Origin of the sequence: Streptomyces sp. NBC_01077, from assembly GCF_045162855.1 — a bacterium.
Taxonomy (GTDB): Bacteria; Actinomycetota; Actinomycetes; order Streptomycetales; family Streptomycetaceae; genus Streptomyces.
Window position 1 is genome coordinate 4,777,561 of sequence record NZ_CP108669.1, and the last position, 53,004, is coordinate 4,830,564.

Below are 53,004 nucleotides of genomic sequence, written 5' to 3' on the forward strand. Positions count from 1 at the left end.
CTCGGCCCGTTTGGTGGTGTCGCGGTCTCCGCCGCAGCCGAAGACCGTGATCACCCGGCCGCGTGCGAAGCCCCGGATGGTGGTCAGGACCTTGTCCAGGGAGTCCGGCGAGTGGGCGTAGTCCACGATCACGGACGTGCCCAGCGGGGTCCGGAAGCGTTCCAGTCGGCCCGGGACCGGCGGCATCCGGTCGAGCGCGTCGATCAGGGGGCCCAGCTCGTGCCCCAGCACGTGGCAGGCCGCCACGGCAGCCAGCGCGTTGGACACCGAGAACCGGCCGGGAACGGGGATCGAGACCGGGTGGGCACGTCCGTCGTGGTGCAGAGTGAACCGCGTACCCGAGGCGCTCACCACGAGGTCGGTGGCCCGGTAGTCGGCCGGGCGGTCCAGGGCGTACGTGGTCACGGCACCCGGCATCATCGGCACGATGGACGCGCCCACCGGGTCGTCGGCGTTGACCACCGCACGCCTGCACAGGCCCTGGAAGAGCCGCAGCTTGGCGTCCCGGTAGTCCGCCATCGTCCCGTGGTCGTCCAGATGGTCCTGCGTCAGGTTGGTGAAGACCCCGACGTCGATGAACGTACGGTTCACCCGGTGCGTCAGCAGTGCCATCGAGGTGGCCTCCAGCACCACGCCGGCCGCCCCGCGGTCGCGCATGCACCCCAGCAGGTACTGCAGGTCGGGGGATTCAGGCGTGGTCAGCACGGAGGGCGGCATGGGGATCGGCTCGTCGCCGATCCTGCTTCCGGCTGTTCCGATCACCCCCACCTTGGATCCCTCGGCGATCCGCAGGAGGGACTCGACCATGTACGAGACGGAGGTCTTCCCGTTGGTGCCGGTGATCGCCACCATGTCCATCTGCCGCCCGGGCTCGCCGAAGTAACGGGAGGTGACCACGGCGGCGGCCGTCCGCGTGTCGGGTACCCGGACGGCGCAGGTGCCCGGGAGCCACACCCCGGCCGGCAGAGCGGGTTCGCTGCCGTCGACGAGTACGGCGGCGGCGCCCCGGGCCAGAGCGGGCGAGACGGAGCCGGGGCCGCCCTCCCGGTGTCCGGGTACGGCGATGAAGAGCGAGCCCGGCGTCACCCGGTCGGCGTCGAAGGTGGTTCCCGCGGTGATCAGCGTCGTGTCCGGATCACCCTGGAGAACGTGGTGCTCCTGCCCGGCCAGCAATGCGCTCAGCTTCACAATGATCCCTTCGAGGGGGCTCGGGCCCGGGCGTGCGGCCGTAGCCAGGCGGCAGCGCCGGCGGCATGCCGGGAAGCTGCTGTGGTGATGTGGAGCGGAGGAGCCGGAGGCGCGATGCGCTAGCCGTGGCCGTGCAGGGCGGTACGGCGCGTCTTGGGCGGCGCGACGAGGGCCGCATCGGTCGGGTCGACGACGGTCGGAACCCCGGCGGCCGGGCGCATCTCGGAGGCGGCCTGCTGCAGGCACTGCCTCGAGGAACGCGTGCGACCCATGGGCCGAGTGTACGGCCCGCCCAACGGCCCGAGGACCGCCGCTGCCGGAGCGTGAATGCCACCGGTCAGCCCACGACGGCGACCAGGTCCGAATGGCTGCTCCGATGTGCCCGGCCGACCTGACCTGCCTAGCGTCGTACTGCCGTGCCGCACAGGCTGCGGCGCACCGAGGCATGGAGAGGAACCCCCATGGCAGTCGTGATGACCTTCGTGTGGCCCGGGATGACGCCAGAGGCGTACGACGCGGCGCGTGCCCGGGTGGGCTGGGAGGACGACTCTCCGGACGGGTTCGTGATGCACATGGGCTGGTTCGCCGACGACGGCTTCCACGTGGCCGACGTCTGGGAGTCGGAGGATCACTTCACGCGGTTCATCGCCGACAGGATCGCACCCGTGGTCAAGGGGGAACTTGGCATCACGACCGAGCCCCAGGTGACGTTCGCCCCCCTCTACCGGCGCTTCATCGCCCCGGACGCCAGCGGCGCCGCCTGAACGGACCTCGAACATGTCCGGGCGATCACGGTTCGCAGCCGGACGGAGCCCCAGGCCGGCGGCCTGGGGCTTCGTCGTCGTCCGGACCCTCTCGGGGCTCGCGTCGCCGCTTGCCTGACGTCAGGGCGTCACGATCGGGAAACCGGGGTCGGGCTTCGTCACGTAGGAGAAGAGGCCGGCGAGGAGTGCCGGGTCTCCGGTCGTGGCGACGCCGTCGAGGCCCTTGCCCGCCAGGACGCCGAGGAGCTGCGGCTTGGTGAGGGTGAGGGTCACTCCGGCCGGGGTGCGGGGGTCGGCGACGACGCGGTGGGTGAGGGCCCCGTTGTGGAGGGTGAGGCGGTGGCGGTGGCCCTCGTCGGTGAGGACGAGGTCGACGGTGAGGTCCTCGTCCCAGGCCCGGGGGCCGTCGATGCGGACGGCGATGGAGTCCAGGAGCATCTCGGTGGTCAGCGCCATCGCCATCTCCGGGTTGGCGGTGTCGAGCAGGGCGGCGTTCTCGCCGTGGCGCAGTTCCATGGCGGAGTTGAGGTAGAAGTTGCGCCAGGGGCCGTTCTCGGCGCCGTGGCCGAGCTTGTCGTAGACGCCGGCGAGGGTCTGCTTGGCGTCCGCGTCGCCGGGGTCGGCGAAGACGAGGTGGTTGAGGAGCGTGGCGGCGAAGCGGAGGTCGCCGGAGTCGGCGTAGCCGCGGGCCTTGGTCAGGGTCTGCTCGGGTCCGCCCATCACGTCGACGTACCGCTGGGCGAGTTCGACCGGCGGGTGTTCCCAGAGGTGCGCCACATTGCCGTCGAACCAGCCCAGGTAACGCTGGTAGATCGCCTTGACGTTGTGCGAGAGGGAGCCGTAATAGCCGCGCGTGTGCCAGGAGTTCTCCAGCGCGGGCGGCAGCTTCATCTCCTCGGCGATCTCCGGGCCGGTGAGGCCGTCGTTGAGCATGCGCAGGGTCTGGTCGTGCATGTACGCGTACAGGTCGCGCTGCTCGGAGAGGAACGTCACCACGTTGTCGTGGCCCCAGGTGGGCCAGTGGTGGGAGGCGAAGGCGACGTCGTACCGCCCGTCGAAGAGGTCGATGGCCTCGTCGAGGTAGCGCGACCAGATGCGGGAGTCGCGGACGACGGCGCCGCGCAGGGTCAGGATGTTGTGCATGTTGTGGGTGGCGTTCTCGGCCAGGCACAGTGCCCGCTGGTCGGGGAAGAGGAAGTTCATCTCGGCCGGCGCCTCGGTGCCGGGGGTGAGCTGGAAGACGATCCGTACGCCGTCGACCGTCTCCTCCTGCCTCGTCCTGGTGATGTCGACGGTGGGCGGGATGAGCGTGATGCTGCCGGTGGACGTGGTCATGCCCAGGCCCGCGCCGATCTGGCCGTCGGGGGCCTTGGGGAGCCGGTCGCCGTACATGAAGACCGCGCGGCGGGTCATGGCGTTGCCGGCGTAGACGTTCTCGCTGACCGCGTGCTCCAGGAAGCCGACCGGGGCGAGGATCGGCACGCCCTCCTCCGTGCCGCGCGGAAGCACGCCGCGGGCACCGCCGAAGTGGTCGCCGTGCGAGTGGGTGTAGATCAGGCCGGTGACCGGGCGGTCGCCGCGGTGCTCCCGGTAGAGCGCGAGTGCGGCGGCGGCGGTCTCGGCGGAGATGAGCGGGTCGATGACGATCACGCCGCGCTCGCCCTCGACGAGCGTCATGTTCGACAGGTCCAGGCCACGCACCTGGTAGACGCCCTCGGTGACCTCGTACAGCCCCTGTTTCGAGGCGAGTTGCGCCTGCCGCCACAGGCTCGGGTTCGCGGTGTCGGGGCACTCGTCCTTCAGGAACCCGTAGGCGTCGTTGTCCCAGACGGTGCGGCCGTCGGCGTCCTTGACGACGGCGGGCACGAGCGCGCCGATGAAGCCGCGGTCGGCGTTCTCGAAGTCGCGGGTGTCCTCGAAGGGGAGGGCGGTCATCTCTCGCTCCGTTCCACGGGGTCGCTGCCTGCGGCCGGAGGTCCGGCGCGCGACATGGGCTCATCTCAACATCCCACCCACTTGGGCGCATTTCGGGATGATCCTGGCTTCTGGGCAAGTGGGGGAGGTCAGCGGGCAGGGCGTCCCTCCGGAGGCCGCTCTCCGGGTAGGAGGGGCGGGTTCTGCCGGTCCCCGGGGAGGAGGGACGGATTCTGCCGGTCTCCGGGTGAGTCGGACGGGTTCTGCCGCCGGGCCGCGAGCCACGCCTCGGCTTCCGCGACCGCCTCCTCCAGCGGGGCGAACAGCTCGGGCCGCGCCGGTACGATCCCGCCGTCGCCGAGCCGGGCGGCGAGCCCGGACCGTTCCAGGAGCCCCACGAGCGGGGGCTGGACCCCGCACAGGACGAGCCGGCCCCCGTGCGCGGCCAGGCTCGCCGCGTACCGGTCGAGCAGCTTGAGGACCGCAGAGGACGGCACGTCGGGCAGGGTCCGTACGACGAGGACGAGGACGGCGGGCCCGGCAGTGTCCGGCCGGGGCAGCCGGCTCTCGATCCGGGGCAGCTCGGCGAAGAAGGAGGTGCCCGCGTAGTCGAGGACCGTCACCTCGCCCGGCGTCAGCCGCTCGGGCGGTTCGGCCGTGTGCCACCGTCCGTCGGGTGCCCGCCACAGCGCGACCAGCCTGCTCTGCCGGGCCGCCTGTACGCAGAACAGGAGCAGGGACAGTACGGCTCCGAGGACGATGGCCTGCTGGAGCGGGAGCTGGGTGGTGGCGAGGAAGGTCAGGATCATCGCGGCCGACGACAGGCGCGAGGTGCGGAGCACCAGCAGGATGTCGTGGCGCTTCCCCCAGATCAGTTCGCCGCCGACGACGAGGATCAGCCCGCCGATGACGGGCATCGGGATGCGTTCGGCGAGCAGGGCACAGACCAGGACGATCAGGGCGAGCAGGACGCCGGAGAAGATGCCGGCCCAGCGGGTGCGGGCCCCGGCGGAGACGGCGACACCCGTACGGGAGAGGGAGCCGCCGGAGGGCAGCGACTGGAAGAGGCCGCCGGCGAGGTTCGCCAGGCCCTGGGCGGCGAAGTCGCCGTTGACGGAGGAACGGGAGCCGTCCGGGTTGGGTACGGACGGGCCGATGCTCGCGGCCTGGGCGAGGGCGACGAGGGCGACGGCGACCGAGCCGCCGAGCAGCTCGGGGACGACGGACAGGTCGGGCGCGGAGAAGCCGGGGAGTGAGGCCGGGATGTGGGCGATGTCGCGGACGAGCTCCACGTCCGTACCGAGAACGGCCACGGCGACGCTCGCCAGGACCATGGCGACGAGCAGGGCGACGGGTTCGAGGCGTTTCACGAGCCGGGTCGCGGCCCAGATCGCGATCGTGGCGACGGCGACGAGCGTCGCGCCGAGCGCCCAGTCGCCGATGTGGGCGATCCAGTCGCCGAGTTGGTGGAGGCGGTTGTGGCCCTGCGGCTTGTAGCCGGTCGCGTCCTTCAGTACGCCGGTGACGATCTGGAGCGCGATGCCGGTGGAGAAGCCGGTCATGACGGCGTTCGAGACGAAACTCATCACCGCCCCGAGTCGCAGCACGCCCATCAGGAGCATGACGAGCCCGGCGAGGAGCGTGAGGGTCGCGATGTTGCCGGGGTCCTTCGCGTCGAGGCCCGCGTCGGACAGGACGCTCTGGGAGGTGAGGGCGATGGCGCTGGTCAGGGTGGTGACCATGAGGACGGTACGGGCGGTGAGGGAGCCGACGATCGCGGGGACGACGCCAGCGTAGAGACCCGCGACCGGGTTGAAGCCGGCGAGGGCCGCGTACGCCATGCCCTCGGGGATCGAGAAGAGGCCCGTGACCAGGCCGGAGCCCACGTCCGCCGCCTTCGGCCTGCCGAGGCGGCGCCGGAGTCGGCGGACGGGTACGCGCACGCTCAGCCCGCCAGCCCGCTCACCGCGTCGCCGACGTACTTGGCGCCGAGGACGATCAGGACGGTGGTCATGATGGCCGCGTTGTGGGCGGCCATCCATGCCTTCCACTCGCCCAGCACCGTCGCCGACTTCTGTCCGCCGAGGAGGTAGACGCCGAGCGGCAGCAGGGTGCACAGGGACGCGATCAGCACCATCAGGACGGCGGCGACCGTCTTGCCGCCGGTCGAGGCCGTACTCGCGGCGATGGAGACGGCGCCGCCGACCGCCAGGGCCAGGTTCTTGGGGTTGGCGACGGCGAGGACGGCGGCGAATCCGGTGGATTTGCCCGGGGTGAAGGTGTCGATCGCCTTCATCCAGCCGGGCGGCTCGGCCGGGTGCCCCTCCCTCGGCCGGTCCTTCCACTGTTTGCCGCCCATGAGCAGGAACAGCACGCCGAGCCCCAGCTTCAGCCACAGCGTCCAGGAGGCCGGGCCGTCGTCGCCGGAGGCGTCGCCGCCCGATCCGGCGAGGACGACGACCGTGACGAGCACCGCGAGCGAGACCACCCAGCCCGCCGTGAGGCGATGCCGTTGACCCTGCCCTTGGGGGTCGCCAGCATGAGGATCACGACGATCAGCGGCACGGGGCTGATGGCGATGCCGACCGCGGAGGCGAGCATCTGCCCGATGGCGTCTCCCACCGCGGGCTCACCCCCTCGCCGCGATGAGCGGCAGCTCGTAGGTGCCACGGCTGTCGGTGGCACGGCTGTCGGTGGCACGGCTGTCGGCGCTGCTCGGGCTGGTCCGGCTCAGCTCCGCCACGTCACCCCTCCTCACCCAAAGCGCATATTTCGCTCAAAAATGCCACGCGGCCTGGCAGGGCGCATCTGCAGACGCTGTAGACGCCGTCCCGGCACCGAGCTCAGGGGCGCGCGGGTTGACGGGCGAAGGCTTCCGCACCCTGGGCCTGGGCGCCTGCGCAAGGGGGCGATCGCCACCGTGTGGCTCGCCCGGCCGCCGAGGCGCATTCTTGATGACGAGACCCCCGGTACGAGCCCGGGTCCCGGGTCCGGCTGACTCCGGCCGCCGACGCGGCGCCGTGCGGACCGGCGCCGGCCCCGAGCGGCCTCGGCGCCCGCCCCCTCGTACGCCAGTGCCGGACGAGGGTTCCGCAGCCCGCCCGGTGGGAGGCGACTGGATGACAGCCGGACAGCACGGGGATCCGGATCGCTCGGAGAGCTTCGGAGAGGGGCTGCTGGGCGGTCTCGTCGACCGGGCCCACGAGCTGCCTCCCCATCTGGTCGGGCCGGTCCTCGCCGACACGGTGGCCCGGCTGGGGGGACGGGACCCGCAGATCCTGCTCCAGGACTACGGGCAACAAGGACTGGTCCCCCTGCCCGGCGAAGGGCTGGTGGGCGGCGAACCGCAGCCCATCGACCACTCCGACGCCGGCCGGTGCTTCCTCACCTCGCGCCCGGTCGAACTCGTGCTGCCCGACGGCGTACGGGTCCTGCTGCCGTTGCTGGACGGGGGCGACCAGGCGGGCGTCCTGGCCGTCACCCTGGACGCCGTCGATGACGACGACCGCCGCCTGCTGCGCAGGGTCGCCGCTCTGATCGCCGACATGATGCGGACCAAGAACGGCCACACCGACCTCTTCTTCCGCACCCGCCGTAGCGAACCGATGAGCGTCGCCGCCGAGATCCAGTGGTCGCTGCTGCCGCCGCTGTCGATGGTGACGCCGCGCGTCGCCGTCGCCGGCGTCCTGGAACCCGCATACGACGTGGCGGGCGACAGCTTCGACTACGCCCTGAACGGGGACACCTTCCACCTCGCCATGATCGACGCCATGGGCCACGGCCTGGACGCGGCCACGATGGCCACCGTGGCCATCGGCGCGTACCGGCACGCCCGCCGGATCAGCATCGAGCTGTCCGAGATCTATCTCTTCATGGACCGGGCCGTGGCCGAGCAGTTCGAGCCCGACCACTTCGTGACCGCGCAGATGATGCGGCTGGACACCGACACGGGACACCTCCAGTGGGTCAACGCGGGACATCCCGCCCCCATGCTGATCCGCCGGCACCGCGTCGTACGCCGCCTGGACAGCCCCACGACCCTTCCCGTCGGCTTCGGAGGAGCCCAGCCGCAGGTCAGCGGCGTGACGCTCGAACCGGGGGATCGCGTCCTCTGGTTCACCGACGGGCTGATCGAGGAACACGAGAGCGGGCAGGAGGAATTCGGCGAGGACCAGCTGATCGACTGGGTGAATCAGCTGGAGAAGGCTGACCGCGGGGTCCGCGCGGTGGCACGGGACCTCTCCCACACGCTCAAGCGGGCACGCGGCGAGGCCACTTCGGACGACGCCACGCTCGTCGTGGTCGAGTGGCGCGGCTGACTCGGTCATCGAGGCCGTCCGGGACGGGGCCAGGGACGTGCCGTGAGGTGGAGGTGGCGGTACGGGCGACCGGATGTCACCTGGTCAGAAACGCTCGTCCGGCCACCGGGCGGAGTAGGCTCGAATTACCGGGAGTAACTCGAGCACCCGCTCCCACGCGGACGTCGTTTCCGGCGATCAAGACACTGGGCCGCCCTGCAGGGCGGCCCGGAGACGGGTCCGCGATCATGACCGCCACCCTCGCACCCCCGCTTTCGGCGCGCCTCTCGCTGACGCCGAAGACCACACTCGCCGGCCTCCTGGACGGCGCCTGGTGGCCTCGGTCGCGTGACCTCACCACCGAACTTCCGCCCCTGGTCGACGCGTTGGAGGAGCGCTGGGGACGCATCACACGCGTCGCGGTGAACCCCGCCCGTTGGCCCGTCGTCCCGCACAAGGTCGCCGTCACCGGGCACATCGTGCATGTCGGCTGGTTCACCGAACAGGACCCCGACAAGATGATCCTGCTCTCCTACACCGTCGGCCGCTGCGACCTGCTGGTGATCCCGTCCGAGACCGAACCCGCCGCAGCCGCCCGGCTCATGGCCGCCGCCGCCACCCCCGGCAACCTCCACACCGCCGGAGTCCTGATGTCCGACGAGGCCGCGACCGGCCGCCGCGTGCGGGACGCCCGGAGCAGTGAGAACGCCTGGGAGACCGACGGCGGGTCCGCTCCGCCGCCGCGCAGGCACCCGGTCGTCGGAGCGGCCGCCCTGCCGCCGCGCCGGCACCCGGTCGTCGGAGCACGAATGATCCTGATCCGCGGGAACCCGCGGAGGTGACGTCATGGAGACCTTGATCGCACTCGCGGCAGCCGCCGTGCTGATCGCGCTCGGCATGCGCCTCATCCACCGGCTCAACGCCCAGCACGACGCACGCATCGCGGCCCACCACTTCAGCGACCCCTACCCGGCCATCGCCCGTCCCCCCGGCCACAGCCACCACCCGCCGACCGGACAACCCGCCGGCCACCGGCTCACGGGCACCTGGCCCTGACCACCTCGGACCACTCCTCCGGCCGAGGGCCGCGGGTGGGGCACCCGACACCCGGGACAACCCACCCGCCGGCCTCTCACTCGCCCACGTCGACGAAGTGTGAGCGGCAGCGGGCCTTCGCATGAACCAAAGGACTCGATCATGGCGACACTCCGCGAGCGACAGGTCTACCGCGAACGGGTCCTGACCGCCCTCTACGAAGCCACCGAAGGCAACCGTCTCCTCGGAGTCCCGGGGCGGAAACTGCGGAACGACCTGCGCATCCCGGAGGAGGACCTGGCCGCCGCCTGCACCTACCTCGCCGGCGAGGAGCTGATCACCGTCGACTGGGAACCGGGCAACACACCCGCGATGGTCTCCCTCACCCACCAGGGAATCCGCCGCATGGAGGCCGAAGAGGAGGAACGCGGCTGAGCCGGACCGCCCGATGGCCCGCTCCGCCTCCCAGCCCGCCCGGCCTACGGTCGTACAATTGAACGTGGATCGAGCACTCTCACGTGTGACGATCCGGAAGGGCGGCCTCGGCGGAGCTAGTGCGCTGGGGCCGTTGCAACGACTGCCGCCATGAGGCCCACGCGCCCGGCGTCATGGCGTCGCCCGGTGCTGGTGACCCACCTCGCGCGCGAGGTCGAGGCCGAGGACGCGGTCGAGGAAGGCGAACGTCTCGAACCTGGCACCGGCCGGTACGTCGGCGCGCGTCGCCACGGTGGCCAGCGTGTCCAGGACGGCGGGTACGCCGAGGTCATCGGCCAGCACGTCATGGGCGTGTCGCAGCACATCGGCAGGGACCGGCCTGGACGGCTCCTGTGCCCAGTCGGCCACCTGCTGCCGCCAGTCGCCCAGCGTCCGCCGGGCCTCGTCGAGCGCGGTACCGGTGACCGTGACCGGTGTGCGGTAGGTGTGGCCGAGCAGCAGCAACCTCACGGCCAGCGGATCGGTCCCCTCCGGGGCGACGGCGTCCAGGGGCCCGGGGGCCAGGAGGTGGGCACGGTCCGGGACGTCCCCCTCCCGGGATTCCGGGCCGACCCGGCCCACCTCGACGCTGACCCCGCCGACCGTGTCCTGTGCGGCGGTCCCGTACGCGTGGACGTGCACGTCGGCAGCGGCGCAGAGCGTTCCCTGCGGATGGTGAACACCGACGGCGGGCGGGTGGACGCCGAGAGCGGACATGGCGCGCCCCAGCGCCTCGTCCTGCTCGGGCGGCAGGTCAGGCGTGGTGAGGAACGTGCGGGACTGCAGGCCGTGCAGCTCCGCCGTGCGCGCCAGTACGTCACCGACCAGGAGCACCCGCAGGTCCATCAGGCCGATCCCGGCGTCGCCGACCGGCAGATGGACGCAGATGCTCAGCAGATGACGGCGTACGGAGGGAATCTCCACGAGGTGGCCGGTGCGGGTGTCGACGATACGCAGCATGATGCGGAGGCTAGCCGTGGAACCCTCCGGCACCGGGGAGGACCTGACCAGGCGTTCGACATCGGCAGGACAGTGGGCGCGTGTCCCGTCCGCACCCTCGGCAGCGGTGACCAGTGGTGATCATCGATGAACAGCGGTGAACAGCGGTGAACAGCGGTCGCTCCGGGCGCGGCAGAGCCCTCGCCGGCCCCATCCGGCTGGAGACGAACCGCCCGGACACAAATGCGTTGCCCCCGCCACGGCCGACCGGGAAGGGTGGAGCGCGTGATCGACACGCCTGCCGGGAAACGGCTGACCCGGGTCCTGTCCGCCTTGGGGATGCCCCCGGATGTCGAAGCCGTGCCGCTGGAGAGCTACTCCAACGACGCCTGGCGCATCGGCGATCGGATCGTCCGTGTGTGCTGGCGGGGTGACATCGGCCGACTGCGACGCGAGGCGGCGGTCGTGCCGTTGCTGCCCCCGGAGATTCCCTGTCCCGAGATCCTGGCGGCCGGCGACGACGGCGAGCTGGCCTGGACGGTCACCCGTCGGATGCCCGGGCAGGGGCTGCACGCGGTCTGGCCGACCTTGGACGACGGCGAGCGCCGCAAGGCCACCGCCCAACTGGCCGACGTACTAAGGGCACTGCACACCTGGCAGCCGCCCGAGCCGGTCCGGAACCTGCTGGTGGGACACCTGCACTCCCGGCCGACGGGCCCGGAGGCCCTCGTGGGCGCCGACCTGTGTCCGCTGCCGGTGGAACGCGCCCAGGCCCTGGCCGCTCATGCCTCGCCGACGCCCGGCCTCGGCCTCGTCGCCGCCAGACTCGCCGAGCTGGCCGGCCTCGATCCGTACCTGGAGGAGCCGCAGGGCGTCGTGCACGGCGACCTGCACTTCGCGAACCTGCTCTGGGACAAGGGCCGGATCACCGCGGTCCTCGACTTCGAATGGGTCCGCCTCGGGCCGCCCGATCTGGACCTGCTCTCCCTTCTCCGCTCGGTCGACTGGGCCGGGTCCGGCGACGCCGAACTCCTGTCCCCGCAGGAGATGACGCGGCTCCTCGGCCGACTGGCCGCCGATTACCCGGAGCTCTTCGCCCATACCGATCTGGCCCATCGCCTGTGGCTGTACCAGCTCGCCTACACCGTCCGCGAGCTGTACACGTGGCCCCCGGCCATGCCGGACGAGACAGCGCCCGACCACCCCGTGAACAGCCTGCCCCGCTTCGGCCAGGGCCCCGACCACCTGCACGGGCTGCTCACCCCGCCCCACGGCGACCGACGTCCCGGGTGACCTGCTCAGGGGGCGGTGAACGCGAATCGCCGGGCAGCCTCCGCAGGCGTGACCCGCTGCCCTCGCCCGGGGACGTCGTAGACGAACACCGCGCCTTCCGCCCACAGTCGGGCGCTGCTCGCGTCCCGGCTCATGACCGCGGCGTAGGCGCTGACATCAGCGGCGGAGATGTCCTTCCCCGCCGGCCGGCGGTCCGACGAGTACGACAAGTCCTGTGGGGATCACCATCGGCTCGACGCTCATGACGCCCGGCCTGACAGGGAGGTCAGGATTGCGCGGGCCGCGGCCATGAAAGCGGCCTTGTGCTCCTCCAGGTGCTCGTTGACCTCGGTGTCGCCTATCTCGCGCCATACCGCCTGGTTGAGCGCGCGACCGTACGCATGGACAGGGGCGTGCAGGCCCGGATCGCAGAGCAGCACGAGGTGCCGTTCAGCGACCCACAGGGTGGTCATGGCGGCGGCGGCGGTTCCACTCCAGCCGTCCTCACCGCCCCATGATTCAGGGCGGCTGTAGGCCGCTCGTTCGGCTTCCTGGGCGCACGCGATGAAGTCCTTGATCGCCTGGAGCTGTTCGGCCCGGCGCGCCTCGTCGGTGTCAGCCCTCCGCCGTCGCTCCTCCGACCGTTCCGCGGACCGCAGGGTCGCGCGCTGGGAGATCGCCGTCAGACCACCGCCGAGCGCGACACCCGTGAGCGAGAGGACCGAAGTCCACACCTCCGAAGCCATGGCTGCCCTGCCTTCCTTGCGACAAGTCCCGACGACAAGCCCCTCCGACGACGCCTTACGCCAACTCCTTGCGCATCAACGTGCACATGGTCTCGTACCGGCGGATCGAGCCGTCCGGGCCCTCCGCGTCCCAGGCGTCGGGTTCACGGCCGTAGGCCACGTACCCCAGTCGCTCGTACAGTGCCCGGGCCCGTGAATTGCTCTCCTCCACCCCGAGCTCCGCCCGCCGCAGGCCGCGTGCCCTGATGCGGTCCTCCGCGGCCCGGATGAGGACGGTGCCCAGACCGCAGGACTGCAGGGCCGGAAGTACGCCGAGCTGCCACAACGTGCCCGCACCGGCCGCGACCTGATAGTCGACGCCGCCGATGGCCACCGGCAGACCGGCCGGGGTGCAGACGGCCAGGTAGTCCACCTCTCCGGCAGCCGCGCGGTCCAGCTCGCGTGCCACGTGGACCAGGTGGGTGGCTGAGCCCGACCAGGTACAGGCCGGCAGGTCGGCGGACGTCAGATCACGGACGAGGACGGGTACGACGACCTCGGCCGCCCCAGCGTGCAACAGGCTCATGCGGCCATCCCAGCAGTCCGGCGAACGCCCGCACCAGTGGATTTCGGCGCAGGACCTCACCCGGTGCACGTTGTCTCCCTGCCGTTCCCGGCCCGCGGCTCCTAGGATCGCGAGCATGGCCTTGATCATGAGTGACGTGGACCGGTTCGAGACTGCCAGGCCCCGGCTGGAGGCCATCGCCTACCGGCTGCTCGGCTCGTCGAGCGAGGCGGAGGACGCCGTACAGGAGACGTTCCTGCGCTGGCAGGCGGCTGACGTCGAGCGGATCGAGGTGCCCGAGGCCTGGCTGACGAAGGTCCTCACCAACTTGTGCCGCAACATGCTCACTTCGGCCCGCGCCCGGCGCGAGACGTACGTGGGGAGGTGGCTCCCCGAGCCGCTGCTCGCCGGGGACCCGATGCTCGGCCCGGCCGACACCGCCGAGCAGCGCGAGTCGGTGTCGTACGCCGTCCTCGTCCTGCTGGAGCGCCTGTCGCCCAACGAGCGGGCGGCGTACGTGCTGCGCGAGGCCTTCGGGTACCCGCACCGGGAGATCGCCGAGATCCTGGACATCACCGAAGCCGCCTGCCAGCAGATCTATCACCGGGCCAAGAAGCACATCGCGGACGGCAGGGCGCGCACCGAGATCGACGACGCCGCCGCCCGGAGAATCGTCGAGGAGTTCCTGGCAGCGGCGACCACCGGCCGTACCGAACCCCTCGTACGCCTGCTCACTCAGGACGCCGTCTCGGTCGGCGACGGCGGCGGCAAGGTCCCGGCCCGCGCGAAGGCGTTCGAGGGGGCGCTCGCGGTCGCCACGTTCATGCGCGGACTGTTCAAGCCCAGCGCGGCCAAGCGGGCCCATGTCGGCGGGGCGCCGGACATCTACGCCACGACCGCGAACGGCGGGCCCGCCATCGTGGCGGCCGTGGACGGCCGGGTCGTCGCGATCACCTGCCTGGAGGTCACCTCGGAGGGAATCGCCGCGGTCCGCCACCAGGTCAACCCCGACAAGCTCGTCCGCGCGACCGAGCAGTGGGCCGCCGCGGACCACGGGGAGGCCCCGCTCTACACCCTCTGAAGAGGCGTGACGCAGGTCACATTCCGATCCTGTCAGGGAACGGGGGGCTGTCCGGTTCAAGGGGGGAAAGCACGCCGGACAACGGCGGCCCCGCCCAGACAGGAGCACGGACATGCAGCACCGCATCGTCGTCCTCGGAGCCGGCTACACCGGAGCCGTCACCGCCGGCCGCCTCGCCAAGCGGCTGCACCACGAGGACGTCACCATCACCCTCGTCAACCCCGAGCCCGACTTCGTCGAGCGCGTCCGGCTGCACCAGCTCGCGGCCGGCCAGGACCTCAGGCCCCGCCCGTTCGGCGAGATGTTCGCCGGCACGGGCGTGGAGCTGAAGCTCGCGAAGGTCACCGCCGTGGACGTGGACCGCAAGACGGTGACGGTCGCCACCGCGAACGGCCCCGAGCGGGAGCAACTGGAGTACGACACCCTGGTCTACGCCCTCGGCAGCGGCTGGAACGACGGGGGCGTCCCCGGCACCGCCGAACACGCCCACGAGATCTCCGGCCGCCCCGGTGCCCTCCGGCTCCGCGACCGCCTGGCCGCCCTGGACGCCGGCCGGCCCGTGGTCGTGGTCGGCGGCGGCCTGACAGGCCTGGAGGCCGCGACCGAGATCGCCGAGGCCCGCCCGGACCTCGACGTCGCCCTGGCCGCCCGCGGCACCCTCGGCGACTGGCTCTCGGAGAAGGGCCGCGCCCACCTGCGGAAGGTGGTGGACAAGCTCGGCATCACGGTCCACGAACACACCGCGGTCGACACCGTGGAGGCGCACGGCGTGACGACCGCCGACGGCCGGACCATCCCCGCCGAGGTCACGGTCTGGACCACCGGCTTCGCCGTCCACCCGATCGCCCGGGCCACCGCCCTGGAGGTCACCGACCGCGGCCAGATCGTGGTCGACACCACGATGCGCTCGGTCTCCCACCCGGACGTGTACGCCGTGGGCGACGCGGCGATGGCGATGGGCCCGGGCGACAAGCCGCTCCGCATGTCCTGCGCCTCGGGCATCCCCATGGCCTGGCTGGCCGCCGACACCCTCGCCGCCCGCCTCGCCGACACCGAGGCGCCCCAGGTCTCCATCCGCTATTCCCAGCAGTGCATCTCCCTCGGCCGCAAGGAGGGCCTGATCCAGTTCGTCACCGCCGACGACCAAGCGGTCGAGAAGGCCCTGACGGGCCGCGTGGCCGCCCTCTACAAGGAGCTGATCTGCAAGGGCGCGGCCTGGGGCGTCGCCAAGCCGACCCTGGGCATGCCGTCCCGGCGCCGGCGTGTCGTACGGCAGGAGACCGGGAGCCGCGCCCGGGCGGGGGCCACGGCCTGACCGCGCCACGGCCGAACTGCGGCTGTCGGCGGACGTGGTGCGCTGCGCAGGGGACCTGGGCGGCCGTGACGCCGGGACACGGGCCCTCAGCGCACCGCGTGGCCGCCCGAAGTGCCACCCCGGCCCCCGACCGCGCACCATGACCGACCATGACCACCGACGCAAGGGAGCCGACGAGCATGCGCGTACGCCTCTTCCAGGGCCTGGCCCTCCTCTCCACCGGGCTCCTCGCGGGCGCCTTCGGCTACGGTGCGGCCAACCTCGTGCCGACCTTCGACGCGGTACCGCTCGACATACGGCTGTCGTTCCACGCCGAGCTGATGAAGATGAACGGCATCACCATGCAGGCGGCGATGGGCGCGTCGATCCTCAGCTCGCTGACTCTCGCCGCCCTGACACACGGCCGCACCCGGCTGCTCGCGGGGGCGGCCGGCCTGCTGGCGCTCGCCTCGTTCCTGGTCACCCGGTTGGGCAACGTCCCGATCAACGGCCGCATCAAGGAATGGGCTAGCACGTCGGCCCCGGCCGATCACGCGGAGATCCTGGACCGCTGGGAGATGTTCAACAACATCCGCACGGTCGCCGCCGTCATCGCGTTCGCGCTTCTGATCTTCCTCACCCTGAGGCTCCCGGCGGCATCCGAGCCGGGCCGCTGAGCGCCACCTCGCAGGCGGTGTCCGTGAAGGCGCGTATCCGGGCGTTCTCCGCGCCCGTCGGCCAGAGGAATCCGTACTCGATGGGCGTCGCGTCGCTGAAGGGGACCCACTCCACGTCCGGCCGCGCGTAGTAGCGCTGCGCGGCCTCGCTGGCGCACGAGACGCCCTTGCCCCGGCCGACGAGGTTCAGCACCTCGGTCCAGTACGTGGTGGCGGGCGCGTGCGCAATGGGCAGCCCGCTCGGAGTGTGCCGCGGGTAGTGGTAGTCCAGCCAGTACTGCGGTACGGCCCCGGCGACGGCGAGGAGGGTCGCCTCCGCCAGGTCCTCCAGGGACACGGACGCGCGCCGCGTGAAGGGGTGGCCGAGGGGGACCATCAGCATGCGGGACTCACGGAGCACGACGGGGCCGAGGGTGAGATCGGGTTCCTCCACCGGGCGCTCGGTCACCTGGAGATCGAGCCGGCCGCTCCTGATCGGACCGAACGGATCGGAGATCTGCACCTCGTGGATCTCGACCTCGCAGTCCGGATGGCGGGAGCGGAACACGTCGATGGCCTTCAGGAGGATCTCGGCGACCATGGCGCTCGAATAGCCGACGTGGAGCACGCCCCTGATGTCCCGTCCGGCGGCCATCGCCCGGTCGACGGCTCGCCGCAACTGCTCCTGGGCGGGGAGCAGATCGTCCCGCAGCTGACGGCCCGTCGGGGTCAGGGCGACATGGCGGCTGGTGCGCGTGAACAGCGGCACGCCGAGGCGGCGCTCCAGCTTCTTGACGGTCTGGCTGACCCGCCCCTGCGCCAGTCCGAGACGCTCGGAGGTGCGCCTGAAGTGCAACTCCTCGGCCAGCGTGAGGAAAACCTCGATCTCGTGGCGCTCCACCGCCGACCTCCCTCGTGAGTTCACCGGTGAGTTCACCGCTGACTTCATCGGTGACTTCATCGGTGAGTCTGGCGCACCGATCGTAGATGAGATCGATCTTGTTCGGTCCGTCGGTCCGTTCGAGAGTGGGTCCATGACCAGCGTCTTCGACACCGCCCGACTCGGTGCCCTGCCCCTGCCCAACCGCCTCGTGATGGCGCCGATGACCCGCAACCGCGCCTCCGACGAAGGCGTTCCGACCTCGATCATGGCCACCTACTACGCGCAGCGCGCCTCCGCGGGCCTGATCATCGCCGAGGCCTCCACGCCGAACGCCGTGGGCCAGACGTACCCGAACATCACCGCGATCCACGACGAGGCGCACGTGGCCGGCTGGCGTCGCGTCACCGAGGCCGTGGCCGCCGCCGGCGGCCGGATGTTCCTGCAGCTGCAGCACGGCGGACGCATCGGACACCCCGACAACAGCGGCGGGTTGACGCCCGTCGCGCCCTCACCGATCGCGCTCCCCGACACGATCTTCACGCCCGGTGGACACCAGCACGCCGTCGTACCGCGCGAGATGACCCTCGACGACATCCGTACCACCGTGGCCGACTTCGCCGCCGCGGCCCGCCGCGCCGTCGACGCCGGATTCGCCGGGGTCGAGGTGCACGGCGGCAACGGCTACCTCCTCCACCAGTTCCTGGCGTCGGGCACCAACCACCGCACCGACGCCTACGGCGGCACGGTGGCCGGCCGCATCCGATTCGTGCGGGAGGTGGTCGAGGCCGTCGCCGAGGCGATCGGCCCCGACCGGGTGGGTCTGCGCATCGCCCCCGGCGTCACCGCCAACGGCATGCACGAGGACGACATCGAAGAGGTCTACCCGGCGCTCGTCGACGCCCTCGCCGGCACCGGCCTCGCCTATCTGCACGTCGTCCTCGCCGACCCCGACCAGCCCCTCTTCCAGCACATCCGCAAGCACTGGGCGGGCACGCTGATCGCCAACCCGGTACTGCCGTGGCCGGGACCGCTCCCCGAGGACGGCGGCAGGCACGAAGCCGAACGCCTCCTGGCCGCCGGAGCCGACCTGGTCTCCCTCGGCCGCGCCTTCCTGGCCAACCCCGACCTGGTGGAACGGCTGCGCATCGGCGCGCCGCTCAACCCCCTGCGGGACAAGGGCCTGATGTACGTGGGCGGAGAGGCCGGGTACACCGACTACCCGGCGCTGGACGACACCACCTTCTCCGACCACTGATGCCACTGGTGCACTGATCAGGTGGTGGTCCACGGCTGGAGCTTCTCCGGGTTGCGGACCGCCCAGATGTGCGTGATCCGGTCGCCCTCCAGGCCGAACGCCGCCACCGTCACGGTGGTGCCGGCGCGCTGGGCAACCAGGCCGGCGCGGCCGTTGACCGAGCGGACCAGCAGCTTCATGCCGGGCGCCATGTCGCCGATCGCGACGATGTAGCGGGCGATCTCTCCGGCACCGGTGATCGGGCGGAGTGCCGCGCCGACCAGGCCGCCGCCGTCGACGACCACCGTGGCGTCGGGGTTGAGCAGACCGACGAGGGCCGCGATGTCCTGGGCCTCCCACGCCTGCTTGAAGTCCCTGATGACCCGCGCCTGCAGGCCGGTCGGCGTCTCCGGAGGCCGGGCCGCGCGGACCCGGCGGCGGGCCGACGACGCGAGCTGCCGGCATGCCGCGGGGGTACGGCCGACGATCGCGGCCAGTTCGGTGAAGGGGTACCGGAAGACGTCGTGCAGGATGAACGCGACCCGTTCGGCCGGGGTCATGGATTCGAGGACGACGAGGAACGCCATGTCGACCGACTCGTCCAGGGCGATCCGGTCGGCGGGGTCGGTCCCGCTGTCGCCCGGCCGTCCGTTCATCCACTCCGTCGTGTCGGGCAACGGCTCCGGGACCCACTCCCCCACATAGCGCTCGCGCCGCGCCCGCGCCGAGCCGAGTACGTCGAGGCAGATGCGGCCGACCACCGTCGTCAGCCAGGCGCCGGGGGCCTCGATGGCCTCCTGCTGCCGGGGGGACATCGCGTACCAGCGGGCGAAGCCCTCCTGAACGGCGTCTTCCGCCTCGGCCAGGGAGCCGAGCAGCCGGTAGGCGACGTTGATCAACTGCCGGTACTCGCCCTCGGGCAGGTCGGGTACGGGCGCGAGCCCGGGTTCCGGTTCCGTACGGCTGCTCATGGTGGTGGCCCCCTTCGTTCGATCCGCACTCGTCATGATCGACGAGACGCGCATCACTCCATAACCCTGGTACCGCGCCTCACATTCTCCGTGGCTGCGTCGTCGGACCGTCGAGAGAGCGACCGGCAGCGGAAGGACGGGGATCATCATGGCCACGCGGACGACAGCAGGCACGGCGGCGCAGACGGTGGGATCGATGACGGCATCGGCGGCGGAGCGGCGCGGGGCCCGGTTCGCGACGTTCGTGCGCGTCTCGATCGCCCTCCAGACCGTGGGCATCTTCTTCCAGGCGGTCACGTCCGGGCTCGCGCTGTCCACGGAGTACGGGGAGACGCTGCACAGCGCCGGTGCCCGCGGCATGTACGCCGCGTCGATGCTGTACCTGCTCGCCGCGATCCTGGCGTGGCGACCGGGCGGCGCCCCGGCCCGGCCGATCCTCTACGCGACCGGGTTCCTGCTCCTCGCGTCGCTGCAGGTGATCCTGGGCATCGGGCACGTGATGGGCTTCCATATCCCGCTGGGTGTCCTGATGTTCGGTCTGAGCCTCCTCGACCTGGCCCGGGTGGCGTTCCGGCACCTCCGCCCGTCGGCGCCGGTCTCGGGCTACGCGAACTCGCCTTCCTGAGACGGGAGTCGAGCCACTCCTCGTCACACACCCCCGGTGTCCGACGGCGTCGCCGCACGGACGACGTCCGCCGCCGCGCGCGGACGTCACCGGATCAGTACGTCGTGAGGCGCGGCCCGGCATGAACGCGCCCTCCAGCAGGGCGATCACCGAGCTCGCCGTCTCGCGCGCGGCGGGCTCGGCGATGCCTCCGGCCCGGTAGAAGGCGGCGAGGCCGTCCGTCCAGCTCGCGAACACCTCGGCGGTGGCCACGCGCAGCGGTTCATGCGCACTGGCCACCTCCAGCGCGACGGTCGCGATGGGGCACGGGTCCGCGAAGTCGAGCTCTCGCAGCCTTGATATTCGTCAGGAATCGAGAAGCGGGGGCGCGCGTGCCCAACTAGCTTGTGGGCATGGACATCACCATTCACACGACCGTCCTCCCGCACGACGACCCCGACGCCTCCCTCGCCTTCTACCGCGACGCCCTCGGCTTCGAGGTGCGCAGCGACGTCGGGCAGGGCAGGACCCGCTGGATCACCGTCGGGCCCGTCGGACAGCCCGGTACGTCGATCCTGCTCGCGCCGCCCGGTGCCGACCCGGGGATCACCGAGGCCGAGCGGCGCACCATCGCCGAGATGATGGCCAAGGGCACCTACGGCTGGATCCTGCTCGCCACCCCCGATCTCGACGCCACCTTCGAGAAGGTGCAGGCCGGGGACGTCGAGGTGGTCCAGGAGCCGACCGAGCAGCCGTACGGCGTGCGCGACTGCGCCTTCCGTGATCCCGCGGGCAACCTCGTACGCGTCCAGGAGCTCCGCTGAAAGGATTCCCCTCATGTGTCATCCTGCGTGGATGAGCGCACTGACCGAGGCGCAGCGCCTGAGTGATCTGGCGCGGTTGCGCCGCGTTCGCGACCGGATCGACCGGGAGTACGCACAGCCGCTGGACGTCGAGGCACTCGCCCGAGGCGTGAACATGTCGGCGGGGCACCTCAGCCGCCAGTTCCGGCAGGCCTACGGCGAGTCCCCGTACTCCTACCTCATGACGCGCCGCATCGAGCGCGCCATGGCCCTGCTCCAGCAGGGCGAGCTGAGTGTCACCGACGTCTGCTTCACGGTCGGCGGCTCCTCGCTCGGCACGTTCAGCACCCGCTTCACCGAGCTCGTCGGCGTACCGCCCAGCGTCTACAAGCGCCAGGTCGCCGACGGCGAGGCCGGGCTGCCCTCGTGCGTGGCGAAGCAGGTCACCCGACCGGTCAGGAATCGAGAAGCACCGGTGAGCGCCCGCAACTAGCGTGATTCTCATGAACGCCATCGCCTCCATCACCCTCGAGGTGGCCGACCTCCCGGCCGCCGACCGCTTCTACACCGCCTCCGGTCTCGGCGCCCATGTGCGTCTGCGGGCCGCGGACGCGCCGACCAGCGGCTTCCGCGGGTTCTCGCTGTCGCTCACGGTGGACCGGCCGGCCGACGTCCGGCACTTCGTGGACGCCGCGCTCGCCGCCGGCGCCACCTCGCTCAAGCCCGCCTCGAAGTCCTTCTGGGGCTACGGCGGCGTGTTCCGGGCGCCGGACGGGACCATCTGGAAGGTCGCCACCTCGAACAAGAAGGACGCCGGCCCGGCCACCGGCCGCGTCGACGCGTTCGTCCTCCTCATCGGGGCCACGGACGTCGCCGCGAGCAGGACGTTCTACGTCGAGCACGGCCTCACCGTCGCGAAGAGCTTCGGCCGCAAGTACGTCGAGTTCGCCGCCGCCGAGGACAGCCCGGTCAAGCTCGCCCTGTACGGGCGTCGCGCCCTCGCGAAGGACGTCGGCGTCCCCGTCGACGGCGAGGGGTCCCACCGGATCGTGCTCGGCGGCGAGGGCACCGGCGCCTTCACCGACCCGGACGGGTTCGCCTGGGAGGCGGCCTCCGTGGCCGCCACCTCCTGACCCGTACGCCGCGAACGACGTACCCGTAACCCCTGCACGTACCCGTACCCCCGCCCACACCTGCACCCGTACGCAGGAGCAGTCCCCATCCCGCCTTGTGAGAGGAAACCCCGTCATGTCGAACACGCGGTCGTCCGCCAAGAGCCCCGGCACCGGCAAGAGCGGCGAGAAGTACGACGGCTTCACCGAGGACGAGCGGGACGCGATGAAGCAGCGCGCCGCGGAGCTCAAGAGCTCCGCGCAGCGCGGGTCGCGGTCGGCCAAGACCGACGGGGAGGCCGACGTCCGCGCGAAGATCGCCGAGATGACGGACACCGACCGCGCCCTCGCCGAGCGGCTCCACGAGATCGTCAAGGAGCACGCGCCGGGCCTCGCGCCGAAGACCTGGTACGGGATGCCCGCGTACGCCAAGGACGGCAAGGTCGTCTGCTTCTTCCAGAGCGCGCAGAAGTTCAAGACCCGGTACGCCACGCTCGGCTTCAGCGACCTGGCGCAGCTCGACGAGGGCACCATGTGGGCCACCAGCTACGCCCTGACGGAGCTCACCGCCGCCGACGAGGCCCGGATCGCCGCGCTCATCGCGCAGGCCGCCGGCTGACACCACCGGCGCGCGGGCGGTGTCAGCGGCTCGGCGTCGCAGCCGCCACGGCGAGTTCCGACGACCCCGCCGAGCTGCGGACGCCGGGCTTCCGCTGCGATGGCGGAACGGGCGGCGCAGGCAGGGGTGTTGAGCAGGGCCGCCGATGGCGGGCCTTCCTCGTGGTGGGAGCGGGTCGCGGGGGTGTCGCTGTGACGACCGCCCCCGGGAGACCCGGCCATCCGCTCGGAAATGTGACCTGAGTCACGGGACTGAGGCCCCGTCGAAGTCCCGTGGAAGTCCTGCCGAGGGCCCGTCGGGGCCCTCCCGACCGCTGCTCCGCGCGGTCGCAAATCCGAGATCGCCCCCGCGAGAATTCGAAGCTACGCGCGGTGAAAATTTGTCATGTAAACACACGGGATGCGACAGGGCGAAATCTTCACCCCGCACTCTCCGCCCCATCGTGCTACTGTCGATATCAGTTGCAGTTGTGGGTCCCGAACGTACGAGTGCCCTCCCGGTTTATCCGGCGCTGGGCACCCTTTTTCATTTCCGGGCTTTTTCCGGACGGGGCGATCATCGCAGCGACACGGAGCACACACAGTGTGGGCTCCGAGCACTGCCCCGAAGGAGAATTTGGCATGGCGACTGGCACCGTGAAGTGGTTCAACTCGGAAAAGGGCTTCGGCTTCATCGAGCAGGACGGTGGCGGCCCCGACGTCTTCGCCCACTACTCGAACATCGCCTCCTCCGGCTTCCGTGAGCTGCAGGAAGGCCAGAAGGTGAGCTTCGACATCGCGCAGGGCCAGAAGGGCCCGACCGCCGAGAACATCGTCCCCGCCTGACACCCGGCGCTGACGCGTAGCACAAGCTGACGAGCTGAGGCCCGCACCTTTGGGGTGCGGGCCTCAGCTCTTTGCAACCCTGAGTACCTCTCAGCACCTCGCAGTACCCTTCAGCACCCCTCATCGGCTGCGGGAATTTCCTGGCCGGCCCCCTTCTGGACCACTTCTCCGCAGGAGTCACCATGCGCTGTGTCATCGCCCGCTTCCCGTTCGAGCTGACCAAAGCCGGCGTGCTCGAATCGATGAAGGGCGTCAAGCCCGAGCCCGCCATCGGTGACGTCGTCGTCATCGGGCGCCGCCAGTACCCCGTGAAGCAGGTGGGTGAGGTCGTCACCCGCCAGGACCGCCGTGACTTCAGCGCCGGCGAGGTCGTGCGGGCCATGACCAAGCTCGGCTTCACCTGCCTCACGGTCACCGCCGAGGAGCAGTCCTCGCCCTCCGAGACGACCTTCTGAGCTTCTGACGCCCGACCGTCGGCGTGGCCCACAGGGCCAACGGGGGCACCGCGGTCACAGGACTCGGGGGAGTCGGCCGGTTCAGTGGTCGAAGTAGCTGAAGTCGCCCACCGTCCAGGCGCTGACGTCCTCGAGGGCGACCCGGTACATCCCGCCGGTCTCCGGGATGCCCACCGTGCCCTGGAGGATCCGGGCGAGGTGGAAGTGCAGGTGGGTGGGTGGACCGCCCTTGGGTTCCGAGGGGCTGAAGATGCCGGAGAACTCGCCCAGGCGGGTGGAATCCGTCAGGACCTCCGACACGCGCTGTCGCCACAGGGCTTCCGGGGCCAGTCGACCGGTCAGGACCGCACCCCCCACGACCACCGTCAGGGACATCTGATTGCTCTGCCCGGACTCCACCGTGGCGGCAATGTCAACGAGCAGCTCGTCAGGCTTCGACATGGAAGTCGATTCTAGGCGGCAGCCGGGCCCCGCAGCCGTACCCGTGCTCGATCCCCGCTACAGCGGCGCCGTGTCGTCCGCCGGGAACGCCGGGCCGTGGCCCGGGACGATCACGTCGGCCGTGGCCAGGACGCGGAGGCGGGAGTCCTTGAGGACCGTGTGGTCGGGGGCCACCGGGTCCTCCACCGGGCCGTTCGGCCGCCACCACAGGTCGCCCACGAAGGCGACGACGCCCGCGTCGGTGCCCGCGAGGAGGGTGATGTCCTCGGGGCTGTGGCCGGGGGTACGGATCAGCCGCAGCGACGGGGCCAGCTCGTGGCCCTCCGCGTCGCGGTCGGTCCACTGGTCGTTCTCGTAGATCGCCTTGTGATCGTGGACACGGGCCCGGCCGAAGAGGCCGACGTTCATGGTGTTGTCGGGGTGGTGGTGGCTGAGGACCACGTCGGTGATGTCGTCGGGGCCGAGGCCGAGCGCGGCGAGCGGTCCGAGGATCCGGTCGCGGCTCGCCACCATGCCGGGGTCGACGATCACATGCCGGTCGCCGTCCCGCACGTACGAGACGGTGGCGGCGACCCCGGGGCCGGTGGAGAGCGTGTATCCGGTGGTCAGGATCGTGTAGGTGGCGGTGCGGCCGCTCGGTGCGTCGTCGTGGTGTGTCATGCCCCCAAGTCTCCTGTGCGGCCCGTCCCTTCACGAGTGGCCGCACTGCCACTGATCGCGGGAATCGTGCCATCGTCGTGCCAGCGCCATCGAAGCCACCTGCGATCCCGCCTGAGGTCCCTCCGCGATCCCAGGCGCGACCCCGCTCTCGATCCCGCCTGAGGTCGCGCCTGCGATCCTCCGCGATCCCACGCGTGATCACGCCCGCGACCCCGTGCCAGACTCGGCCCCATGCCGCCCTTCGTCACCGTCGCCGCCTACGCCCCGCACGGGGTCGGCATGCTCGGCGCCGGCATCGTCTCCGAGGTGTTCGACGCGCGCGGCGGAGGACTCCCGCTCTTCGACTTCGCGCTCTGCACCGACCGGCCGGGCACGGTCCGCACCGACGTCGGGCTGCCACTCGTCGTCGAGCACGGTCTGGACCGGCTGGCCGGGGCCGACCTGGTCATCGCACTGCCCTGGGCGGAGTTCCGCACTCCCCCGGGACCCGCCGTGCTCGACGCGCTGACCTCGGCACACGCGCGCGGGGCACTGGTCGCGGCCCACTGCGTCGGCGCGTTCGCGCTCGCCGCGGCCGGCCTGCTCGACGGACGGCGGGCCACCACGCACTGGCGGTTCGCCGGACTGCTGGCCGAACGCCACCCGGACGTCACCGTCGAACCCGACGCCCTCTACGTCGACCAGGGCCCGGTCGTCACGGGCGCGGGCGCCGCCGCGGGCTTCGACCTGTGCCTGCACCTGCTGCGCCGGGAGTACGGGGCCACCACCGCCAACGCCATCGCCCGGGACCTGGTGCTCCCCTCCCACCGGGACGGCGGCCAGGCCCAGTACCTCGCCACGCCCGTACCCGAGGACAACCGGGACGAGCGGCTCACCGACGTCCTCGCCTGGGCCCGGGAGCATCTCCACGAGCCGCTCCCCGTCGCGGAGCTGGCGCGCAGGGCGCTGATGAGCCGCCGCTCCTTCGCACGCCGTTTCGCCGCCTCCACGGGCACCACCCCGCACGCGTGGCTGCTCTCCCTGCGCCTGAGCCGGGCGGAGGAGCTCCTGGAGACCACGGACCTCCCGGTCGAGGAGATCGCCCGCGCGGTCGGTTTCGGGAGCGCGGCGGTGCTCCGCGCCCAGTTCGTACGCCGCCGGGGTGTCCCGCCCCGGTCGTACCGCCGCTCCTTCTCCCGTACGCCCTGACGCTCGGGGGAGGTCGGATCCCGATCGGTCCGCTGCTCCTCCGGCTCCGCCAGGAGCGCGGTCACCGCCCTGGGCAGGGCATCAGGGCGTACGCGATCATGCCGTCATGAAGCTGCGCTGCGCCGTACTCGACGACTACCAGGGCGTCGCCCTGACCTCCGCCGACTGGAGCCCGCTCGCCGGCCGCGTGGACGTCCGCGTCCTGCGCGAGCACCTCACCGACCGGGACGCGCTCGTCGCCGCCGTCGAGGACTGCGAGATCCTCGTCGTCATGCGGGAACGGACACCCGTCGACGCCGGCCTCCTGGCCCGGCTCCCCCGGCTCCGGCTCCTGATCACCTCCGGGATGCGCAACGCCTCCGTCGACGTCGCCGCCGCACGCGCGCGCGGTGTCACCGTCTGCGGCACCGCCAGCAGTTCCGAGCCGCCCACCGAACTCACCTGGGCCCTCCTCCTCGGCCTCGCCCGGCACGTACCGGCCGAGGCCCGGGCGCTGCGCGAGGGCGGGGCCTGGCAGTCCACCGTCGGCGCCGACCTGGCGGGCCGGACCCTGGGACTCGTCGGCCTCGGAAAGATCGGCGCCCGCGTGGCCCGGATCGGCCTCGCCTTCGGCATGGACGTGCGCGCGTGGAGCCCGAACCTGACGGAGGAGCGGGCGGCCGAGCACGGCGTACGGCTCGCGAAGGACAAGCGGGAGCTGCTCGCGGACAGCGACTTCGTCTCGCTCCACATGGTGCTCTCGGACCGCACCCGCGGCCTGGTCGGGGAGTCCGAGCTACGGGCGATGCGCCCGCGCGCGTACCTCGTCAACACGTCCCGGGCGGGGCTCGTCGACGGTGGTGCGCTGCTGCGGGCGCTGCGCGAGGGGTGGATCGCGGGGGCCGGACTCGATGTCTTCGAGACGGAGCCGCTGCCCCTGGACGACCCCCTGCGGTCGCTGCCGAACGTGCTCGCGCTGCCGCACCTCGGGTATGTGACGGAGGGGAACTACGGGCGGTACTTCGGGCAGGCGGTGGAGGACATCGAGGCCTTCCTGGCGGGTGCGCCGGTACGGGAACTGGGCTGATCCGTCCTGGCGGGTGCGCCGGTACGGGAGCTCGGCTGATCCGTCCTGGCAGGTGAGCCGGTGCGGGAACTGGGCTGATCCGTCCTGGCAGGTGAGCCGGTGCGGGAACTGGGCTGATCCGTCCGCCTGCTCGCCCTCGGCCCGGGCGCGCGCGGGCCGTGGCCCGGGCGCCCGCTACCCCAGGCTCGTCCGCGCCAGCTCCACGAACTCCTCGTCCGTCAGGCCCAGTTCGCGGGCGTCCGCCGCCGCCTCGCGGAGCCGGGAGACCAGTCGGGCGCGGTCGGGGGCGGTGACGCCGGGGACGATGAGGGCGCCGCGGCCCCGGCGGAGTTCGATCAGGCCCTCCTCGCGGAGCCGCTGGTAGCCGCGGAGGACGGTGTGGACGTTGACGCCGAGGGAGTCGGCGAGGTCCCGGGCGGCCGGGAGGCGCTCGCCGGGCGCGGCGGAGCCGTCGGCGAGGGCGCCCCGGACGCAGGCGGCGATCTGGTCGCCGAGGGGCACGGCGGAGGCCGGTTCGACACGGAAGAGCACGGTCAGACCTTCCCACGCCGTTCGGCGAGCGTGTTGAGGAGGGCGGCGGCGGTGTGCGCGTCGGGCACGGTGACCGCGAACTCGCGCCCGCTCTCCCGCCGTACGACGAGGGCCTCGCCGGAGTGCAGCACCACCCCCGTACGCCCGGCCCGGACCCGGTAGCCCCAGCCGCCGTAGTCGGCGAGCACGGCGGCCGTGTCGAGCTCCCGGACGCTCGCGCCCGCGACCTCGTCGAGCGGCACGCGCACGCGGGGCCGGGAGACGAAGGAGGGCCGGACGGTGACGCCGCGCCGGTCGACGGTGACCCGGACCCGGGCGAGGGCTAGCCCGGGCACGCCGATGACCAGGCCGAGCAGGGCGAGCAGGGCGCCGGGCCAGGGGGCGAGGACGAGGCCGACCGGGACGGCGGCGAGGGCGAGCACCGCGAGGACGGTCAGCGGCCGGGAGGCGGTGGCGCGGGTCCAGCCGGCGATCTCGCTCGCGCCGAGCGGGAGTCGGGGCGCGTCGGACGCGCTGTCGAGGGCACCTGCTGCTTCCCCGGCGGGTACGAGCCGGGTCAGCGCCCAGCCCGCGAGAGCGCACAGGGCGGCGGTCGCCGCGCCGAACGCGAGGTTGGTGAGCGGGGAGACGACCGCGGCCGGGTCGAGGGCGTCCAGGTTGTCCCGTACGAGCAGGACGAGCAGCGCTCCGGCGAAGCCGGCCGTCGCCCACGCGCCCCAGAGCGCGGTACGGCGGACGAGGACCGTCCAGCCGGTGCCGAGTCCGAGGAGCAGGGCGACGCTGATGACGGCGAACGCGGTGCGGCCGGTGAAGCCGTCCGCGCGGCCGCCGTCGCCCCCGGAGAAGTGGGTCGCGAGGGTGTCGGGGATCCGGTCGTCCCAGACGGCGAGCAGCATCAGGTAGCCGACGAGCGTGAGGCCGAACGGGAACGCGGCGAGCACGCGAAGACGGGGTGTGGCTCGGTACATGAAAACCCTCCCTTGTTCGCATCAGGATAGAACAACTTGTTCGCACTGCGCTAGAACAACTCGTCTTCCCGCCGGGATGCGGACCCCGTCCACAGGTTGTTGACTGGGCCAAATGCCGACGAAACGGGAGATCTGCATGCGCCGCCGGCCCACCACCCTCGCCGCCCTCACCGTCCTCACCGCCGCGTTCGCGACCGGCTGCGGCAGCGGCGACGACAAGCCCGACCCGATGCGCGGTCAGCAGTGGGGCCTGGACGCGCTGAAGCTCCCGGACGCCTGGAAGAACTCGAACGGCGCCGACACCGTCATCGCCGTCGTCGACACCGGCGTCGACCTCGACCACCCCGACCTCAAGGGCCGGCTCGTGGACGGCTACGACTTCGTCGACAACGACGACGAGCCCAAGGACATGAACGGCCACGGCACCCACGACACCCCGGTCCTGGTCGTCAACGCGGCCGACCAGAGCGGAAAGCCCGCCTCCTTCACCAACTTCGGTGCGCAGAACGCCGTTTCGGCCCCCGGCGTCGACATCCTGTCGACCCTGCCCACGTACACGACGAAGGAGACCCTGAAGAACACCACGGGGTACGGGAAGCTCTCCGGTACGTCGATGGCCTCGCCGTACGTCTCCGCCGTGGCCGCGCTCCTGCACCAGCAGGGCCTGGACCCGGCCGCGATCACGCGGACGATCCGCGACTCGGCCGCCAACCCGCGGAACCTGGTCAAGCTGGGCCTCGGAAACGTCGACGCGGCGGCGGCCGTGAAGGCCGCCGCCGCGAAGAACTGATCAGTGGGTGTGGTCGGTTGCGGGTGGTCGGTTGCGGACGGTCAGTCGCGGGTGTCGTCGAGGGTCGCGCGCAGCGCCTCGGCGAACTCCGCCGGAGCGCCCTGCTGGCCGAACTCGCCGCCCAGGAAGCCGCCGTGGTGGCTCGGGAAGACGGCGAGCGGGGTGCCGACGCCCTCGGCGACGGCGACCGCAGCTCGGGCGGCGAACGTGCCCTCGGACTCCTTCCCGGCCGCGACGGCGATCCGCGTCGGCGCGGCGCGCAGGGCGGTGAAGTCGGGGCGGTAGGAGGTGCAGCCGCGCATGTTCTGACCGAGCAGCGGGTCGCCGCGCGAGCCGTCGTCCTCGGCCGGCAGGCCGAACGCGGCCGGGGCCGGGGCGGGCTCCTCGGCCCAGTTCGCCGGGAACTCGCCCTTACGGCTCGTCAGCGCGAGGAACTTGGCCATCGCGGGCCCCCAGCCGTCCCGCAGATAGGTCGCGTGGACGTCCGCGCAGACCTCCAGGGCCGCCTCCCGGTCCGGGACGACCTGGGCCGTCGGGGGCTCGTGCGCGACGAGGGTGTGCACCAGGTCGCCGCGCCGGGCGACCAGGGCGAGGGCGTTCACGGCGCCGCCGCTGCTCGCGAAGACGTCCACGGGGCCGGCGCCGAGCACCTCGATCAGCCGGGCCAGGTCGTCGGCGTGCTCCTCGGGGAGCGACTCCGCCGCGCCGTCGGTGCGCTCGCTGCGGGAGACCCCGCGCGGGTCGTACGTGACGACGGTCCGGGCGGCGAAGTGGGAGGCGAGCGTCGTGAAGCCGGTGGCGTCCATCGGGGAGCCGATCAGCAGCAGGGGACGCTCGTCGGTCCCGGTGCCGGGTCGTACGTCGTAGCGCAGGGTCGCGCCGGCGGTGACCAGGGTGCGGGTGTCGGTCTCGACCATGGTGATCTCCTCGGTGGTGGGCCGTTCATGGGGGTAGACCCCCGGCCGCACCGGAACTCATCGGTCGCGCGCCCCTTCGGGCCCTCTTTTACCCGGCGTCGCAGTCGTGGTCGGCTCTACCCGGCGTCGCAGTCATGGTCGGCCGCGTCCACCACGACGCGGTCCAACAGGCCGCGCAGCACGACCTGTTCGGCTTCGGTGAGGCCGCCGAAGAGCTCGCGCTCCGCCGCGCTCACCGCCGCGTCGACCCGTTCGAGCGCCGCCGCGCCCGCCTCGGTGATCTCCACGATGTGACGGCGCCGATCGGCCGGGTCACGGCGCCGCTCGGCGAGCCCTTCCGACTCCAACTCGTTGAGGATCGCCACGAGTTGGCTGGGGTCGATCTCCATGGTGGCGGCCAGCTCCCGCTGGCTCATGGACCCGGGGGCGAGCTGCATCAGCGTCATCGCGTTCCTCGGGTGCAGTCCGGCGACGCCCAGGGCGGCGCGGATGCGCGCGCCGGTGAGCTCCCCGCGGAAGGAGAGGAGGAAGCCGAGGCGGTCGGTCGGGAGAGCTGCCATGCCGTCCACCGTAGCAACAACCCTATTGTGGAGCGAGGGAAATCGTTGATACAGTTCAACGATTAAAGCTCTCGGACCATTGGGGTACTTCCATGTTCATCGGTTATGTCGTCGTCGCGGCGCTGCTCGCCTTCGCGCTCTCCGCATCCGCCTTCCTGACCTTCACGCGCAATCCGCAGGTCGTCGGCAGCATGACCAAGCTGGACGTCCCGGACTCCTGGCTGCCACGCCTTGCGACGCTGAAGGCGGCGGGCGCGCTCGGCCTGCTCGCGGGGCTCGCCGTGCCGGCACTCGGCGGGGCGGCGGCGATCGGCGTGATCCTCTACTTCATCGGCGCCCTGATCACCCACCTGCGGGCGAAGGACTACGAGGTGGCGCCGGTCCTGGTCATCACCCTGCTGGCGATAGCCGCGCTGGTGCTGCGCACGGCCTCCGCCTGAGCCCGAGCCGCCCGGAAGGGGTGACGAGACGGACCGTCTTGCCAAGGGTCCGACCATGCTGTACTTTCGACGAAACGAGACGAGACGTCTCGTGTTGCTTTTGCTCTGTCGTCGACGTACAGGAGGCCGCCCTTGTTCCGTGTCCAACTCACCGATGTCAGCAAGCGCTACGACGACCCCTCCCTCCACGATCGGCACGGCGTCCACCACCGGACCGTGCTCGACCGGGTCTCCCTCACCGTCCGCCCCGGTGAACGCCTCGGTGTCGTCGGCGACAACGGCTCCGGGAAGTCCACCCTCCTCCGGCTCCTCGCCGGTCTCGAGCCCCCCGACAACGGCACGGTGACCGTCGAGGCCCCCGGCGGCCGCGGCCACCTCGCCCAGACCCTGGACCTTCCCCCGACCGCGACCGTCGGCGACGCCGTCGACCACGTGCTCGCGGACGTACGGGAGCTGGAGCGGGCGATCCGGGCGGCCGAGGCGGAGCTCGCCGTGACCGGTGACCTCGCCGGGTACGCGGAGCTGCTCGCCGCCCACGAGGCCCGGGGCGGGGCCGGGGCCGACCGGCGGGTCGAGACCACGCTCCGGCGGCTCGGCGAACCCGGCCCGCTCGACCGCTCCCGAACCCTCGGCACCCTCTCGGGCGGGCAGCGTTCCCGGCTCGCGCTCGCCGCCGTCCTCGCGGCCGAACCCGAACTGCTGCTGCTCGACGAGCCGACCAACGACCTCGACGACGAGGCCGTGGCCTGGCTGGAGGAGCGGCTGCGGGCCCACCGGGGCACGGTCGTCGCCGTCTCCCACGACCGGGTCTTCCTCGACCGGGTCGCCACCTCCGTCCTGGAGGTCGACGAGGACCGCCACACCGTCCGCCGCTACGGCAACGGCTACGCCGGCTATCTCGCCGGACGCGCCGCCGAACGGGCCCGTCGGCAGCGGGAGTACGAGGAGTGGAAGGCCGAACTCGCCCGGTACAGGGCCCTCGCGGACACCCACATCGACCGTTTCTCGGCCATCCCGCGCAAGGCCCCGGCCTCGTTCAGCGGGGCGGGCGCCTTCCGGGCCCGGTCACGGGCGCACGGTGCGATGAGCCGTATCCGGGCCGCCCGCGAGCGCCTCGCCCGGCTGACGGCCGACGCGGTGCCCGCGCCGCCGGAACCGCTCCGGTTCCGCGCGGACCTCGCCGGCATCGCGGCCGGGGGCGCGCCCGTCGACCTCACGGACGTACGCGTGGACGGCCGGCTGTGCCTCGACGCCCTCCACCTCGACGCGGGCGAACGGCTCCTGGTCACCGGCCCCAACGGCGCGGGGAAGAGCACGCTCCTGAAGGTGCTCGCGGGCGAACTCGCCCCGGACACGGGCACGGTGAAGGTGCCCGCCCGGGTGGGCATGCTCCGTCAGGAGACGGCCCCACCCACCGACCCCCGTACGGTGGGCGAGGCCTTCGGAGCGGACCGTACGGACGAACTGCTCGCCCTCGGTCTCTTCTCCGCCGGGGACCTGACAACCCCGGTCCGGTATCTGTCGACAGGACAGCGCCGGAAACTGGAACTGGCGCGCCTCGTCACCGAACCGGCCGATCTGCTCCTCCTCGACGAGCCGACCAACCATCTGGCCCCGGCGCTCGTGGAGGAGATCGAGGCCGCGCTCGCGTACTACCCGGGCACGCTGGTCGTGGTCACCCACGACCGGCGCCTCAGGGAGGGCTTCCGGGGCCGCCGCCTGGAACTGGCACCGGCCCCCTCCCTCATGACGATCTAGTCGTTCGGGTCGGCGTCTCCTTCGAGGTCTCCCTCGGTCTCCAGGAACACCTGGCGCAGCGCGGCAAGGGTCTCCGGGTCCGGCTTCTCCCACATGCCGCGCGACTCGGCTTCGAGGAGCCGCTCCGCGATGCCGTGCAGGGCCCACGGGTTGGCCTCCTTCAGGAAGGCCTGGTTCTCCGGGTCGAGCACGTACTCCTGGGTGAGCTTGTCGTACATCCAGTCGGCGACGACGCCCGTCGTGGCGTCGTACCCGAAGAGGTAGTCGACGGTCGCCGCCAGCTCGAACGCGCCCTTGTAGCCGTGGCGGCGCATCGCCTCGATCCAGCGCGGGTTGACCACCCGCGCGCGGAAGACCCGGGAGGTCTCCTCGACGAGCGTCCGGGTGCGGACGGTCTCGGGGCGGGTGGAGTCGCCGATGTACGCCTCGGGGGCCGTGCCCTTGAGCGCGCGGACGGTCGCCACCATGCCGCCGTGGTACTGGAAGTAGTCGTCGGAGTCGGCGATGTCGTGCTCGCGGGTGTCGGTGTTCTTCGCGGCGACCGCGATCCGCTTGTACGCCGTCTCCATCTCGGCGCGCGCCGGGCGGCCTTCGAGCCCGCGCCCGTACGCGTACCCGCCCCACACCGTGTACACCTCGGCGAGGTCCGCGTCCGTGCGCCAGTCGCGCGAGTCGATCAGCTGGAGGATGCCCGCGCCGTACGTACCGGGGCGGGAGCCGAAGATACGGGTCGTGGCGCGCCGCTCGTCGCCGTGCTCGGCGAGGTCGGCCTGCGCGTGCGCCCGGACGTAGTTCTCCTCGGCCGACTCGCCCTCCAGACCGGCGACCAGCCGTACGGCGTCGTCGAGGAGCCCGATGACGTGCGGGAACGCGTCCCGGAAGAAGCCCGAGATGCGCAGGGTGACGTCGACGCGCGGGCGGCCGAGCTCGGCGAGCGGGATCGGCTCCAGGCCGTTCACGCGGCGCGAGGCCTCGTCCCACAGCGGACGGACGCCGAGCAGGGCGAGCGCCTCGGCCACGTCGTCGCCGGCGGTGCGCATCGCGCTGGTGCCCCACAGGGAGAGGCCCACGGACGTCGGCCACTCGCCGTTGTCGGTGCGGTAGCGCTCCAGGAGGGAGTCGGCGAGCGCCTGCCCGGTCTCCCAGGCGAGCCGGGACGGCACGGCCTTCGGGTCGACCGAGTAGAAGTTCCGGCCGGTCGGCAGGACGTTGACCAGGCCGCGCAGCGGCGAGCCGGACGGGCCGGCCGGGACGAAGCCGCCGTTCAGGGCGTGCACGGCGTGCGTCAGCTCGTCGGTGGTGGCGGCCAGGCGCGGCACGACCTGCTCGCAGGCGAACCGCAGCACGGCGTGCACGTCGGAGCCGTAGGCGGCGGCCACGGTCGGGACGGAGTCCACGGACCAGTCCGCCGCCTCCATCGCCTCGACGAGCTCGCGGGCCTTCGCCTCCGCCTCGTCGGCGGTCGTGCGGGTCGCGGCCGACTCGTCGAGACCGAGGGCCTCGCGCAGACCGGGCAGCGCCTGCGTGCCGCCCCAGATCTGGCGGGCGCGCAGGATGGAGAGGACCAGGTTGACCCGGGCCTCGCCCTCCGGGGCGCCGCCGAGGACGTGCAGACCGTCGCGGATCTGGGCGTCCTTGACCTCGCACAGCCAGCCGTCGACGTGCAGCAGGAAGTCGTCGAAGCCGTCGTCCTCGGGGCGCTGCTCCAGGCCCAGGTCGTGGTCGAGCTTGGCGGCCTGGATGAGGGTCCAGATCTGGGCGCGGATCGCGGGCAGCTTCGCCGGGTCCATGGACGAGATCTGCGCGTACTCGTCGAGCAGCTGCTCAAGACGCGCGATGTCGCCGTACGAGTCGGCGCGGGCCATCGGCGGCACCAGGTGGTCGACGAGGGTCGCGTGCACGCGCCGCTTGGCCTGCGTGCCCTCGCCCGGGTCGTTGACGAGGAACGGGTAGACCAGGGGGATGTCGCCGAGGGCCGCGTCGGGGCCGCAGGCGGCGGACAGGCCGGCGTTCTTGCCGGGCAGCCACTCCAGGTTGCCGTGCTTGCCCAGGTGGACCATGGCGTCGGCGCCGAAGCCGCCGTCCTCGGCGCGGGCGGCGATCCAGCGGTAGGCGGCCAGGTAGTGGTGGGACGGCGGGAGATCGGGGTCGTGGTAGATCGCGATCGGGTTCTCGCCGAAGCCGCGCGGCGGCTGGATGAGGATCAGCAGGTTCCCGCGGCGGAGCGCGGCGAGGACGATGTCGCCCTCGGGATTGCGGGACCGGTCGAGGAACATCTCGCCGGGCGCCGGGCCCCAGTGCTCCTCCACGTGGGTCCGCAGCTCCTCGGGGAGCGTCGCGTACCAGCGCTTGTAGTCGGCGGCCGGGATGCGGACGGGGTTCTTCGCCAGCTGTTCCTCGGTGAGCCAGTCCTGGTCGTGGCCGCCGGCCTCGATGAGGGCGTAGATCAGCTCGTCGCCGTCGCCGGAGACCAGGCCCGGGAGCTCCTCGGCGGGACCGAAGTCGTACCCCTCGGCGATCAGACGGCGCAGGAGGGAGACGGCGGAGGCGGGGGTGTCCAGACCGACGGCGTTGCCGATGCGGGAGTGCTTCGTCGGGTACGCGGAGAGGACGAGTGCCAGCCTCTTCTCGGCGTTCGGGATGTGCCGGAGCCGGGCGTGCCGTACGGCGATCCCGGCGACGCGGGCCGCGCGCTCGGCATCGGCGACGTACGCGGGCAGGCCGTCCTCGTCGATCTCCTTGAAGGAGAACGGGACGGTGATGAGCCGGCCGTCGAACTCGGGGACGGCGACCTGGCTGGCGGCGTCCAGCGGGGAGAGGCCCTCGTCGTTCTCCTCCCAGGCGGCGCGCGAACCCGTCAGGCAGAGCGCCTGCAGGATCGGCACGTCGAGCGAGGCGAGCGCGCCCGCGTCCCAGGCCTCCTCGTCGCCGCCGGCCTGCGCTTCGGCGGGCTTGGTACCGCCCGCCGCGAGGACGGTGGTGACGATCGCGTCGGCGGTACGGAGGCGGTCGAGCAGCTCCGGCTCGGGGGCGCGCAGGGACGCCACGTACAGCGGGAGCGCCTGCGCTCCGGCGTCCTCGATCGCCTCGCACAGCGAGTCGACGAAGCCGGTGTTCCCGCTCATGTGGTGGGCGCGGTAGTAGAGCACCGCGATCGTCGGACCGTCGGTCGTCCGGGGCGTGCGCTCCAGCGGGCCCCAGGTGGGGGCGGCCGCCGGGGACTCGAAGCCGTGACCGGTGAGCAGGACGGTGTCGGAGAGGAAGCGGGCCAGCTGCTCCAGGTTCGCGGGGCCGCCGTGCGCGAGATAGGCGTGCGCCTCGGTGGCGACGCCGACGGGGACGGTGGACGCCTCCATCAGCTGTGCGTCGGGGGCCTGTTCGCCGCTGAGGACGACCACCGGCTTGCCGGCCGCGCGGACCGCGTCGAGGCCCTCCTCCCAGGAACGGAGGCCGCCGAGGAGGCGTACGACGACGAGCTCGGCGTCGGCCAGGAGACCGGTCAGCTCGGCGAGGGGGAGACGGGCGGGGTTGGCGAAGCGGTACTCCACCGGGCCGCCGGCCGCGCGGGCGCTGAGCAGGTCGGTGTCGGAGTGCGACAGCAGCAGAAGCATGGCGAGCGCAGGCCTTCCTCGGGGTTGTCCGCGCCCCGGGTGGTCGTATGGACGGCGGGAGTTCCTGACTCACCTGCCCGGGATCGTGCTGACGCACGGACCGGACCGGCTCACAGTGGCGGGACCGCGCCGGATTCTCACCGGGCTTCCTCCCCGGGGTCCTGGGACCCCATGCCGTCTGCATAGTAGATCGTGCGGTCGACGGGCCGGGGCGGACGGCCGAGTCGGCCGGATCACACCCGGTGGCCGCCCGGTGGCCCGTCGGTATGCTCGCCGCCATGCCGCCCACCCCGCCCCCGGTGCCCGAGCCGGGCGAACCTCGCATACGGGACCGTGGCGACGCGTGCCCCGGGGCGCTGCGCCTGCACTCCGCCGACGACGGCCGCCTCGCCCGACTCCGCCTGCCCGCAGGACGCTTGACGTCACGTCAGGTCGAGACCCTTGCGGATGCGGCGGAGACCCTCGGCGACGGACGGATCAGCATCACCTCGCGCGGCAACGCGGAGCTGCGCGGCCTCACGGACGACTGCGGGGCGGAGCTGGCGGCGCTCCTCGACGAGGCGGGCCTGCTGCCCTCCCCCACCCACGAACGCGTCCGCAACATCGTGGCCTCCCCGGCCGCGGGCCTCGACGGACTCGGCACCGCCGACGTGCAGTTGTGGGCCCGCGAGCTGGACGCGCTCCTGTGCGCCGCGCCCTGGGCGGCGGCGCTCTCCGGCCGGTTCCTCTTCGTCCTCGACGACGGGCGCGGTGACGTGGCCGGGCTCGGCGGGGATGTGACCTTGGTCGCAGTGGGTCGCGGCGAGGCGCAGCTGCACGTCGGCGGGCGAGCCGTCCGCCTCTCGGGCTCCGACGCGCCCGGCGCGGCCCTGGCGGTGGCGGGCGGGTTCCTGGCCGCGGCGCGGAAGGCCGGAACCGGGGCCTGGCGGGTCCGGGAACTCCCTGAGGGGTACGAGGTGGACGTGGCGGAGTCGGGGGTGACGGCGGAGCCCGTAGCCGCGCCGGAGCTTCCCCAAGGCCCTCCCCTCCCCCCCGGCACCCTCGGCGCCGCCGCCCTCTCCCTCCTCGCCCCGCTCGGCCGGCTCACCGCCGCCCAGCTCCGGGCGCTGCTTCCCGCCGACGAGGTACGGCTCACGCCCTGGCGCGGAGTCGTCGTGGTGGGGGCCGGCGCCGAGCGGCTGCCCGCCCTCGACGCAGCCGGGCTCATCACCCGCGCCGACTCCCCCTGGGCAGGCGTCACCGCCTGCACCGGGCGGCCCGGCTGCGCCAAGTCCCTCGCCGACGTCCGCGCGGACGCGGTCCCGGGCCCACGCCCCGACCACACCGGCCTCCCCGTGCACCCCGACCGCCCAGGCCTCTCCAGCCGCCCCGACCACACCGACCGCCCCGGCCTCCCCGTGCACTTCTCCGGGTGCGAGCGCCGCTGCGGACACCCGCACGGCGACTGGACCGACGTCCTCGCCACCGCCGGCGGCGACTACCTGGTGGACGGCGTCCCCACCCCCCGTACCGCCCTGCCCGAAGCCGTGACCGCGGCCCGTACGACGAGATGAGCGAGAGCAACAGGATGTTCGACTACGAGAAGGACGGGGCGGAGATCTACCGCCGGTCCTTTGCCACGATCCGCGCCGAGGCGGATCTGGCGGGGCTGCCCGCCGACGTCGCCCAGGTGGCGGTCCGGATGATCCACGCCTGCGGCATGACCGACCTCGTACGCGACATCGCCTGGTCGCCGCAGGTCGTCGCGAACGCCCGCGCCGCGCTCCGGACCGGTGCGCCGATCCTCTGCGACGCCCAGATGGTCGCCAGCGGTGTCACCCGGCGTCGGCTGCCCGCCGACAACGAGGTGATCTGCACGCTCTCGGACCCGTCCGTGCCGGGCCTCGCCGCCGACCTCGGCACGACGCGCTCCGCCGCCGCCCTCGAACTGTGGCGCGACCGCCTCGAAGGCTCCGTCGTCGCCATCGGCAACGCGCCGACCGCCCTCTTCCACCTCCTCCAGATGGTCGCGGAGGGAGCCGGAAAGCCCGCCGCCGTCCTCGGCATACCGGTCGGCTTCATCGGCGCCGCCGAGTCCAAGGACGCCCTGGCCGCGCAGGACCTGGGCCTCGACTACCTCGTCGTACGGGGCCGGCGCGGCGGCAGTGCGATGACGGCCGCCGCGATCAACGCGATCGCTCACGAAGCGGAGATCCAGGCATGAGCGGAACCGGCACCACCACCGGCAAGCTGTACGGCGTCGGGCTCGGCCCCGGCGACCCGAACCTGATGACCGTCGCCGCCGTGAAGGCCATCGCCGCCGCCGACGTCATCGCGTACCACTCGGCCCGCCACGGCCGTTCCATCGCCCGCTCGATCGCCGCCGAGCACCTCCGTGCGGACCACATCGAGGAACGGCTGATGTACCCGCTCACGGTGGAGACCACGGACCACCCGGGCGGCTACCGGGGCGCCCTGAACGACTTCTACGAGGAAGCCTCGGCCCGCCTCGCCGCGCACCTCGACGCGGGCCGCACGGTCGCCGTGCTCGCCGAGGGCGACCCGCTGTTCTACGGCTCGTACCAGCACATGCACAAGCGGCTCGCGCACCGCTACGACACGACCGTCATCCCCGGCGTCACCTCGGTGTCCGCCGCCGCCGCCCGGCTCGGCGAGCCGCTCTGCGAGGCGGAGGAGGTCCTCACGATCATCCCCGGCACCCTGCCGGAGGACGAGCTGACGGCCCGTCTCGCGGGCACCGACTCGGCGGTCGTGATGAAGCTCGGCCGCACCTTCCCCACCGTGAAGCGGGCCCTGGAGCGGGCCGGCCGGCTCGACGACGCCCGGTACGTGGAGCGCGCGTTCATGGCGGGCGAGCGGACCGGCGACCTCGTGGACGTCGACCCGGCGTCCGTCCCGTACTTCTCCGTCGCCGTGCTGCCCTCCCGTATCGACCGGGAACCCGCCGTACGGGAGCGGGGCGAGGTCGTCGTCGTCGGCACCGGACCGGCCGGCGCGCCCTGGCTCACCCCCGAGTCGCGCGGCGCGCTCGTCAACGCCGACGTCCTCGTCGGCTACACCACCTACCTGGACCGGGTGCCGGTGCTCCGCCCCGGGCAGATCCGGCACGGCTCGGACAACAAAGTGGAGTCCGAGCGGGCCGAGTTCGCCCTCGACCTGGCCCGGCGCGGCCACCACGTCGCCGTCGTCTCGGGCGGCGACCCGGGCGTCTTCGCGATGGCCACGGCCGTCCTGGAGGTCGCCTGCGAGCCGCAGTACGCGGACGTGCCCGTACGGGTCCTCCCCGGGGTGACCGCCGCCAACGCGGCCGCCGCCGCCGCGGGCGCCCCCCTCGGCCACGACTACGCGACGATCTCGCTCTCCGACCGGCTCAAGCCCTGGGACGTCATCGAGGCCCGGCTGCGCGCCGCGACCGCCGCCGACCTGGTCCTCGCGCTCTACAACCCGGGGTCGAAGTCCCGTACGCACCAGGTGGCGGCCGCCCGCGACCTCCTGCTCGAACTGCGCTCGCCCGAGACCCCGGTGGTCGTCGCCCGTGACGTCGGCGGCCCCGAGCAGTCGGTGCGCGTCGTGACCCTGAAGACCCTGGAGCCGTCCGAGGTCGACATGCGCACCCTGCTCCTCGTCGGCTCCTCGCAGACGCGTGCGGTCGAGCGGGCCGACGGCCGGACGATCACCTGGACGCCGCGCCGCTACGGGTGAGCCTGCCGGCTGCTACCGGCCACCACGGGTGAAGGTGCCGAGACCTTCCTGGTCCAGGTACTCGACGCGGACCGTCTTACCGTCCGGGGAGAACGTGACGCCGGTGAGCCCGACGGCGTTCTCCCCGCGCGTCGGGAAGCCGAACGTGTCGCCGTCGTAGTGGGTGAGCCGGTACGACTGGGGCTCCGGCCCCAGTCGCAGGACCAGCCCACCGTCGCCGCCCCCGGCCACGGTCAGTTCGCCGTAGTAGTCGCTGGTGTACGTCCCCGTGTAGGCGCTGTTCGCCTTCGCGGACGCGGCGTCGCCCGGCGGCTTCGCGTAGTTCGTGGGGGACCGTCCGGCGTCCGCCTGCTGCTGGTAGATGGCATCGACGAGCGGCAGCCAGTCCCGGCTCGGCCTCCCGTCCTGCGCGGTGTCGAAGAAGTCGAGGGCGACGGTGTCGGCGACGCCGACCGGCGCGCCGTTGGTGAGGACGACGATCCCGAGCTGCTCGCCCGGCAGCATCGTGACGTTGGTGTGCGCGCCGAGCGCGAACGCACCGGTGTGGGAGAGCCGCAGCCGGCCCTCGTCGTCGTACGACACGTTCCAGCCGAGGCCGTAGAAGCCGGTCCGGCCGGCCGGTGCGTGCGCCGGGGCGGCGACGGACTCGGGGTGGTGGGTGAGGTCGAGGGCGTCCTCGTCGATGATCCGGCGCCCGTCGAGCGAGCCGTTGGCGAGCTGGAGCCGCAGCCAGGTCGCCATGTCACGGGCCGAGGAGCTGACACCGCCGGCGGGGGACTGGGCGTCCGGGTCCCGTACGTACCGCGCCTTCCACGTCCCGTCGGCCTCCTTGACGTGGCCGAAGGCGCGGTCGGGGTTCGAGGCGAAGTCCCGGAAGGTGGAGCTGGTGTCGTTCATGCCGGCGGGCTTGTAGAGGGTGTCCCCGGCGAGCTTCGCCCAGGGCACGCCCTTCCCCTGCGCCACGGCCTCGGCGGCCGCCGTCACACCGAAGTTGGTGTACGCGTAGCTCGCGCGGAACGGCGCGAGGGGCTCGTACCGCAGGTGGGACAGGATGTACTCCTGGTCGTACCCGAGGTCCTCCAGGAGGTCACCGGCGTGGTCGGGAAGCCCGCTGCGGTGCGAGAAGAGGTCGGCGACCGTCACGTGCGAGGTCACCCACGGGTCCTTCAGCCCGAACTCGGGCAGTTCGGGGTTGACCGGCTTCTGCCAGCCCTCCACACCGACCGTCCCGGCGACGACGGTGGAGGCGACCGGTTTCGACACGGACGCCAGCTGGAACACGGTGTCGGCATCGACCTCGCCGGCCTTGCCGACCTCCCGCACCCCGTACCCCTTGAGGTGGACGACCTCGTCCTCGTACACGACGGCGACGGAGACCCCGGGCAGCCCGGTCCGCTTCATCAGATCCGCGACGCTCGAATCGAGCCGGCCGACGGCCCGGTCCACATCCGCCCGATCGAGCAGGGGCGGCGGGCGGCTCGGGGGTGGGAGTCGGACCGGTACCGGAGGCCATACCCAGTACGGACACGAGCCCTGCTGTGACCAGCCAGCGGACGGTAACCACGCTTCCATTGAACGCCCGCCCCCATCGACCGTCGCGCCGGGCGGAAGGGAGCCGGTGAGGGGGTCAGACCCGTCGGACCCAGGCGGCGGCTTCCTCGGGATTCGCCGCCACCGGTACGCCCTCCGGGACCGGGGGGCGGCGGACCACCACGACCGGGATGTCCGCCTCGCGGGCCGCGGTCAGCTTCGGGGCGGTCGCCGCGCCGCCGCTGTCCTTCGTCACCAGGACGTCGATCCGGTGGCGGGCCAGGATCTGCCGCTCCCCGTCCAACGTGAACGGACCCCGGTCGAGGAGGACCTCGGTGCGGGCCGGCATCGGGGCGTCCGGGGCGTCCACCGAGCGGACCAGGAACCACTCCGGGCGGTCCGCGAAGGCCGCGAGGCCCATCCGGCCGGTCGTCAGGAAGACCCGCTCGCCGAGGCCGTCCAGGGCCCCGGCCGCCTCCTCCAGGGACGCCACGGAGCGCCAGTCGTCGCCCTCCCCCGGGACCCAGCCGGGGCGGCGGAGCGCGAGCAGGGGAACATGGGTGGTGGCGGCCGCCCGGGCCGCGTTGAAGCTGATCCGCTCGGCGAAGGGATGCGTGGCGTCGATGACCGCGTCCACGGCGTGCCCGCCGATCCACTCGACGAGCCCGTCGACGCCGCCGAACCCGCCGATCCGGACCTCGCCCTCGGGCAGCCGGGGGCTCGCCACCCGCCCCGCGAGGGAGCTGGTGACCCGGGCCTCGCCGTGGAGCAGGCCCGCGAGGAAGCGGGCCTCGGTGGTCCCCCCGAGAATGAGTATGTGCACAGGAGCCTCTTCGTGACTTCAGGCGGCGGGCGTGAGGCCCAACTCAAGCACACGGGTCTCCGCCCGGGCTGGACGACGGGTGCCTGCGCGACGGCGGCGACGACGGCCGCGTACACGGCCCTCCTGACCGGCGATTTCCCGGACCCGGTGACCATCACGCTGCCGAAGGGGCAGACGCCGTCCTTCGCGCTCACGGCCGAGGAGCTTGCCGGGGGTGTGGCCATGGCGGCCGTGACCAAGGACGCGGGCGACGACCCGGACGTCACGCACGGCGCCGTGATCCGCTCGACGGTACGGCTCCTGCCGGCGGGCTCGGGCGTCGTCTTCCGGGCGGGAGAGGGCGTCGGCACGGTCACCCTGCCGGGCCTGCCCCTGGAGGTCGGCGAGCCGGCGATCAACCCGGTGCCCCGGCAGCTGATGCGGGAGCACGTCGCGGAGGTCGCGGCCCGGCACGGCGGCACCGGCGACGTCGAGATCACCGTCTCCGTCGACGACGGCGCCGAGATCGCCCGCTCCACCTGGAACCCCCGGATCGGCATCCTGGGCGGCCTGTCGATCCTCGGCACGACGGGCGTCGTCGTCCCGTACTCGTGCTCGGCGTGGATCGACTCGATCCGCCGGGGCGTGGACGTGGCCCGCGCGGGCGGTCTGACGCACGTGGCGGGCTGCACGGGCTCGACGTCCGAGCGGACCGTCTCCACCCTCTACGACCTGCCGGAGATCGCGCTCCTCGACATGGGCGACTTCGCGGGCGCGGTCCTCAAGTACATCCGCCGCCACCCCGTCGACCGCCTCACGGTCTGCGGCGGCTTCGCCAAGCTCTCCAAGCTGGCCGCCGGCCACCTGGACCTCCACTCGGCCCGCTCCCAGGTCGACAAGGGCTTCCTCGCGGACCTGGCCCGCACGGGCGGCGCCTCGGAGTCCCTCGCGGCGGACATCGCCGAGGCGAACACAGGACTCGCCGCGCTCCGCCTCTGCGAGGCCGCGGGCGTCCCCCTCGGCGACCTCGTCGCCGCCCGCGCCCGCGACGAGTCCCTCGCGGTCCTGCGGGGCGCCCCGGTGGCGGTGGACGTGATCTGCATCGACCGGGCGGGGACGGTGGTGGGACGGTCGGAGGTGGCGGGGCCGGACGCCTAGGCACGGCGCCGCGGCCCCCTGTGGGCATCAGGCCGTCGGGTAGCCGATCTCCTCCACGTCCTCGGCGAGGTCCGCGAGCGTCACCTCCGGGTTGAGGGCGGCGACGAGCTCAGCCGTCAGGGGACGGAGGGCGAGGACGTGCCGTACCGCCTCGATGTCGACCGGCCGCTCGTAGTAGTCCCCGGCGAACTCCGCGTACGCCTCCGCCGAGCGGTCCGCCAGCAGGTGGAAGAGGCGGACGGAGCCGTCCGGGTCCTCACGGTCCTCCAGGTCCGTGAACTCGACCGGGCCCGTGTGCCAGGCCGTGTCGGCGGTCTCGCGCCACAGGCAGGCGGTGGTCACGTGGACCCCGTCCTCGTCCGTGAACGCGGGCTCCGTCAGGTACTCCCGGAAGGCCTCCGGGACCCCGTCGAGCACCCCGGGCCAGGTCTGCCCGTCCGCGAGGTCCCCGAACGGGCTCATCGGCGACTCGTGGTCGAAGGCGCGCGCGTACGCCCCCGCCGGCGAGAGGACGATCGTGTACTCCCCGCCCTGGCCGTCGCGCATCGACGCCAGCTGCTCGGTCTCCGACCAGTGCGCGTCGAAGGAGTAGTACCGGCCCTCCCACTCCGGGCTCAGCACGGCCTCCAGCATCGCGAGCCCCCGGCTGTGGTCGCGCAGTTCCTCGATGCCCGGCAGCGCCCGGGCCACGTCGTAGACAGTCACGTCTCCATGAGACCGCACGCCACTGACGGCCGACATGCGGCCCCCGGATCACGAACCTAGGCTTACCAGCACATACCCCCCTGAGCGAGAGGGAGCCCCATGGCCAAGCGAGGCAACAAGAGGCGCGCCCGCAAGAAGAAGAACGCGAACCACGGCAAGCGGCCGAACGCCTGACGCCCACGCGCGCCGGGGCCCCGGGGATCGGACTCTCCGGGGCCCCGGCGGGTACGTGCGCCGCCGGTGTCAGCAGACGTGCCGGTCGCGCGTCGGGTCGTACAGGTGGCTGTCGCGGAATTCCGAGGCCGCGAGCGTGCGGCCGACGAGGATGACGGCCGTCTTCGTGATGCCGGCCTCCTTCAGCTGGGCCGCGATGTCCTCCAGCGTGCCCCGCAGGACGATCTCGTCGGGGCGGCTGGCCATCGCCACGACCGCGGCCGGGCAGTCCGCGCCGTAGTGGGGGACGAGTTCGTCGACGACGCGGTCCACGTAACGGGCGGCCAGGTGGAGGACGAGCAGCGCGCCGCTGCGGCCCAGGGTCGCCAGGTCCTCGCCCTCGGGCATGGGCGTGGCCTGCTGCGCGATGCGGGTGAGGATGACCGTCTGGCCCACGGTCGGGACGGTCAGTTCCCGCTTGAGCGCGGCAGCGGCGGCGGCGAAGGCCGGGACGCCCGGGACGACCTCGTACGGGATGCCCGCCGCGTCCAGGCGTCGCATCTGCTCGGCCATCGCGCTGAACACCGACGGGTCGCCGGAGTGCAGCCGGGCCACGTCCTGCCCGGCCTCGTGGGCGGCGGCGATCTCGGCGACGATCTGGTCCAGGTCCATCCGTGCCGTGTCGACGAGCTTCGCGTCCGGCGGGCACTCGGCGAGCAGCTCGGTGGGGACGAGGGAGCCGGCGTACAGGCAGACCCCGCACTTCGCGAGCGTCCGCGCGCCGCGCACGGTGATCAGGTCGGCCGCGCCGGGGCCCGCGCCGATGAAGTAGACGGTCATGCTTCCTCTTCCTTGGTGACGGACCACTGCGTGACCGGCATCGCCTGGCGCCAGCCGGTGAAGCCGCCGACGGGGACGGCGGCGGCGACGGCGAGCCGGATCAGTTCGCCGCCGTGGCGGCGGTAGCGGTCGGCGAGCAGTGCCTCGGACTCCAGCGTCACGGTGTTCGCGACGAGCCGTCCGCCGGCGGGCAGTGCGTCCCAGCAGGCGTCGAGGAGGCCGGATGCGGTGAGGCCGCCGCCGATGAAGATCGCGTCGGGGGTCTCCAGGCCGGAGAGGGCCGCGGGCGCCGGGCCCGTCACCACGCGCAGGCCCGGGACGCCGAGGGTGTCGGCGTTCCGGGTGATCCGCGCCGCCCGTTCCTGCGCCTTCTCGACCGCGATCGCCCGGCAGGAGCGGTGCGTCCGCATCCATTCGATGCCGATGGAGCCGGAGCCGCCGCCGATATCCCAGAGGAGTTCGCCGGGCGCGGGCGCGAGGGCGGCGAGCGTGGCGGCCCGGACGTACCGCTTGGTGAGCTGCCCGTCGTGGTCGTACGCCTCGTCGGGAAGGCCGGGTACGGCACCGAGCCGGAGCGTGTCGGGGTCCCGTACGCAGTCGAGGGCGAGCACGTGGAGCGCGTCGGTCCGCTCGTACGGCCAGTCGGCAGCGCTCGCGTCGAGGACGCGCTCACGGGGCCCGCCGAGCTGCTCCAGGACGCGGATCCGGGTGCCGCCCCAGCCGGTCTCCCGGAGCAGGGCCGCGACCTGCGCGGGAGTCTCGGGGCCTTCGCCGAGGACGAGGAGCCGGCGCCCGGGGTGGAGCGCGGCGGAGAGCGCGGCGAGGGGCCGGGCGACGAGCGAGACGGTCTCGACGGTCTCCAGGGGCCAGCCGAGCCGGGCGGCGGCGTACGAGACGGAGGACGGGTGGGGGTGGATCCGGAGGCGGTCGGCGCCGACGGTCTCGGCGAGGGTGCGGCCGATGCCGTAGAAGGACGGGTCCCCGCTGGCGAGGACGGCTGTCGCCCGGCCCTGGTGGGCGGCGAGCAGTCCGGGGACGGCGGGGCGGAGGGGGGACGGCCAGGTGACGCGCTCGCCGGGGCAGTCGTCGCCCGGCAGGAGGTCGAGCTGACGGGGGGCGCCGATCAGGATCTCGGCGGTCCGCAGGACACGGCGCGAGCTCTCGGGGAGCCCGTCCCAGCCGTCCGCGCCGATTCCGACGACCGCTATCGCACCGTTCACGTGCGCGACTTTACGTGAGGGCCGTTTTCCGGCGGTACGTGGCGGGCCCCACTCGGACCCCGCTCGGACCTCGCGCGGACCCCGCTCGAACCCCGCGCGAGCCCCGCTCGAACCCCGCGCGGACCCCCGCCGCTCCGTCGGGCGGCCCTTACTTCTGGGCGTTCTGCCCCACGTAGAAGAGCAGCCACACGAAGCCGGCGAACGCGTGCGTGGCGAAGACGTACACGAAGACGCGCAGCGCGACGCCGCGTTCTTTCCAGCGCTCGTAGTCGGACATGGACACCAGAGTACGGCCGGGAATAGGTCGCGGGGGTGTGCCGTTGAGCGGGATAGTTTACGATTCAACCAACGTACGATTCAACCATCAGCCCCGAGGCGAGAGGTGAGCACGATGCAGTTCGGGATCTTCACCGTCGGTGACGTGACGACCGACCCCACCACCGGCCGTACCCCCACCGAGCACGAGCGGATCAAGAACACCGTCGCCATCGCGCTCAAGGCCGAGGAGGTCGGACTCGACGTCTTCGCGACCGGCGAGCACCACAACCCGCCGTTCGTGCCCTCCTCCCCCACCACCCTCCTGGGGCACATCGCCGCCCGCACGGAGAACCTGATCCTCTCCACGTCCACGACGCTGATCACCACCAACGACCCGGTGAAGATCGCCGAGGACTACGCGACCCTCCAGCACCTCGCCGACGGCCGCGTGGACCTGATGATGGGCCGCGGCAACACGGGCCCGGTCTACCCGTGGTTCGGGCAGGACATCCGGCAGGGCATCCCGCTCGCGATCGAGCACTACGCGCTCCTCCACAAGCTGTGGAGGGAGGACGTGGTCGACTGGGAGGGCAAGTTCCGCAGCGCCCTCCAGGGCTTCACGTCCACCCCGCGCCCGCTCGACGGCGTCCCGCCGTTCGTCTGGCACGGCTCCATCCGCTCCGCCGAGATCGCCGAGCAGGCGGCCTACTACGGTGACGGCTTCTTCGCGAACCACATCTTCTGGCCCAAGCAGCACACCGAGAAGATGGTCCGCCTCTACCGCCAGCGGTACGCCCACTACGGCCACGGCACCCCCGAGCAGGCCATCGTCGGCCTCGGCGGCCAGGTGTTCATGCGCAAGAACTCGCAGGACGCGATACGCGAGTTCCGCCCGTACTTCGACAACGCGCCGGTCTACGGCCACGGCCCGTCCCTGGAGGAGTTCTCCCGGGAGACCCCGCTGACCGTCGGCTCGCCGCAGGAGGTCATCGAGCGCACCCTGTCCTTCCGCGACTACGTGGGCGACTACCAGCGGCAGCTGTTCCTGGTCGACCACGCGGGACTGCCCCTCAAGACGGTCCTGGAGCAGCTCGACATCCTCGGCGAGGAGGTCGTCCCGGTGCTGCGCAAGGAGTTCGAGAACCTGCGCCCGGCCGGCGTCCCCGCCACGGCCCCGCTGCACCCCGCCGTCCTCGCCCACAGCACGAAGGAGTCGTAAGCCATGCAGACCCTGAAGCTGGTCGCCGTCTCCGCCGGCCTCAGCTCCCCCTCCTCCACCCGGCTGCTCACCGACCGGCTCCTCCAGGCCGCCCGGTACCGGCTGACCGAGCAGGAGTACGCCGTCGACGTCCAGGTCGTCGAACTGCGCGACCTGGCCGTCGACATCGCGAAGAACCTCGTGACCGGCTTCCCCTCCGGGCAGCTCCAGGACGCGATCGACGCGGTGACCGGCGCCGACGGGGTCATCGCGGTGACCCCGGTCTTCACCGCCTCCTACAGCGGTCTGTTCAAGTCGTTCTTCGACCTGATCGACCCGACCGCGCTGACCGGCACCCCGGTCCTCATCGGGGCGACCGGCGGCACCGCCCGGCACTCGCTCGTCCTGGACCACGCCCTCCGGCCGCTCTTCGCCTACCTGCGGGCCCTCGTCGTCCCGACCGCCGTCTACGCGGCCTCGGAGGACTGGGGTTCGGGCGGCGACGCATACACGGACGGGCTGCCCTCCCGGATCACCCGAGCCGGGAACGAGTTCGCCGACACGGTCGCGGCCCGGCCGTCCCGGCGGCTCGACGACGACGAGGTCGTCCCTTTCGAGAAGCAACTGGCCGATCTGCGCCTTGATTGATCCTTTTGTTACGTTGTGGGAGAGGGTTCCCGACAACGAACGGAGGTCGGCGATGGCCGGCAGGATCGTGGTGGGCGTGGACGGCTCGGAACCGTCCCTGAAGGCGCTGCAGTGGGCGGCCGGGCAGGCCGCCCTCACCGGGGACTCGCTCCAGGCGGTCATCGGATGGGAGTACCCGGCGTCCTGGTCGATGGCGCCCGGGGTACCGCCGGACTTCAACCCCCAGCTGCTCGCCGAGCAGTCCCTGGACGAGTCCCTGACCAAGGCGCTCGACCCGGCCGTCGCCGCCGGCGTGACCCGTACGGTCGTCAGCGGCAACCCGGCCCAGGCCCTGATCGACCAGGCCGAGGGCGCGTCCCTGCTGGTCGTCGGCGACCGCGGCTACAGCGGCTTCAAGGCGGCGGTCCTGGGCTCCGTGTCCAGCAGGGTCACCCAGCACTCCCCGTGCCCGGTGGTGGTCGTCCGGGGCACCGGGGACTGACAGGGCGTCCTCAGGCGGGGACCACCGGGGACTGACAGGCGCTCCTCAGGCGGGCACCACGTCCGCCACGACGCACGCCACGTTGTCCGGGCCGCCCAGGTCCCGCGCCAGCGCGACCAGCGCCCCGGCCGCGTCGTCCGGACCGACGCCCGCGGCGAGCGCGCGGCGGATGTCCTCGGCCGGCGCGACCGCGGAAAGCCCGTCCGTGCACAGCAGATAGCGGTCGCCGGGCCGCGTCTCGTGCACTCCCAGCTCCGGCTCGGGCGGCACGTCCCCGCCGTCCAGGGCCTTCAGGAGCAGCGCCCGGTCGGGGCGGTCCGCCGCCTCGGCCGGGTCGAGTTCGCCCGCGTCGACCAGGGCCTGGACGACGGTGTGGTCGCGGGTGAGGCGTACGAGCGTGCCGTCCCGCAGCAGGTACGCCCGCGAGTCACCCACGTGCGCGAGGGCGAGGCGGCCGCCCGTCCACACGGCCGCGGTCAGCGTCGTGCCCGACTCGGCCAGGCCGGAGACCGCGTCGTCGGCCGTGCGCACCGCGTCCTCCAGGGCGTTGAGCACGTCCCCGGCGCGCGCCGACGGCGCCGGCGGCGGTACGGCCTCCAGCGCGCCGACCGCGGCCAGCGCGGCCCGCTCGCCCTCGGGTCCGTACCCGTCGGCGACGGCCAGCAGGTGCGGGCCCGCGTGGGCCGCGTCCTGCTGGGCGGCGCGGACCAGGCCGCGGTCGAGGCGCACGGCGGTCCGCAGCGCGAAGGCGGGTGAGGTGGTCGTCCCGGAAGTCGTCCCGGAGGTCGTCTCGCCGGTCGCCCTGTCGGTTGTCTCGCCGGTCGTCTCGCCGGTCATCTCGTCGGTCATCTCGGTGTGTCCCTTCAGCCGGTCCACCAGGGAGGCCGCCAGATCCCGCCGCGCCGCGGTCCGCGACTCGACCCGCGCCCAGTAGCCGCGGATCGCGCGGGCCGCGGCCGCCGCGTCCGACGCGTACAGCGCGCAGACCCGTCCCACCTCGGCGAGCGGCATGTCGATCCCCCGCAGCCAGGCGATCAGCCGGGCCCGTTCGAGCTGCTCCACGGCGTAGTGGCGGTAGCCGGTGAACGGGTCGACGCGGGCGGGCGGCAGCAGGCCGAGCTCGTCGTAGCGGCGCAGCGCCTTGGCGGAGAGCCGGGACGCGCGGGCGAAGTCCCCGATGGTCAGCATCGGCCCGGACACGGGCGTGGACATGGGCTCTTCGTCGCGCACGGCTCGATTCTCCTCCCTGTACCGGGCTTTCCGCCCGGCACGAGCGATGCTGGGCCTTCCCGGCGGGGGAAGGTCAACCGCGAGGCGGCATACGTCGTGCGCCCGGCCGGTGCCCGGCGCATGATGCCTTCATGGACATCAAGCTGGAGCTGATCGGCGTGCCCGTCACCGACATCGACCGGGCCAAGGCCTTCTACGAGCGCGTGGGCTTCCATGCCGACCACGACATCCCGGTCAGCGACGACATCCGGTTCGTCCAGATGACCCCGCCCGGCTCGGCCTGCTCGATCGCCTTCGGCAAGGGCATCACGGAGATGACCCCGGGCTCCCTCGACAACATGCAGGTCGTCGTCACCGACATCGAGGAAGCCCACCGCGACCTCACCACTCGCGGCATCGAGGTCAGCGGGATCGACGACCAGCCCTGGGGTTCCTTCGTCTACTTCGCCGACCCGGACGGCAACCGCTGGGCCGTCCAGCAGACCACGCCGCGCAGTCGCTGACCGCTACTTGCGGTTGTAGAGCCGCATCGTGACCGTGCCGAAGACCACCACGAACAGCGCGGACCACCCCAGCGACCACGCGATGTCCGCCGCCGGCCAGTTCCCGGCCATCAACTCCCGTACCGCCGTCGCCAGGTGCGTCACCGGGCTGTTGTTCACGAAGGCCTGCAGCCAGCCCGGCATCGTCTTCGGGTCGACGAACACGTTGGACAGGAACGTCAGCGGGAAGATCACCATCATCGACACGCCCATGACGGACTTCTCGCTGCGCAGCATCAGACCGAACATCGTCCAGATCCACGAGAACGCGAACGAGAAGACCACGAGCAGCGCGACCCCGAGCAGGACGCCCACGATCCCGCCGTCCGGCCGGTAGCCGATGATCATGCCGACGGTCAGCATCACGGCCGAGGCGATCAGATAGCGCACGACGTCGCCGAGGAGATAGCCGACCATCGGCGCCGGCCGCCAGATCGGCAGCGTGCGGAAGCGGTCGAAGACACCCTTCTCGATGTCGGTGTTGACCGAGACCCCCGTGTACATCGTGATCATCACGACGCTCATCACGAGGATGCCGGGCAGCAGGAACTGGATGTACGAGGAGACGGAGCCGGCCAGCGCACCTCCGAAGAGGTACGTGTACATCAGCACCATCATGATCGGGAACGCCGTCACGTCGAACAGCTGCTCCGGCACGTGCTTGATCTTCAGCATGGCCCGCCAGCCGAAGGTCATCGAGGCGGAGAGCGCGCTGGGGCGCGGCGGGCGGGAGTGCCCCACCAGCAGCGCCGCGAGTTCGTCCGCCTTCGGGGCGACGAAGTCGAGCGTGTCGGTCGTCCGGGTGTCCTTGCCGGTGGTGACGGTGGTCATGCCGTCGGTCCCTTCCGGTCGGTGTCGGTGCCGGGTGCGTGTTCGCCGGGTGCGTGGTCTCCGGCCGTGCGGTGGCCGGGCGCGTCCGCGGGCCTGTCCGTCAGCGCCAGGAACACTTCGTCGAGGCTGGGCTGGCCGAGCGCGAAGTTGTCGACCGTGATCCCGGCCCTCGACAGCTCCGTGAGGGCCCGCGCGGCCTGCTCGGCGGCGCCCAGGTCCGTCCCGTGGCCGTTGACGGTGGCGGTGAGCGCCACCGGGTCGGGTTCCAGCTGCACGGACGCCTTCAGGGCGCTCCGGAGGACCCGCTCGGCCTCCGGTCGCCGCTCGGGGTCCCGGAGCCGTACGTGCACCGACCCGGAGCCGACGGAGGCCTTCAGCTCGCCCTTCGTGCCCTCCGCGATCACCTTCCCGTGGTCGATGACGGCGATACGGGAGGCCAGCTGGTCCGCCTCGTCCAGGTACTGGGTGGTCAGCAGGACGGTGGTGCCCTGGGCGACCACCGCGCGGACGATGTCCCAGACCTGGTTGCGGCTGCGCGGGTCGAGGCCGGTGGTCGGTTCGTCGAGGAAGAGCAGGTCGGGTGTGTTGAGGATGGACGCGGCGATGTCGATACGGCGCCGCATGCCGCCCGAGTAGTTCTTGATCTGCTTGTCGGCGGCCTCCGCGAGCCCGAACGCGGCGAGCAGCTGCGCGGAGCGCTCGCGGGCGGCGGGCCGGGTGTGGCCGAGGAGGCGGCCGAGGAGGACGAGGTTCTCGGTGCCGGTCAGGTCCTCGTCGACGGAGGCGTACTGACCGGTGAGGCTCACCCGGCCGCGCACGGTGTCGGCGTCCTTGACGACGTCCTTGCCGAAGACGCTGGCCCGGCCGCCGTCGGGGCGGAGCAGGGTGGCGAGCATCTTGACGGCGGTGGTCTTGCCGGCGCCGTTGGGGCCGAGGACGCCGTAGACGGTTCCGGCGGGGACGCGGAGGTCGATGCCGTCGACGGCGCGGTTCGTGCCGAAGACCTTGACCAGGCCCTCGGTCTCGATGGCGAGGTCGGTCATACCGTGGTCCTCCAGGAGAAGAG

The 53,004-nt window shown here is 72.4% G+C and carries 58 protein-coding genes, 1 pseudogene and 1 riboswitch (1 of these 60 only partly in view); of the genes and pseudogenes, 31 read left to right on the top strand and 28 right to left on the bottom strand.

Annotated features, from left to right (window positions below):
• On the bottom strand, positions 1 to 1,188 hold the 5' portion of the coding sequence (locus tag OG462_RS21400) for a UDP-N-acetylmuramoyl-L-alanyl-D-glutamate--2,6-diaminopimelate ligase (protein WP_406059793.1). The gene continues 294 nt to the left of window position 1, outside the view; 1,188 of the gene's 1,482 nt are visible here — the first part of the coding sequence; it begins with the start codon at positions 1,186 to 1,188; the stop codon falls past the left edge of the window.
• A gap of 119 nt (positions 1,189 to 1,307) precedes the next feature.
• A complete protein-coding gene (locus tag OG462_RS21405) occupies positions 1,308 to 1,460 on the bottom strand; it encodes a hypothetical protein (RefSeq protein ID WP_406059795.1) in 153 nt (50 codons plus the stop codon).
• Positions 1,461 to 1,649: 189 nt separating this feature from the next.
• Here OG462_RS21405 and OG462_RS21410 point away from each other — a divergent pair, with 189 nt between their 5' ends.
• The gene (locus OG462_RS21410; RefSeq protein WP_406059797.1) at positions 1,650 to 1,952 is read left to right on the top strand and encodes a hypothetical protein; all 303 of its coding nucleotides are present in this window, start codon (positions 1,650 to 1,652) and stop codon (positions 1,950 to 1,952) included.
• A 120-nt stretch (positions 1,953 to 2,072) separates the two neighbouring features.
• Here OG462_RS21410 and OG462_RS21415 read toward each other — a convergent pair whose 3' ends face one another.
• From OG462_RS21415 to OG462_RS21425, 3 genes are all read right to left on the bottom strand, one after another.
• Positions 2,073 to 3,887, bottom strand: coding sequence for an alkyl/aryl-sulfatase (locus OG462_RS21415; RefSeq protein ID WP_406059798.1), 1,815 nt, complete (start codon positions 3,885 to 3,887; stop codon positions 2,073 to 2,075).
• A gap of 128 nt (positions 3,888 to 4,015) precedes the next feature.
• Positions 4,016 to 5,809, bottom strand: a complete 1,794-nt coding sequence (locus OG462_RS21420; RefSeq protein WP_406059800.1) for a SulP family inorganic anion transporter — start codon at positions 5,807 to 5,809, stop codon at positions 4,016 to 4,018.
• Positions 5,810 to 5,811: 2 nt separating this feature from the next.
• Complete coding sequence (locus OG462_RS21425; RefSeq protein ID WP_406059802.1) at positions 5,812 to 6,354, bottom strand: GAP family protein; 543 nt, start codon at positions 6,352 to 6,354, stop codon at positions 5,812 to 5,814.
• 631 nt (positions 6,355 to 6,985) lie between these two features.
• On the opposite strand from OG462_RS21425, the gene OG462_RS21430 reads away from it, so the two are divergent.
• The 4 genes from OG462_RS21430 (at position 6,986) to OG462_RS21445 (ending at position 9,634) form a co-directional block, all read left to right on the top strand.
• A complete protein-coding gene (locus tag OG462_RS21430) occupies positions 6,986 to 8,185 on the top strand; it encodes a PP2C family protein-serine/threonine phosphatase (protein WP_406059804.1) in 1,200 nt (399 codons plus the stop codon).
• Between the two features lie 227 nt (positions 8,186 to 8,412).
• A complete protein-coding gene (locus tag OG462_RS21435) occupies positions 8,413 to 9,006 on the top strand; it encodes a DUF5994 family protein (protein ID WP_406059806.1) in 594 nt (197 codons plus the stop codon).
• Positions 9,007 to 9,010: 4 nt separating this feature from the next.
• Positions 9,011 to 9,220, top strand: a complete 210-nt coding sequence (locus tag OG462_RS21440) for a hypothetical protein (RefSeq protein WP_406059808.1) — start codon at positions 9,011 to 9,013, stop codon at positions 9,218 to 9,220.
• A 141-nt stretch (positions 9,221 to 9,361) separates the two neighbouring features.
• Positions 9,362 to 9,634, top strand: coding sequence for a hypothetical protein (locus OG462_RS21445; protein WP_406059809.1), 273 nt, complete (start codon positions 9,362 to 9,364; stop codon positions 9,632 to 9,634).
• Positions 9,635 to 9,805: 171 nt separating this feature from the next.
• On the opposite strand, the gene OG462_RS21450 is transcribed toward OG462_RS21445, so the two are convergent.
• The gene (locus OG462_RS21450; RefSeq protein ID WP_406059811.1) at positions 9,806 to 10,633 is read right to left on the bottom strand and encodes a hypothetical protein; all 828 of its coding nucleotides are present in this window, start codon (positions 10,631 to 10,633) and stop codon (positions 9,806 to 9,808) included.
• A gap of 264 nt (positions 10,634 to 10,897) precedes the next feature.
• Between OG462_RS21450 and OG462_RS21455 the strand changes: the two genes are divergently transcribed.
• Positions 10,898 to 11,905, top strand: a complete 1,008-nt coding sequence (locus OG462_RS21455) for a phosphotransferase (protein WP_406059813.1) — start codon at positions 10,898 to 10,900, stop codon at positions 11,903 to 11,905.
• Positions 11,906 to 11,910: 5 nt separating this feature from the next.
• Here OG462_RS21455 and OG462_RS21460 read toward each other — a convergent pair whose 3' ends face one another.
• Genes OG462_RS21460 through OG462_RS21470 form a run of 3 tightly spaced genes read right to left on the bottom strand, consistent with a single transcriptional unit; the run spans position 11,911 to position 13,195 of the window.
• Positions 11,911 to 12,114 carry a hypothetical protein gene (locus OG462_RS21460; RefSeq protein ID WP_406059815.1) on the bottom strand — a complete coding sequence of 68 codons (204 nt, stop codon included), beginning with the start codon at positions 12,112 to 12,114 and terminating at the stop codon, positions 11,911 to 11,913.
• Between the two features lie 30 nt (positions 12,115 to 12,144).
• Positions 12,145 to 12,630: a hypothetical protein gene (locus OG462_RS21465; protein WP_406059817.1), complete on the bottom strand. Its 486-nt coding sequence runs from the start codon at positions 12,628 to 12,630 to the stop codon at positions 12,145 to 12,147.
• Between the two features lie 55 nt (positions 12,631 to 12,685).
• On the bottom strand, positions 12,686 to 13,195 hold the full coding sequence (locus OG462_RS21470) for a GNAT family N-acetyltransferase (RefSeq protein WP_406059819.1): 510 nt from the start codon (positions 13,193 to 13,195) through the stop codon (positions 12,686 to 12,688).
• Between the two features lie 115 nt (positions 13,196 to 13,310).
• Between OG462_RS21470 and sigJ (OG462_RS21475) the strand changes: the two genes are divergently transcribed.
• The 3 genes from sigJ (OG462_RS21475) (at position 13,311) to OG462_RS21485 (ending at position 16,226) form a co-directional block, all read left to right on the top strand.
• Positions 13,311 to 14,255 (top strand): RNA polymerase sigma factor SigJ, encoded by a 945-nt coding sequence (gene sigJ, locus OG462_RS21475; protein ID WP_406059821.1) that lies wholly within the window; start codon positions 13,311 to 13,313, stop codon positions 14,253 to 14,255.
• Positions 14,256 to 14,367: 112 nt separating this feature from the next.
• On the top strand, positions 14,368 to 15,570 hold the full coding sequence (locus OG462_RS21480; RefSeq protein ID WP_406059823.1) for an NAD(P)/FAD-dependent oxidoreductase: 1,203 nt from the start codon (positions 14,368 to 14,370) through the stop codon (positions 15,568 to 15,570).
• A 149-nt stretch (positions 15,571 to 15,719) separates the two neighbouring features.
• Positions 15,720 to 16,226, top strand: coding sequence for an anthrone oxygenase family protein (locus OG462_RS21485; RefSeq protein WP_406059825.1), 507 nt, complete (start codon positions 15,720 to 15,722; stop codon positions 16,224 to 16,226).
• On the opposite strand, the gene OG462_RS21490 is transcribed toward OG462_RS21485, so the two are convergent.
• Positions 16,186 to 17,106, bottom strand: coding sequence for a LysR family transcriptional regulator (locus OG462_RS21490; RefSeq protein WP_406059827.1), 921 nt, complete (start codon positions 17,104 to 17,106; stop codon positions 16,186 to 16,188). The two genes, OG462_RS21485 and OG462_RS21490, sit on opposite strands and share 41 nt — an antisense overlap.
• Before the next feature lie 133 nt (positions 17,107 to 17,239).
• Between OG462_RS21490 and OG462_RS21495 the strand changes: the two genes are divergently transcribed.
• Complete coding sequence (locus OG462_RS21495; protein WP_406059828.1) at positions 17,240 to 18,343, top strand: alkene reductase; 1,104 nt, start codon at positions 17,240 to 17,242, stop codon at positions 18,341 to 18,343.
• A gap of 17 nt (positions 18,344 to 18,360) precedes the next feature.
• Here OG462_RS21495 and sigJ (OG462_RS21500) read toward each other — a convergent pair whose 3' ends face one another.
• On the bottom strand, positions 18,361 to 19,293 hold the full coding sequence (gene sigJ / locus OG462_RS21500; RefSeq protein ID WP_406059830.1) for an RNA polymerase sigma factor SigJ: 933 nt from the start codon (positions 19,291 to 19,293) through the stop codon (positions 18,361 to 18,363).
• A 196-nt stretch (positions 19,294 to 19,489) separates the two neighbouring features.
• Between sigJ (OG462_RS21500) and OG462_RS21505 the strand changes: the two genes are divergently transcribed.
• Positions 19,490 to 19,918, top strand: a complete 429-nt coding sequence (locus OG462_RS21505) for a hypothetical protein (protein ID WP_406066640.1) — start codon at positions 19,490 to 19,492, stop codon at positions 19,916 to 19,918.
• 87 nt (positions 19,919 to 20,005) lie between these two features.
• Here OG462_RS21505 and OG462_RS21510 read toward each other — a convergent pair.
• Positions 20,006 to 20,260: pseudogene (locus OG462_RS21510) on the bottom strand (TetR family transcriptional regulator C-terminal domain-containing protein); the annotation flags it as partial.
• 50 nt (positions 20,261 to 20,310) lie between these two features.
• Between OG462_RS21510 and OG462_RS21515 the strand changes: the two are divergent.
• From OG462_RS21515 to OG462_RS21540, 6 genes are all read left to right on the top strand, one after another.
• Complete coding sequence (locus OG462_RS21515; RefSeq protein ID WP_406059832.1) at positions 20,311 to 20,721, top strand: VOC family protein; 411 nt, start codon at positions 20,311 to 20,313, stop codon at positions 20,719 to 20,721.
• A 31-nt stretch (positions 20,722 to 20,752) separates the two neighbouring features.
• The gene (locus OG462_RS21520) at positions 20,753 to 21,193 is read left to right on the top strand and encodes a helix-turn-helix transcriptional regulator (RefSeq protein WP_406059834.1); all 441 of its coding nucleotides are present in this window, start codon (positions 20,753 to 20,755) and stop codon (positions 21,191 to 21,193) included.
• 10 nt (positions 21,194 to 21,203) lie between these two features.
• Positions 21,204 to 21,833, top strand: a complete 630-nt coding sequence (locus tag OG462_RS21525) for a glyoxalase (RefSeq protein ID WP_406059836.1) — start codon at positions 21,204 to 21,206, stop codon at positions 21,831 to 21,833.
• A gap of 115 nt (positions 21,834 to 21,948) precedes the next feature.
• Positions 21,949 to 22,431 (top strand): iron chaperone, encoded by a 483-nt coding sequence (locus OG462_RS21530; protein WP_406059838.1) that lies wholly within the window; start codon positions 21,949 to 21,951, stop codon positions 22,429 to 22,431.
• 620 nt (positions 22,432 to 23,051) lie between these two features.
• Positions 23,052 to 23,255, top strand: a complete 204-nt coding sequence (locus OG462_RS21535) for a cold-shock protein (RefSeq protein WP_055598357.1) — start codon at positions 23,052 to 23,054, stop codon at positions 23,253 to 23,255.
• Between the two features lie 182 nt (positions 23,256 to 23,437).
• Positions 23,438 to 23,710, top strand: coding sequence for an SCO5918 family protein (locus OG462_RS21540; RefSeq protein ID WP_406059840.1), 273 nt, complete (start codon positions 23,438 to 23,440; stop codon positions 23,708 to 23,710).
• An 81-nt stretch (positions 23,711 to 23,791) separates the two neighbouring features.
• On the opposite strand, the gene OG462_RS21545 is transcribed toward OG462_RS21540, so the two are convergent.
• Together OG462_RS21545 and OG462_RS21550 are read right to left on the bottom strand one after the other, a co-directional pair.
• Positions 23,792 to 24,151, bottom strand: a complete 360-nt coding sequence (locus OG462_RS21545; protein WP_406059841.1) for a hypothetical protein — start codon at positions 24,149 to 24,151, stop codon at positions 23,792 to 23,794.
• A gap of 57 nt (positions 24,152 to 24,208) precedes the next feature.
• Positions 24,209 to 24,811: an MBL fold metallo-hydrolase gene (locus OG462_RS21550; protein ID WP_406059843.1), complete on the bottom strand. Its 603-nt coding sequence runs from the start codon at positions 24,809 to 24,811 to the stop codon at positions 24,209 to 24,211.
• Positions 24,812 to 25,042: 231 nt separating this feature from the next.
• Between OG462_RS21550 and OG462_RS21555 the strand changes: the two genes are divergently transcribed.
• Together OG462_RS21555 and OG462_RS21560 are read left to right on the top strand one after the other, a co-directional pair.
• Entirely contained in the window at positions 25,043 to 25,999 is a 957-nt protein-coding gene (locus tag OG462_RS21555; RefSeq protein WP_406059845.1) for a GlxA family transcriptional regulator, read from the top strand.
• A gap of 106 nt (positions 26,000 to 26,105) precedes the next feature.
• Entirely contained in the window at positions 26,106 to 27,065 is a 960-nt protein-coding gene (locus tag OG462_RS21560; protein WP_406059847.1) for a D-2-hydroxyacid dehydrogenase family protein, read from the top strand.
• A 174-nt stretch (positions 27,066 to 27,239) separates the two neighbouring features.
• Here OG462_RS21560 and OG462_RS21565 read toward each other — a convergent pair whose 3' ends face one another.
• On the bottom strand, positions 27,240 to 27,596 hold the full coding sequence (locus OG462_RS21565) for a GntR family transcriptional regulator (protein ID WP_406059848.1): 357 nt from the start codon (positions 27,594 to 27,596) through the stop codon (positions 27,240 to 27,242).
• A gap of 2 nt (positions 27,597 to 27,598) precedes the next feature.
• Positions 27,599 to 28,564, bottom strand: coding sequence for a hypothetical protein (locus tag OG462_RS21570; RefSeq protein ID WP_406059850.1), 966 nt, complete (start codon positions 28,562 to 28,564; stop codon positions 27,599 to 27,601).
• A 112-nt stretch (positions 28,565 to 28,676) separates the two neighbouring features.
• On the opposite strand from OG462_RS21570, the gene OG462_RS21575 reads away from it, so the two are divergent.
• A complete protein-coding gene (locus OG462_RS21575; protein WP_406059852.1) occupies positions 28,677 to 29,354 on the top strand; it encodes a S8 family serine peptidase in 678 nt (225 codons plus the stop codon).
• Between the two features lie 41 nt (positions 29,355 to 29,395).
• Here OG462_RS21575 and OG462_RS21580 read toward each other — a convergent pair whose 3' ends face one another.
• Complete coding sequence (locus OG462_RS21580; RefSeq protein ID WP_406059854.1) at positions 29,396 to 30,271, bottom strand: alpha/beta fold hydrolase; 876 nt, start codon at positions 30,269 to 30,271, stop codon at positions 29,396 to 29,398.
• A gap of 116 nt (positions 30,272 to 30,387) precedes the next feature.
• Positions 30,388 to 30,831 carry a MarR family winged helix-turn-helix transcriptional regulator gene (locus OG462_RS21585; RefSeq protein ID WP_406059856.1) on the bottom strand — a complete coding sequence of 148 codons (444 nt, stop codon included), beginning with the start codon at positions 30,829 to 30,831 and terminating at the stop codon, positions 30,388 to 30,390.
• A gap of 92 nt (positions 30,832 to 30,923) precedes the next feature.
• On the opposite strand from OG462_RS21585, the gene OG462_RS21590 reads away from it, so the two are divergent.
• Together OG462_RS21590 and abc-f are read left to right on the top strand one after the other, a co-directional pair.
• Positions 30,924 to 31,271 (top strand): DoxX family protein, encoded by a 348-nt coding sequence (locus OG462_RS21590; protein ID WP_406059857.1) that lies wholly within the window; start codon positions 30,924 to 30,926, stop codon positions 31,269 to 31,271.
• Between the two features lie 132 nt (positions 31,272 to 31,403).
• On the top strand, positions 31,404 to 33,029 hold the full coding sequence (gene abc-f, locus OG462_RS21595) for a ribosomal protection-like ABC-F family protein (RefSeq protein ID WP_406059859.1): 1,626 nt from the start codon (positions 31,404 to 31,406) through the stop codon (positions 33,027 to 33,029).
• Here the strand turns inward: abc-f and cobN are convergent.
• On the bottom strand, positions 33,026 to 36,640 hold the full coding sequence (gene cobN, locus OG462_RS21600) for a cobaltochelatase subunit CobN (RefSeq protein ID WP_406059861.1): 3,615 nt from the start codon (positions 36,638 to 36,640) through the stop codon (positions 33,026 to 33,028). The genes abc-f and cobN overlap by 4 nt on opposite strands.
• Positions 36,641 to 36,675: 35 nt before the next feature.
• A riboswitch (cobalamin riboswitch) is annotated at positions 36,676 to 36,834 on the bottom strand.
• A gap of 72 nt (positions 36,835 to 36,906) precedes the next feature.
• Between cobN and OG462_RS21605 the strand changes: the two genes are divergently transcribed.
• From OG462_RS21605 to OG462_RS21615, 3 genes are read left to right on the top strand one after another with little or no spacing between them, the layout of a single operon-like run.
• The gene (locus OG462_RS21605) at positions 36,907 to 38,193 is read left to right on the top strand and encodes a cobalamin biosynthesis protein CobG (RefSeq protein ID WP_406059863.1); all 1,287 of its coding nucleotides are present in this window, start codon (positions 36,907 to 36,909) and stop codon (positions 38,191 to 38,193) included.
• Positions 38,194 to 38,207: 14 nt separating this feature from the next.
• Positions 38,208 to 38,843 (top strand): precorrin-8X methylmutase, encoded by a 636-nt coding sequence (locus OG462_RS21610; protein WP_406066642.1) that lies wholly within the window; start codon positions 38,208 to 38,210, stop codon positions 38,841 to 38,843.
• The gene (locus tag OG462_RS21615) at positions 38,840 to 40,342 is read left to right on the top strand and encodes a precorrin-2 C(20)-methyltransferase (RefSeq protein ID WP_406059865.1); all 1,503 of its coding nucleotides are present in this window, start codon (positions 38,840 to 38,842) and stop codon (positions 40,340 to 40,342) included. Before OG462_RS21610 ends, OG462_RS21615 begins: the two co-directional genes overlap by 4 nt.
• 12 nt (positions 40,343 to 40,354) lie before the next feature.
• On the opposite strand, the gene OG462_RS21620 is transcribed toward OG462_RS21615, so the two are convergent.
• Together OG462_RS21620 and OG462_RS21625 are read right to left on the bottom strand one after the other, a co-directional pair.
• Positions 40,355 to 41,743, bottom strand: a complete 1,389-nt coding sequence (locus OG462_RS21620) for a serine hydrolase (RefSeq protein ID WP_406059867.1) — start codon at positions 41,741 to 41,743, stop codon at positions 40,355 to 40,357.
• A 226-nt stretch (positions 41,744 to 41,969) separates the two neighbouring features.
• Positions 41,970 to 42,695 carry a cobalt-precorrin-6A reductase gene (locus tag OG462_RS21625; RefSeq protein ID WP_406059869.1) on the bottom strand — a complete coding sequence of 242 codons (726 nt, stop codon included), beginning with the start codon at positions 42,693 to 42,695 and terminating at the stop codon, positions 41,970 to 41,972.
• Positions 42,696 to 42,707: 12 nt separating this feature from the next.
• Here OG462_RS21625 and OG462_RS21630 point away from each other — a divergent pair, with 12 nt between their 5' ends.
• Positions 42,708 to 43,832: a cobalt-precorrin-5B (C(1))-methyltransferase gene (locus OG462_RS21630; RefSeq protein ID WP_406059870.1), complete on the top strand. Its 1,125-nt coding sequence runs from the start codon at positions 42,708 to 42,710 to the stop codon at positions 43,830 to 43,832.
• A 27-nt stretch (positions 43,833 to 43,859) separates the two neighbouring features.
• Here the strand turns inward: OG462_RS21630 and OG462_RS21635 are convergent, their stop codons facing one another.
• Positions 43,860 to 44,573 carry a hypothetical protein gene (locus OG462_RS21635; protein ID WP_406059872.1) on the bottom strand — a complete coding sequence of 238 codons (714 nt, stop codon included), beginning with the start codon at positions 44,571 to 44,573 and terminating at the stop codon, positions 43,860 to 43,862.
• Positions 44,574 to 44,636: 63 nt separating this feature from the next.
• Here OG462_RS21635 and OG462_RS21640 point away from each other — a divergent pair, with 63 nt between their 5' ends.
• On the top strand, positions 44,637 to 44,711 hold the full coding sequence (locus tag OG462_RS21640; RefSeq protein WP_015034725.1) for a 50S ribosomal protein bL37: 75 nt from the start codon (positions 44,637 to 44,639) through the stop codon (positions 44,709 to 44,711).
• Positions 44,712 to 44,780: 69 nt separating this feature from the next.
• Here OG462_RS21640 and cobM read toward each other — a convergent pair whose 3' ends face one another.
• From cobM to OG462_RS21655, 3 genes are all read right to left on the bottom strand, one after another.
• Entirely contained in the window at positions 44,781 to 45,530 is a 750-nt protein-coding gene (gene cobM, locus OG462_RS21645) for a precorrin-4 C(11)-methyltransferase (protein WP_406059874.1), read from the bottom strand.
• Positions 45,527 to 46,750, bottom strand: a complete 1,224-nt coding sequence (cbiE, locus tag OG462_RS21650; protein ID WP_406059876.1) for a precorrin-6y C5,15-methyltransferase (decarboxylating) subunit CbiE — start codon at positions 46,748 to 46,750, stop codon at positions 45,527 to 45,529. Before cbiE ends, cobM begins: the two co-directional genes overlap by 4 nt.
• A 148-nt stretch (positions 46,751 to 46,898) precedes the next feature.
• On the bottom strand, positions 46,899 to 47,027 hold the full coding sequence (locus OG462_RS21655) for a DUF6126 family protein (protein ID WP_315893974.1): 129 nt from the start codon (positions 47,025 to 47,027) through the stop codon (positions 46,899 to 46,901).
• A 114-nt stretch (positions 47,028 to 47,141) separates the two neighbouring features.
• Between OG462_RS21655 and OG462_RS21660 the strand changes: the two genes are divergently transcribed.
• The 3 genes from OG462_RS21660 to OG462_RS21670 are packed head-to-tail and all read left to right on the top strand — an operon-like array spanning position 47,142 to position 49,335.
• Positions 47,142 to 48,227, top strand: coding sequence for an LLM class flavin-dependent oxidoreductase (locus OG462_RS21660; protein ID WP_406059879.1), 1,086 nt, complete (start codon positions 47,142 to 47,144; stop codon positions 48,225 to 48,227).
• A 3-nt stretch (positions 48,228 to 48,230) separates the two neighbouring features.
• Positions 48,231 to 48,854, top strand: coding sequence for an FMN reductase (locus tag OG462_RS21665; RefSeq protein ID WP_406059881.1), 624 nt, complete (start codon positions 48,231 to 48,233; stop codon positions 48,852 to 48,854).
• 52 nt (positions 48,855 to 48,906) lie between these two features.
• On the top strand, positions 48,907 to 49,335 hold the full coding sequence (locus OG462_RS21670; RefSeq protein ID WP_406059883.1) for a universal stress protein: 429 nt from the start codon (positions 48,907 to 48,909) through the stop codon (positions 49,333 to 49,335).
• 45 nt (positions 49,336 to 49,380) lie between these two features.
• Here OG462_RS21670 and OG462_RS21675 read toward each other — a convergent pair whose 3' ends face one another.
• Positions 49,381 to 50,523 carry a MerR family transcriptional regulator gene (locus OG462_RS21675; RefSeq protein WP_406066644.1) on the bottom strand — a complete coding sequence of 381 codons (1,143 nt, stop codon included), beginning with the start codon at positions 50,521 to 50,523 and terminating at the stop codon, positions 49,381 to 49,383.
• 173 nt (positions 50,524 to 50,696) lie between these two features.
• Between OG462_RS21675 and OG462_RS21680 the strand changes: the two genes are divergently transcribed.
• Positions 50,697 to 51,068 (top strand): VOC family protein, encoded by a 372-nt coding sequence (locus OG462_RS21680; protein ID WP_406059885.1) that lies wholly within the window; start codon positions 50,697 to 50,699, stop codon positions 51,066 to 51,068.
• Between the two features lie 3 nt (positions 51,069 to 51,071).
• Here the strand turns inward: OG462_RS21680 and OG462_RS21685 are convergent, their stop codons facing one another.
• Together OG462_RS21685 and OG462_RS21690 are read right to left on the bottom strand one after the other, a co-directional pair.
• On the bottom strand, positions 51,072 to 51,938 hold the full coding sequence (locus tag OG462_RS21685; protein ID WP_406059887.1) for an ABC transporter permease: 867 nt from the start codon (positions 51,936 to 51,938) through the stop codon (positions 51,072 to 51,074).
• The gene (locus OG462_RS21690) at positions 51,935 to 52,981 is read right to left on the bottom strand and encodes an ATP-binding cassette domain-containing protein (RefSeq protein WP_406059889.1); all 1,047 of its coding nucleotides are present in this window, start codon (positions 52,979 to 52,981) and stop codon (positions 51,935 to 51,937) included. Before OG462_RS21690 ends, OG462_RS21685 begins: the two co-directional genes overlap by 4 nt.
• Positions 52,982 to 53,004 lie beyond the last annotated feature (23 nt).

What these genes read in the sequence shown, in the direction of transcription:
- OG462_RS21405 (WP_406059795.1), bottom strand. Translation starts at nt 1,460, where the DNA reads ATGGGTCGCACGCGTTCCTCGAGGCAGTGCCTGCAGCAGGCCGCCTCC.
- OG462_RS21410 (WP_406059797.1), top strand. Translation starts at nt 1,650, where the DNA reads ATGGCAGTCGTGATGACCTTCGTGTGGCCCGGGATGACGCCAGAGGCG.
- OG462_RS21415 (WP_406059798.1), bottom strand. Translation starts at nt 3,887, where the DNA reads ATGACCGCCCTCCCCTTCGAGGACACCCGCGACTTCGAGAACGCCGAC.
- OG462_RS21430 (WP_406059804.1), top strand. Translation starts at nt 6,986, where the DNA reads ATGACAGCCGGACAGCACGGGGATCCGGATCGCTCGGAGAGCTTCGGA.
- OG462_RS21435 (WP_406059806.1), top strand. Translation starts at nt 8,413, where the DNA reads ATGACCGCCACCCTCGCACCCCCGCTTTCGGCGCGCCTCTCGCTGACG.
- OG462_RS21440 (WP_406059808.1), top strand. Translation starts at nt 9,011, where the DNA reads ATGGAGACCTTGATCGCACTCGCGGCAGCCGCCGTGCTGATCGCGCTC.
- OG462_RS21445 (WP_406059809.1), top strand. Translation starts at nt 9,362, where the DNA reads ATGGCGACACTCCGCGAGCGACAGGTCTACCGCGAACGGGTCCTGACC.
- OG462_RS21450 (WP_406059811.1), bottom strand. Translation starts at nt 10,633, where the DNA reads ATGCTGCGTATCGTCGACACCCGCACCGGCCACCTCGTGGAGATTCCC.
- OG462_RS21465 (WP_406059817.1), bottom strand. Translation starts at nt 12,630, where the DNA reads ATGGCTTCGGAGGTGTGGACTTCGGTCCTCTCGCTCACGGGTGTCGCG.
- OG462_RS21470 (WP_406059819.1), bottom strand. Translation starts at nt 13,195, where the DNA reads ATGAGCCTGTTGCACGCTGGGGCGGCCGAGGTCGTCGTACCCGTCCTC.
- sigJ (WP_406059821.1), top strand. Translation starts at nt 13,311, where the DNA reads ATGGCCTTGATCATGAGTGACGTGGACCGGTTCGAGACTGCCAGGCCC.
- OG462_RS21480 (WP_406059823.1), top strand. Translation starts at nt 14,368, where the DNA reads ATGCAGCACCGCATCGTCGTCCTCGGAGCCGGCTACACCGGAGCCGTC.
- OG462_RS21485 (WP_406059825.1), top strand. Translation starts at nt 15,720, where the DNA reads ATGACCACCGACGCAAGGGAGCCGACGAGCATGCGCGTACGCCTCTTC.
- OG462_RS21495 (WP_406059828.1), top strand. Translation starts at nt 17,240, where the DNA reads ATGACCAGCGTCTTCGACACCGCCCGACTCGGTGCCCTGCCCCTGCCC.
- sigJ (WP_406059830.1), bottom strand. Translation starts at nt 19,293, where the DNA reads ATGAGCAGCCGTACGGAACCGGAACCCGGGCTCGCGCCCGTACCCGAC.
- OG462_RS21505 (WP_406066640.1), top strand. Translation starts at nt 19,490, where the DNA reads ATGACGGCATCGGCGGCGGAGCGGCGCGGGGCCCGGTTCGCGACGTTC.
- OG462_RS21515 (WP_406059832.1), top strand. Translation starts at nt 20,311, where the DNA reads ATGGACATCACCATTCACACGACCGTCCTCCCGCACGACGACCCCGAC.
- OG462_RS21520 (WP_406059834.1), top strand. Translation starts at nt 20,753, where the DNA reads ATGAGCGCACTGACCGAGGCGCAGCGCCTGAGTGATCTGGCGCGGTTG.
- OG462_RS21525 (WP_406059836.1), top strand. Translation starts at nt 21,204, where the DNA reads ATGAACGCCATCGCCTCCATCACCCTCGAGGTGGCCGACCTCCCGGCC.
- OG462_RS21530 (WP_406059838.1), top strand. Translation starts at nt 21,949, where the DNA reads ATGTCGAACACGCGGTCGTCCGCCAAGAGCCCCGGCACCGGCAAGAGC.
- OG462_RS21535 (WP_055598357.1), top strand. Translation starts at nt 23,052, where the DNA reads ATGGCGACTGGCACCGTGAAGTGGTTCAACTCGGAAAAGGGCTTCGGC.
- OG462_RS21540 (WP_406059840.1), top strand. Translation starts at nt 23,438, where the DNA reads ATGCGCTGTGTCATCGCCCGCTTCCCGTTCGAGCTGACCAAAGCCGGC.
- OG462_RS21545 (WP_406059841.1), bottom strand. Translation starts at nt 24,151, where the DNA reads ATGTCGAAGCCTGACGAGCTGCTCGTTGACATTGCCGCCACGGTGGAG.
- OG462_RS21550 (WP_406059843.1), bottom strand. Translation starts at nt 24,811, where the DNA reads ATGACACACCACGACGACGCACCGAGCGGCCGCACCGCCACCTACACG.
- OG462_RS21555 (WP_406059845.1), top strand. Translation starts at nt 25,043, where the DNA reads ATGCCGCCCTTCGTCACCGTCGCCGCCTACGCCCCGCACGGGGTCGGC.
- OG462_RS21560 (WP_406059847.1), top strand. Translation starts at nt 26,106, where the DNA reads ATGAAGCTGCGCTGCGCCGTACTCGACGACTACCAGGGCGTCGCCCTG.
- OG462_RS21570 (WP_406059850.1), bottom strand. Translation starts at nt 28,564, where the DNA reads ATGTACCGAGCCACACCCCGTCTTCGCGTGCTCGCCGCGTTCCCGTTC.
- OG462_RS21575 (WP_406059852.1), top strand. Translation starts at nt 28,677, where the DNA reads ATGCCGACGAAACGGGAGATCTGCATGCGCCGCCGGCCCACCACCCTC.
- OG462_RS21580 (WP_406059854.1), bottom strand. Translation starts at nt 30,271, where the DNA reads ATGGTCGAGACCGACACCCGCACCCTGGTCACCGCCGGCGCGACCCTG.
- OG462_RS21585 (WP_406059856.1), bottom strand. Translation starts at nt 30,831, where the DNA reads ATGGCAGCTCTCCCGACCGACCGCCTCGGCTTCCTCCTCTCCTTCCGC.
- OG462_RS21590 (WP_406059857.1), top strand. Translation starts at nt 30,924, where the DNA reads ATGTTCATCGGTTATGTCGTCGTCGCGGCGCTGCTCGCCTTCGCGCTC.
- cobN (WP_406059861.1), bottom strand. Translation starts at nt 36,640, where the DNA reads ATGCTTCTGCTGCTGTCGCACTCCGACACCGACCTGCTCAGCGCCCGC.
- OG462_RS21605 (WP_406059863.1), top strand. Translation starts at nt 36,907, where the DNA reads ATGCTCGCCGCCATGCCGCCCACCCCGCCCCCGGTGCCCGAGCCGGGC.
- OG462_RS21610 (WP_406066642.1), top strand. Translation starts at nt 38,208, where the DNA reads ATGTTCGACTACGAGAAGGACGGGGCGGAGATCTACCGCCGGTCCTTT.
- OG462_RS21615 (WP_406059865.1), top strand. Translation starts at nt 38,840, where the DNA reads ATGAGCGGAACCGGCACCACCACCGGCAAGCTGTACGGCGTCGGGCTC.
- OG462_RS21620 (WP_406059867.1), bottom strand. Translation starts at nt 41,743, where the DNA reads ATGAAGCGGACCGGGCTGCCCGGGGTCTCCGTCGCCGTCGTGTACGAG.
- OG462_RS21635 (WP_406059872.1), bottom strand. Translation starts at nt 44,573, where the DNA reads ATGTCGGCCGTCAGTGGCGTGCGGTCTCATGGAGACGTGACTGTCTAC.
- cobM (WP_406059874.1), bottom strand. Translation starts at nt 45,530, where the DNA reads ATGACCGTCTACTTCATCGGCGCGGGCCCCGGCGCGGCCGACCTGATC.
- OG462_RS21655 (WP_315893974.1), bottom strand. Translation starts at nt 47,027, where the DNA reads ATGTCCGACTACGAGCGCTGGAAAGAACGCGGCGTCGCGCTGCGCGTC.
- OG462_RS21660 (WP_406059879.1), top strand. Translation starts at nt 47,142, where the DNA reads ATGCAGTTCGGGATCTTCACCGTCGGTGACGTGACGACCGACCCCACC.
- OG462_RS21665 (WP_406059881.1), top strand. Translation starts at nt 48,231, where the DNA reads ATGCAGACCCTGAAGCTGGTCGCCGTCTCCGCCGGCCTCAGCTCCCCC.
- OG462_RS21670 (WP_406059883.1), top strand. Translation starts at nt 48,907, where the DNA reads ATGGCCGGCAGGATCGTGGTGGGCGTGGACGGCTCGGAACCGTCCCTG.
- OG462_RS21675 (WP_406066644.1), bottom strand. Translation starts at nt 50,523, where the DNA reads ATGCTGACCATCGGGGACTTCGCCCGCGCGTCCCGGCTCTCCGCCAAG.
- OG462_RS21680 (WP_406059885.1), top strand. Translation starts at nt 50,697, where the DNA reads ATGGACATCAAGCTGGAGCTGATCGGCGTGCCCGTCACCGACATCGAC.
- OG462_RS21685 (WP_406059887.1), bottom strand. Translation starts at nt 51,938, where the DNA reads ATGACCACCGTCACCACCGGCAAGGACACCCGGACGACCGACACGCTC.
- OG462_RS21690 (WP_406059889.1), bottom strand. Translation starts at nt 52,981, where the DNA reads ATGACCGACCTCGCCATCGAGACCGAGGGCCTGGTCAAGGTCTTCGGC.